42 protein-coding genes and 1 pseudogene (1 of these 43 running past the window's edge) are annotated in these 57,671 nt (G+C 71.7%); 14 read left to right on the forward strand and 29 right to left on the reverse strand.

The genetic code is table 11. The features are described from left to right. Positions 1-213 precede the first annotated feature (213 nt). Positions 214-1,074 carry an alpha/beta fold hydrolase gene (locus ACFYXK_RS31520; RefSeq protein ID WP_389414255.1) on the forward strand — a complete coding sequence of 287 codons (861 nt, stop codon included), beginning with the start codon at positions 214-216 and terminating at the stop codon, positions 1,072-1,074. Positions 1,075-1,087: 13 nt separating this feature from the next. Here the strand turns inward: ACFYXK_RS31520 and ACFYXK_RS31525 are convergent, their stop codons facing one another. The 4 genes from ACFYXK_RS31525 to ACFYXK_RS31540 all read right to left on the reverse strand — a co-directional run bounded on the left by ACFYXK_RS31525 (position 1,088) and on the right by ACFYXK_RS31540 (position 5,241). Further along, positions 1,088-1,864, reverse strand: coding sequence for a hypothetical protein (locus tag ACFYXK_RS31525; protein WP_389414256.1), 777 nt, complete (start codon positions 1,862-1,864; stop codon positions 1,088-1,090). A gap of 100 nt (positions 1,865-1,964) precedes the next feature. Further along, positions 1,965-2,840: a S1 family peptidase gene (locus ACFYXK_RS31530; RefSeq protein WP_389414257.1), complete on the reverse strand. Its 876-nt coding sequence runs from the start codon at positions 2,838-2,840 to the stop codon at positions 1,965-1,967. Positions 2,841-2,988: 148 nt separating this feature from the next. Next, positions 2,989-3,819: a DUF1684 domain-containing protein gene (locus tag ACFYXK_RS31535; protein WP_389414258.1), complete on the reverse strand. Its 831-nt coding sequence runs from the start codon at positions 3,817-3,819 to the stop codon at positions 2,989-2,991. A 78-nt stretch (positions 3,820-3,897) separates the two neighbouring features. Next, positions 3,898-5,241, reverse strand: a complete 1,344-nt coding sequence (locus tag ACFYXK_RS31540; protein ID WP_389414259.1) for a DUF5685 family protein — start codon at positions 5,239-5,241, stop codon at positions 3,898-3,900. Positions 5,242-5,523: 282 nt separating this feature from the next. On the opposite strand from ACFYXK_RS31540, the gene ACFYXK_RS31545 reads away from it, so the two are divergent. After that, positions 5,524-5,973, forward strand: coding sequence for a cell division protein SepF (locus ACFYXK_RS31545; RefSeq protein WP_389414260.1), 450 nt, complete (start codon positions 5,524-5,526; stop codon positions 5,971-5,973). 9 nt (positions 5,974-5,982) lie between these two features. Here ACFYXK_RS31545 and ACFYXK_RS31550 read toward each other — a convergent pair whose 3' ends face one another. Then, positions 5,983-7,152, reverse strand: coding sequence for an acyl-CoA dehydrogenase family protein (locus ACFYXK_RS31550; protein ID WP_383519079.1), 1,170 nt, complete (start codon positions 7,150-7,152; stop codon positions 5,983-5,985). A gap of 106 nt (positions 7,153-7,258) precedes the next feature. Beyond that, on the reverse strand, positions 7,259-8,914 hold the full coding sequence (locus tag ACFYXK_RS31555; RefSeq protein WP_389414261.1) for an MFS transporter: 1,656 nt from the start codon (positions 8,912-8,914) through the stop codon (positions 7,259-7,261). A gap of 317 nt (positions 8,915-9,231) precedes the next feature. Here ACFYXK_RS31555 and ACFYXK_RS31560 point away from each other — a divergent pair, with 317 nt between their 5' ends. Both ACFYXK_RS31560 and ACFYXK_RS31565 read left to right on the forward strand, forming a co-directional pair. Further along, the gene (locus ACFYXK_RS31560; RefSeq protein ID WP_389414262.1) at positions 9,232-10,347 is read left to right on the forward strand and encodes a hypothetical protein; all 1,116 of its coding nucleotides are present in this window, start codon (positions 9,232-9,234) and stop codon (positions 10,345-10,347) included. A gap of 285 nt (positions 10,348-10,632) precedes the next feature. After that, positions 10,633-11,721 carry a phosphatase PAP2 family protein gene (locus ACFYXK_RS31565; RefSeq protein WP_389414263.1) on the forward strand — a complete coding sequence of 363 codons (1,089 nt, stop codon included), beginning with the start codon at positions 10,633-10,635 and terminating at the stop codon, positions 11,719-11,721. Between the two features lie 369 nt (positions 11,722-12,090). On the opposite strand, the gene ACFYXK_RS31570 is transcribed toward ACFYXK_RS31565, so the two are convergent. Together ACFYXK_RS31570 and ACFYXK_RS31575 are read right to left on the reverse strand one after the other, a co-directional pair. After that, the gene (locus tag ACFYXK_RS31570) at positions 12,091-13,056 is read right to left on the reverse strand and encodes a helix-turn-helix transcriptional regulator (RefSeq protein ID WP_389414264.1); all 966 of its coding nucleotides are present in this window, start codon (positions 13,054-13,056) and stop codon (positions 12,091-12,093) included. Between the two features lie 69 nt (positions 13,057-13,125). Beyond that, on the reverse strand, positions 13,126-13,929 hold the full coding sequence (locus tag ACFYXK_RS31575; RefSeq protein ID WP_389414265.1) for a transglycosylase family protein: 804 nt from the start codon (positions 13,927-13,929) through the stop codon (positions 13,126-13,128). Positions 13,930-14,227: 298 nt separating this feature from the next. Here ACFYXK_RS31575 and ACFYXK_RS31580 point away from each other — a divergent pair, with 298 nt between their 5' ends. Then, complete coding sequence (locus tag ACFYXK_RS31580; protein WP_383519096.1) at positions 14,228-15,025, forward strand: hypothetical protein; 798 nt, start codon at positions 14,228-14,230, stop codon at positions 15,023-15,025. Positions 15,026-15,224: 199 nt separating this feature from the next. Continuing rightward, a complete protein-coding gene (locus ACFYXK_RS31585; protein WP_389414266.1) occupies positions 15,225-15,701 on the forward strand; it encodes a hypothetical protein in 477 nt (158 codons plus the stop codon). A gap of 19 nt (positions 15,702-15,720) precedes the next feature. Here ACFYXK_RS31585 and der read toward each other — a convergent pair whose 3' ends face one another. From der to ACFYXK_RS31605, 4 genes are all read right to left on the reverse strand, one after another. After that, complete coding sequence (gene der, locus ACFYXK_RS31590) at positions 15,721-17,181, reverse strand: ribosome biogenesis GTPase Der (protein WP_389414267.1); 1,461 nt, start codon at positions 17,179-17,181, stop codon at positions 15,721-15,723. Positions 17,182-17,256: 75 nt separating this feature from the next. Beyond that, a complete protein-coding gene (locus tag ACFYXK_RS31595) occupies positions 17,257-17,844 on the reverse strand; it encodes a lysophospholipid acyltransferase family protein (RefSeq protein ID WP_389414295.1) in 588 nt (195 codons plus the stop codon). 56 nt (positions 17,845-17,900) lie between these two features. Further along, positions 17,901-18,599, reverse strand: a complete 699-nt coding sequence (cmk, locus tag ACFYXK_RS31600) for a (d)CMP kinase (protein ID WP_389414268.1) — start codon at positions 18,597-18,599, stop codon at positions 17,901-17,903. A 116-nt stretch (positions 18,600-18,715) separates the two neighbouring features. Next, positions 18,716-19,804, reverse strand: a complete 1,089-nt coding sequence (locus tag ACFYXK_RS31605) for a prephenate dehydrogenase (protein WP_389414269.1) — start codon at positions 19,802-19,804, stop codon at positions 18,716-18,718. Between the two features lie 165 nt (positions 19,805-19,969). Here ACFYXK_RS31605 and ACFYXK_RS31610 point away from each other — a divergent pair, with 165 nt between their 5' ends. The 3 genes from ACFYXK_RS31610 (at position 19,970) to ACFYXK_RS31620 (ending at position 21,608) form a co-directional block, all read left to right on the forward strand. Then, positions 19,970-20,311 (forward strand): DUF952 domain-containing protein, encoded by a 342-nt coding sequence (locus ACFYXK_RS31610; protein WP_389414270.1) that lies wholly within the window; start codon positions 19,970-19,972, stop codon positions 20,309-20,311. 93 nt (positions 20,312-20,404) lie between these two features. Then, complete coding sequence (locus ACFYXK_RS31615) at positions 20,405-20,869, forward strand: Rieske (2Fe-2S) protein (RefSeq protein WP_389414271.1); 465 nt, start codon at positions 20,405-20,407, stop codon at positions 20,867-20,869. Between the two features lie 28 nt (positions 20,870-20,897). Beyond that, the gene (locus ACFYXK_RS31620; RefSeq protein ID WP_389414272.1) at positions 20,898-21,608 is read left to right on the forward strand and encodes a DNA polymerase beta superfamily protein; all 711 of its coding nucleotides are present in this window, start codon (positions 20,898-20,900) and stop codon (positions 21,606-21,608) included. An 82-nt stretch (positions 21,609-21,690) separates the two neighbouring features. Here ACFYXK_RS31620 and ACFYXK_RS31625 read toward each other — a convergent pair whose 3' ends face one another. Continuing rightward, the gene (locus tag ACFYXK_RS31625) at positions 21,691-26,103 is read right to left on the reverse strand and encodes an FG-GAP-like repeat-containing protein (protein ID WP_389414273.1); all 4,413 of its coding nucleotides are present in this window, start codon (positions 26,101-26,103) and stop codon (positions 21,691-21,693) included. A gap of 553 nt (positions 26,104-26,656) precedes the next feature. Between ACFYXK_RS31625 and ACFYXK_RS31630 the strand changes: the two genes are divergently transcribed. Continuing rightward, a complete protein-coding gene (locus ACFYXK_RS31630; RefSeq protein ID WP_389414296.1) occupies positions 26,657-33,382 on the forward strand; it encodes a polymorphic toxin-type HINT domain-containing protein in 6,726 nt (2,241 codons plus the stop codon). Between the two features lies 1 nt (position 33,383). After that, positions 33,384-33,779, forward strand: coding sequence for a hypothetical protein (locus ACFYXK_RS31635; protein ID WP_389414274.1), 396 nt, complete (start codon positions 33,384-33,386; stop codon positions 33,777-33,779). A 97-nt stretch (positions 33,780-33,876) separates the two neighbouring features. On the opposite strand, the pseudogene ACFYXK_RS31640 reads toward ACFYXK_RS31635, so the two are convergent. The 14 genes and pseudogenes from ACFYXK_RS31640 to ACFYXK_RS31705 form a co-directional block, all read right to left on the reverse strand. After that, positions 33,877-34,733: pseudogene (locus ACFYXK_RS31640) on the reverse strand (tyrosine-type recombinase/integrase); the annotation flags it as partial. Between the two features lie 179 nt (positions 34,734-34,912). Continuing rightward, a complete protein-coding gene (locus ACFYXK_RS31645; RefSeq protein WP_389414275.1) occupies positions 34,913-35,935 on the reverse strand; it encodes an ADP-ribosylglycohydrolase family protein in 1,023 nt (340 codons plus the stop codon). Beyond that, the gene (locus ACFYXK_RS31650; protein WP_389414276.1) at positions 35,932-36,675 is read right to left on the reverse strand and encodes an NUDIX domain-containing protein; all 744 of its coding nucleotides are present in this window, start codon (positions 36,673-36,675) and stop codon (positions 35,932-35,934) included. Before ACFYXK_RS31650 ends, ACFYXK_RS31645 begins: the two co-directional genes overlap by 4 nt. Continuing rightward, complete coding sequence (locus ACFYXK_RS31655) at positions 36,675-37,772, reverse strand: AAA family ATPase (RefSeq protein ID WP_389414277.1); 1,098 nt, start codon at positions 37,770-37,772, stop codon at positions 36,675-36,677. Before ACFYXK_RS31655 ends, ACFYXK_RS31650 begins: the two co-directional genes overlap by 1 nt. Then, positions 37,769-38,365 carry a nicotinamide riboside transporter PnuC gene (pnuC, locus tag ACFYXK_RS31660; protein WP_389414278.1) on the reverse strand — a complete coding sequence of 199 codons (597 nt, stop codon included), beginning with the start codon at positions 38,363-38,365 and terminating at the stop codon, positions 37,769-37,771. The genes ACFYXK_RS31655 and pnuC overlap by 4 nt, the downstream gene beginning before the upstream one ends. Positions 38,366-38,489: 124 nt before the next feature. After that, the gene (locus ACFYXK_RS31665; RefSeq protein ID WP_389414279.1) at positions 38,490-39,890 is read right to left on the reverse strand and encodes a pseudouridine synthase; all 1,401 of its coding nucleotides are present in this window, start codon (positions 39,888-39,890) and stop codon (positions 38,490-38,492) included. Further along, positions 39,890-40,543 (reverse strand): SMC-Scp complex subunit ScpB, encoded by a 654-nt coding sequence (gene scpB, locus ACFYXK_RS31670; protein ID WP_389414280.1) that lies wholly within the window; start codon positions 40,541-40,543, stop codon positions 39,890-39,892. The genes ACFYXK_RS31665 and scpB overlap by 1 nt, the downstream gene beginning before the upstream one ends. Continuing rightward, positions 40,540-41,556 carry a segregation and condensation protein A gene (locus ACFYXK_RS31675; protein WP_389414297.1) on the reverse strand — a complete coding sequence of 339 codons (1,017 nt, stop codon included), beginning with the start codon at positions 41,554-41,556 and terminating at the stop codon, positions 40,540-40,542. Before ACFYXK_RS31675 ends, scpB begins: the two co-directional genes overlap by 4 nt. Positions 41,557-42,387: 831 nt before the next feature. Beyond that, the gene (locus ACFYXK_RS31680; protein WP_389414281.1) at positions 42,388-42,879 is read right to left on the reverse strand and encodes a hypothetical protein; all 492 of its coding nucleotides are present in this window, start codon (positions 42,877-42,879) and stop codon (positions 42,388-42,390) included. After that, positions 42,864-43,901, reverse strand: a complete 1,038-nt coding sequence (locus ACFYXK_RS31685; protein WP_229340921.1) for a ParA family protein — start codon at positions 43,899-43,901, stop codon at positions 42,864-42,866. The genes ACFYXK_RS31680 and ACFYXK_RS31685 overlap by 16 nt, the downstream gene beginning before the upstream one ends. 492 nt (positions 43,902-44,393) lie before the next feature. Further along, positions 44,394-45,509 (reverse strand): alanine dehydrogenase, encoded by a 1,116-nt coding sequence (gene ald / locus ACFYXK_RS31690; RefSeq protein ID WP_389414282.1) that lies wholly within the window; start codon positions 45,507-45,509, stop codon positions 44,394-44,396. A 152-nt stretch (positions 45,510-45,661) separates the two neighbouring features. Further along, a complete protein-coding gene (locus ACFYXK_RS31695) occupies positions 45,662-47,716 on the reverse strand; it encodes a tetratricopeptide repeat protein (protein ID WP_389414283.1) in 2,055 nt (684 codons plus the stop codon). A 114-nt stretch (positions 47,717-47,830) separates the two neighbouring features. Continuing rightward, a complete protein-coding gene (locus ACFYXK_RS31700; protein WP_389414284.1) occupies positions 47,831-48,460 on the reverse strand; it encodes an NUDIX domain-containing protein in 630 nt (209 codons plus the stop codon). A 100-nt stretch (positions 48,461-48,560) separates the two neighbouring features. Beyond that, complete coding sequence (locus ACFYXK_RS31705; RefSeq protein WP_389414285.1) at positions 48,561-50,204, reverse strand: CTP synthase; 1,644 nt, start codon at positions 50,202-50,204, stop codon at positions 48,561-48,563. A 490-nt stretch (positions 50,205-50,694) separates the two neighbouring features. Between ACFYXK_RS31705 and ACFYXK_RS31710 the strand changes: the two genes are divergently transcribed. From ACFYXK_RS31710 to ACFYXK_RS31720, 3 genes are all read left to right on the forward strand, one after another. Continuing rightward, positions 50,695-52,548, forward strand: a complete 1,854-nt coding sequence (locus ACFYXK_RS31710) for a glycoside hydrolase family 15 protein (protein ID WP_389414286.1) — start codon at positions 50,695-50,697, stop codon at positions 52,546-52,548. 199 nt (positions 52,549-52,747) lie between these two features. Then, positions 52,748-54,127 carry an FAD-binding oxidoreductase gene (locus ACFYXK_RS31715; protein ID WP_389414287.1) on the forward strand — a complete coding sequence of 460 codons (1,380 nt, stop codon included), beginning with the start codon at positions 52,748-52,750 and terminating at the stop codon, positions 54,125-54,127. A gap of 22 nt (positions 54,128-54,149) precedes the next feature. Then, a complete protein-coding gene (locus tag ACFYXK_RS31720) occupies positions 54,150-55,775 on the forward strand; it encodes a PucR family transcriptional regulator (protein ID WP_389414288.1) in 1,626 nt (541 codons plus the stop codon). 47 nt (positions 55,776-55,822) lie between these two features. Here ACFYXK_RS31720 and ACFYXK_RS31725 read toward each other — a convergent pair whose 3' ends face one another. Then, a complete protein-coding gene (locus ACFYXK_RS31725; protein WP_389414289.1) occupies positions 55,823-56,944 on the reverse strand; it encodes a glycosyltransferase family 4 protein in 1,122 nt (373 codons plus the stop codon). 383 nt (positions 56,945-57,327) lie between these two features. Further along, positions 57,328-57,671, reverse strand: the 3' portion of a protein-coding gene (recN, locus tag ACFYXK_RS31730; protein ID WP_389414298.1) for a DNA repair protein RecN. The gene runs 1,375 nt beyond the window's last position; 344 of the gene's 1,719 nt are visible here — the last part of the coding sequence; the start codon falls outside the window, past its right edge; it ends in the stop codon at positions 57,328-57,330.

The following is a 57,671-nucleotide window of genomic DNA, read 5'->3' on the forward strand; positions in this document are numbered from 1 at the left end:
CCGTGCGTGGTGTGGAGCCTAGACACCTCCACCACACCGGAGGTCTTCGCCATGATCAAGACCCAGCACCGTTAACAACGCTCGTGGTCAATACATCTAGGGCGCGGTCTTTGCGGCCCTTTCGCCCGCCCCGCATTCCCCGTTTCCCGCTCCCGTGCCATCGGGCCGTGCTTCCATCGCACGAGCGGGGTGTCGGAGCGGGAGGGGGCCGGGATGCGCATCGAGGTGAGCCGGGGCGACGGGCGGAAGCTGATCGCGCAGGAGTGGGGGGCTCCCGACGGCTCGCCGGTCCTGCTCCACCACGGCATGCCGGGCAGCCGCCTCGGCGTCGCGCTCGACGACGCCGCCGAGCGCCATCCGCACGTCCGCTTCCTCGCCTACGACCGGCCCGGCTACGGGGAGTCCGACCGGGCGCCGGGGCGGCGCGTGGCCGATGCGGCCGCCGACTCCGCAGCCGTCGCGGACGCCCTGGGCATCGACCGCTTCGCGGTCGTCGGCCGCTCCGGGGGCGGTCCGCACGCACTCGCCTGCGCCGCCCTGCTCCCCGACCGGGTGACGGCGGCGGCCTGCCTGGTCGGTCTCGCGCCCCGCGACGGCACCGGACTCGACTGGTACGCCGGCATGACCCCGTACAACGTGGAGCACTACACCCTCGCGGACCGCGACCCGGCGGCTCTGGAGCTGCGCCTCACCCCCCGGGCGGAGGTGATCCGCCGCGATCCCGGCCGGCTGATCGAGGACCTTCGCGCGGACCTCCCCGACGTCGACCTCGCGGTCCTGGCCGACGACCGGGTTCGCCGCTCCGTCCTGGACAACTTCCGCGAGGCGCTGCGGACTTCCGCGTACGGCTGGCTGGACGACTCCCTCGCGTTCTGCCGGCCCTGGGGGTTCGAGCCGGGCGGGATCACCGGCCGGGTGATGCTGTGGCACGGCGCCGAGGACGTGTTCTCACCGGTGGGCCATTTCCACTGGCTGGCTCGGCACATCCGGCACAGCACGGCGGTGCTCGCGCCCGGAGCCGGCCATCTCGCGGCCCAGTACGCCCTCTCGGAGGCGCTGGACTGGCTGCGCTGAGGTCACGCCGGGGTCATTCGGCGGGCGTCCCCGTCCGGGGTACGGGCACGGGCGGAGTCACCCGGGACCGCTCCACGGGCGCCGCCACCGCCTCCCGGGCTCCCTTGAGGCAGTCGATGATCCGCTCGTGCGTGTCCCCGACGCTGTCCACGACCTGGATGCGCAGGTGGAACGCCCGCACCTCGTCGATGAACCGCTTCGAGAACACCCCCACCCGTATCGTCTCGTACGTACCGGTGGCCACCAGCGGGAATCCGGCCCCCAACGCGATGAGGCGGAAGTCCGCCGCGGGTCGCAGCCCCACCGCGCCGAGCCGTTCGCCGACCTCGCCCGCGCTCATCCAGGCCTCCTCGGGAACCGGCCCCTCGTGCGGATCGCCGTCCATCACCGGGAAGTAGTCGGCGCGGTGCAGCCCCGCGTTGTGCTGGCCGCCGTTGAGGATGCCCGTGACCCAGGCCTTCGACTCGCCCGGCAGCTCCCCCGCCACGTACTCGGAGCGCCACCCCAGCACCGGCCGGACCGTACGGGCGTACTGGGCGCGGGCGAGCACGGCGCCGGCCGCCACGGCCAGCAGGCTGGCCAGGGGTTCCTCGGGCATCAGCCGGAGCCGCCAGGGCCAGTGGGCGCGGGTCGCCTCGGACAGGTTGCCGCAGATGACCTCCCAGGCGAGGACGGCGACGAGCAGGCACAGCAGCACCAGGGGCGCGGTGAACAGCCAGGGGTTGCGCCGGATGCGCCGCTGCGCATCGGAAACGGGGCCGCCGCCCCGGCCGGATGGTGCACTGCTCATGAGCGCCGCCTCACTCCCTCGGACACGGGCCCCCGCCCGGGAGTTCGGGCGGGGGCTCATGATTGTGCCCGGTCCGGGCGGGCGGCACCCGCCCGCTCCGTCAGTAGACGCTCACGCCATAGGCGTTGAGGGCCTCGACGACGGGCTGGAAGAAGGTGGTTCCGCCCGAGGAGCAGTCTCCGCTGCCGCCCGAGGTGAGGCCGATCGCGCGGGTGCCGGAGTAGAGCGGGCCGCCGCTGTCGCCGGGCTCGGCGCAGACGTTGGTGCGGATCATGCCGTAGACGATGTCGCCGCCGCCGTAGTTGACGGTGGCGTTGAGGCCGGTCACCGAGCCGCTGTGGGTGCCGGTGGTGGAGCCGCGCCGGGTCACGGACATCCCGACGGTGGCGTTGGCGGCGCTGGTGATGTCCTGGCTGCCGACGGTGCCCGAGTGGGCCAGGGCGGTGTTGTCGTAGCGGACGAGGCCGTAGTCGTTGTTCGGGAAGCTCGAGCCCACGGTCGCGCCGATCGTGGTGGTGTGCGAGGAGTTGGTCCACCAGGTGCCGGCGCCGTCGGTGCAGTGCCCGGCGGTCAGCACGTAGTACGTGTTCCCGCTGCGCACGTTGAAGCCGAGCGAGCAGCGCCAGCCGGAGGTGTAGATGGCGTCGCCGCCGGAGGTCAGCTTGCGCAGCTTGCCGGGGGTGCGCTCGATGCGCAGGGCTGCGGCGTCGGCTCCGGCCTCGGTACGGATCCTGGCGAGGTCCGCGGCGGTGACGGTGGAGTCGGCGGTGACCACGAGGGTCCCGCTGGCGGGGTCGGTGTACCAGGCGGTGCCGGCGACGTCGGCACGCTGGACGGAGGCGCCGGCCGCAGCGAGCCGCGCTGCGCTGAAGCCGCTGTCCGCGCTCGCCGCGGTGGGGGCGGCCAGCCCGGCGACGGCTGCCAGGCCTGCGGCCACGGCGAGCAGCCGGGTACGGGTGATGCTTTTGATCCTCACTTCTCGTCCTCCCGGGAGGGATCGGGGGCCCGGCGGACAGTGGGGGGCGCCGGAGCCCGTGAGGCGCAGCCGGGGGTACGGCGGGCGCACAGGATTTCGTCGTGCCCCTGACAAGCCCCCGGAAGGCGCTGTCGGGAGTGTCTCGGCGTCAGATTCGGGCGGCAAGGGCATCTTTCAGCCTCCGCTCGCCCGCCGCGACCTCGAAGGGCAGGGTGTTCCCGGATGGCGGGAACGGGCAGATGAAATGGTCCGCGAAGGCGCAGGGCGGCAGCACGGTCCGGTTGAAGTCGACGGTGATCGAGCCGTCCGCCGGGTCCGGAACTCCCGGCCTGAGGAAGCGGAAGCGGTAGCTGCCGCTCCCCCCGGTGGCATCGCCGATCACGGCCCAGAGGCTGCCGTCGTCCTCGTCGACGGCGACCTGGAGGGTGTGTGCGGCGCCCCGGTACGCGAAGCTCAGCTCGCCGCCGAGGCCGAACCCGCGCGTCCGCCCGTCGGCGTTCGCCACCTGGACGATCCGGTCCTCGCCGTACGGCCGGAAGCGCCCCGGCAGCACGAAGTCCGGGTCGTACGCGGTGGCCTCGATGCCGGCGAAGGCCCGGCGCGCCGCGGAGGCGGGGTCGAAGACCCGTACCGCCCACTCCCCCTCGCGCCGGATCACCGTGATCCGGACGTCCCCGGCAGCGGCGATCCGGGACTGCGCGGGCGGGGCCTGGTCGGCGGCCAGAACGGCGACGCCGGTGAAGGGCTCGCCGTCGAGGGCGAGACCGTCCTCGGCGCAGGCGCTCAGCGCCACCCCGCCCTCGGTGGCGCGCCAGCGCCCCGGAACGGCCGGAATTCGACCTTCCGGGTGGTCGGAGAGCCAGTGGGTGCCGATGAGGGACAGGGGGCCGTAGGGGGCGGACACGGAAGCCACCCGATGCTCGTGCCATTTCCGCCAGGCTGTCTTCGGATCGTCTGCGTCATCTGCGTCATCGCTCATGCCGCTCAACCCTTCCACGCGGGCCCGGACGGGAATCTCCCTGTACGCCGTCCGGCCCCGTGCGAGTCTGACGGGAGCTCAGCAGTCGCAGCCGCAGCCGTCGCAGCAGCACCCGTCGCAGTTGCAGCAGTCACAGCATCCGCTGCAGTCGGGGCAGCCGTCGCAGCCGTCGCAGGCGTCGCACCACGCGTCCCGCTTCTTGCGGGACCACGGGCCCTCGTGGTCGGTGCAGCACAGCTGGCAGGTGCAGAACAGCCCGAGGGCCACCGCGCAGCCGGCGAGCAGCCCGCGGCGCGGCTTCTGCGGAGGCAGGCCGCCGCCGGGTCCCATGGGCGGTCCGGGCATCCAGGGCCCGCCGGGGCCGCCCGCGCCGCCGCCGTACGGATTCCCCCCGTACGGATTCCCGCCCTGGCCGCCTTGGCCGCCCTGGCCGCCGTACGGGGCGCCGGCGTACGGACCGCTGCCGTACGGGGCGCCCTGGTCCGGGCCGTAGCCCTGCGGCGGCGCCCCGTACCCGCCCTGCCCCGCGGCGTTCATGGCCGCGTGTCCGCCCGTGTGCGCGCAGCCCGTGACCCCGAAGGCCCGGTCCACCGAGGTCTTCAGCTCGTGCACGAGCAGCCGGTGGGCCAGCCCGGCGTCCGCGAACTCGACCTCGCGCAGCGCCAGCCTGATGCCGTGCAGGGCGTCGTCGGCCAGCCGCCGGGCCTCGGTGAGCGGGGTCCCGGTGGCCGTCAGCGGGTTCCAGGCGCCCGCCGCGGCGTCCGCGGCCTGGTCCTCGACGGCGTCCAGCAGGTGCGCGAGGCGCCCGAAGTAGCGGCCGGCCTCGGCGAGCGCGGGCGCGTTGCCTGGCCGTCCGGCCAGCTGCGCGGTATGGGCGAACGCGGCGGCCGTCGCGGTCTCCGTGGGCTCGGTCACCACGAGCACCGGCGTGCCGGGGCCGGCCAGCGTCTCGATGCCCGCCTGCCGGTCCACGGCGTCGACGAGGACCGCCGTGTCGAAGCCGAGCGAGGCCCCGGTGCGGGCGCCGGCCCGGTCCCAGCCGCGGGCCACCCGGCGCGCGGCGGCGGCGATGGGCGCGCGGGCCAACAGGCCGTCCCGGTCCGCCACGTGGTCCCGTACCTTCGCCGAGGCGAGCACGAGCGAAACGGCGGCCGCGAGCCGCGCACCTTCGCCCTTGGCCACCGCGGCGGTGCGCATCCCGCGCAGCGGGCAGGGGCCGGCGGTGCGCCGCGAGCCGGGCGCCGGTCCCGACTGAGCCTCCGTCAGAACGGAGACGAGCAGCCCGTCGTAGTTGGTCACGATGCGGGCGAACTGCCCGTGGTCCCCGCGAAGTGCCAGGCACAGTCCGCAGAGATGGGCCATCCACTCCGTCTTGAACCGCTCCCCCAGCCGGTGCGTGCAGGGTCTGACGATGCCGAACAAACCGGTCCCCCGTGTGTCATACGCGTGCGTGATGCGCATCGTATCGAGCCGGATCGTTCACTCGTACGTCCCTGTCGGTCACCCACACGGAGGCAGCAGTCGTATTTTCACTCAGACAGCAGCGGTAGCCATCAGGATCCTTGACGGTGCAACGGATGTTCTGCACCAGTACCGTCACGAAACCCCTGCGCGGCGGCTATCCACTTGGCGCGTTGTCAGCATCATGGACGACCATAGGGGCAGCGGAGAGAAGACAACCGACTGCGGTGAAAGGAGGCGTCCATGGGTTCGGTACGCAAGGCGAGTGCCTGGTTGGGTCTCGTGGAGGACAGCGACGACGAGCGTTACTACGACGACGACTACGCGGAGGCCGCGCAGGGTTCCGTCTCGGGCCCCGGCGACCAGTGGGTCACCGACCCCCGGGTCAGGGTAGCGTCGGAGTCGGCCGTCGATCAGGGCCGGCGCATCGCGACGGTCACCCCGGACGGCTTCCGTGACGCGCGCGGCATCGGCGAACTGTTCCGCGAGGGCGTCCCGGTGATCGTGAACCTGTCGTCCATGGACCCGGCCGACGCCAAGCGCGTGGTCGACTTCGCGGCCGGCCTGACCTTCGGCCTGCGCGGTTCGATCGAGCGGGTGGCGACCAGGGTCTTCCTGCTGACCCCGGCCGACACCCAGATCGTGAGCGGCGAGCCCGCCGGCCGCTCGCGCGACTTCTTCAACCAGAGCTGAGCAGGGCCCTCACCGGAAGGCGTCGAGCCCGGTGAGCGCCTTGCCCAGCACCAACTGGTGCATCTCGACGGTGCCCTCGTAGGTGAGCACCGACTCGAGGTTCGTGGCGTGCCGCATGACGGGGTATTCGAGCGAGATCCCGTTGGCGCCGAGGATGGTCCGCGCGGTGCGGCAGATCTCGATGGCCTCGCGGACGTTGTTGAGCTTTCCGAAACTGATCTGCTCCGGCCGCAGGGTGCCCGCGTCCATCCGCCGCCCCAGGTGGTGGGCGAGCAGGATGCCCTTGTGGAGTTCCAGCGCCATGTCGGCGAGCTTCGCCTGGGTCAGCTGGAAACCGCCGATGGGCTTGCCGAACTGCTCCCGCGTCCGCGCGTAGTCGAGCGCGGCCTCGAAGCTGGCGCGCGCCGCTCCCATGGCCCCCCAGACGATCCCGTACCGCGCGTGGCTGAGGCAGCCCAGCGGCCCCTTGAGCCCGGTGACCCCCGGAAGCACCGCGTCGGCGGGCAGCCGCACGTCGTCCATCACGAGCTCACTCGTCACGGACGCCCGGAGCGACCACTTGTGCTTGATCTCGGGCGCGGAGAACCCGGCCGAGTCGGTGGGAACGGCGAACCCGCGGATCCCCTCGTCGGTCTGCGCCCACACGACGGCCACCGCCGCGACGCTGCCGTTGGTGATCCACATCTTGCGCCCGTTGAGCACCCAGTCCGTGCCGTCGCGCTTGGCGTACGTGCGCATCGCGGCCGGGTCGGAGCCGACGTCGGGCTCGGTCAGCCCGAAGCAGCCGATCAGCTCGCCGGCGGCCATGCCGGGGAGCCAGCGCTGCTTCTGCTCCTCGGAGCCGTACTTCCAGATCGCGTACATGGCGAGCGACCCCTGCACGGAGACGAGGGACCGGATCCCGGAGTCGGCGGCCTCCAGCTCGAGGCAGGCGAGCCCGTACTGCACGGCGGAGGCCCCGGCGCAGCCGTACCCCTCGAGCGACATCCCGAGCGCCCCGAGCGCCCCGAGCTCTTTCGCCAGCTCCCGGATCCCGGGCAGCTCGCCGCTCTCGTACCAGCCGGCGATGTGCGGCAGCACGCGGTCGGCGGCCCAGCCGCGGACGGTGTCGCGGATGGCGAGGTCCTCGGGCGCGAGGAGCTCGTCGAGCCCGAGCGGATCGGTGGGTACGAAGGGCACGGCGCCTCCTGGTGCGGACCTGCGGTTCGAAACCTAGCGGTGCAAGTTTGTCCGTGCGGCCGCCCGCGGTCCACCCCCACCCGGCCCCCGCACCGCGCGGGCTCCGTCAGGCGGGGCGTACGGCCGGGTCCCGGTCCGTCGCCGGGGCCGGGACGCGCGGGGCTTCGGGGCCCGCCTGGGCGGGGAGCCGTACGGGCTCGGCGTCGCACTCGGCGGAGTCGGCGCACTCCATGGCCCGCGGCAGCTTCAGCGCCATCACGGCACCGGCCAGCAGCAGCCCCGCACTGACGACGAGCGTGACGTGCAACCCGTGCACGAACGAGTGCCGCGCCGCCGCGAACAGCGACTCACCCGCAGCGCCCCCGAGGGACCCCGCGATCTGGTACGCCTCGCCCAGGGAATTCGCCGCCCCCGCCGCGTCCGAGGCCGACACCCCCGGCACGTGCAGCAACCCCGGCGCGTAGGCCGCGTTCATGACACTGCCGAGCAGCGCGATGCCCATCCCCGCGCCCAGCTGGTACGAGGTCTCGCCTATGGAGGCCGCCCCGCCGGCCGTGGCCGCGGGCGCCTCGCTCAGCATCGACTCGTAGGCCGCGAACAGCGTGGTCTGCAGCCCGAAGCCGAGCAGGACGAACCCGACCGTGAGGAGCACGGGCCGGTCGTGCTGCCCCATGAACGTCAGCAGCAGCACGGCGAACGCCGTCAGCACGAACCCGAGCGACACCATCAGGCGCGGCCCGATCCGGGCCAGCGTGTACGACCCGGTGGCGCCGGCGGCCATCGCGGCGAAGGTGAGCGGCAGCAGCCGCAGCCCCGTCTCCAGCGGGCTGAGGTGCAGCACCAGCTGGAGGTACTGGACCGCGATCAGCTCCAGCCCGACCAGCGCCAGCATGGCGAGCACGATGCACCCGACGGACGTCGAGAAGGCGGCGCGCGAGAACATCCGCATGTCGATGAGCGGGTGGGTACGCCGCTTCTGCCGCCGTACGAACAGGATCAGCAGCACCGCACCCAGCAGCAGCGGCACCAGCGCCTCGGCGTCGAGGAGCCGGCGCTCCGCGCCGATCCGCTTGACCCCGAGGACCACGCCGAGCACACCGCCGGCGGCCGTCAGCGCGCCGAGCACGTCCCAGGGCCCGTCGCAGGACCCCTTGGACTCGGGCAGCAGCCAGCGGCCGAGCGGCAGGATCAGGGCCATCAGCGGGATGTTGATCAGGAAGACCGAGCCCCACCAGAAGTGCTGGACCAGGAAGCCGCCGAGCACCGGCCCGCTGGCCGCGCCGATGGCGGCGACGGCGGTCCAGATGCCGATGGCGAGGGCCCGCTCGCGCCGGTCGGGGAAGACCTGCCGCAGGATCGACAGGGTGGCGGGCATGATCATCGCGCCGCCGACGCCGAGCAGGGCGCGGGCGGCGATCAGGACCTGGGCGTTGTCGGCGAGGGCCGCGAGGGCGGAGGCCGCGCCGAAGAGCCCGTAGCCGATCAGGAGTATCCGGCGGCGGCCGACCCGGTCGCCGAGGGTGCCGAAGAGGATCAGCAGGGCGGCGCAGACCAGCGGGTAGGCGTCGACGATCCACAGGAGCTCGACCGCGCCGGGGCGCAGGTCCTCGGTGACGGAAGGGACGGCGACGTGCAGGATCGTCGCGTCGAGCGCGACGAGGACCAGGCTGACGCAGAGGACCGCGAGGACGAGCCAGCGGTTGGTCCCGCCGGAGGCGGCGTGCAGCCGCAGCCGGAAGGCGGCAGCGTTCGTCCCCGACATGCATGTACCTCCAGATGATCGCTCGCACTCGGCGGACCAGCGTTTTGCGGAGCCACGGTGGTGGTGGGCACTGTGCGGCGTCCTACGGGGTCCGGCATCGACACGCGAGTGAAGGGTCAGCGTACGCGAGTTCGCCTGTCCGACACGTGGTCAAGCTCTCATAGCGGAGGAGCCCGCGGTGTGGTGTGCGCCACTCGCATCACCCCCTCCTCCCCCTCCTCCCCCGATCCACCGCCGGGAGGTGTCCCCACCGCGTACACGCGCGGTCACGACCTGTGGTTCTGCGCCGACGGCATGCACCGGCGCCACCGATAATCATGCCCGTGGAAGATCTTGGATTTCGCCGGGCCGCGCCCGCCCTGGCCGTCTTCGCGGCGGTCCGGCTCCTCGGGCTGGCCGTGCTCGCGGCCTGGGGCGCGGCCGTCGGCAGCAGTCCGCACACGCTGCTGTCGGCGCGCTGGGACTCGCTCTGGTACGCCCGTATCGCCGCCGGGGGATACGGGTACGAGGTGGTGCTCCCGAACGGGGACGTGCACTCGAACCTGGCCTTCTTCCCGCTGCTGCCCTGGCTGGAGCGGCTGGTCGCGGCGCCGACCGGGCTGTCGTACGGCTCCGCGGGCCTGGTGGTCTCGGTGGTGGCCGGGCTCGCGGCGGCCTGGGGGATCTTCGCGGTCGCGGACCTGCTCCACGGCCGCCGGGCCGGGGTGTTCGCCGCCGGGGTCTGGGCCGCGCTGCCCGTCGGGATCGTGCAGTCGATGGCGTACAGCGAGTCGCTGTTCACGGCGCTGGCCGCCTGGGCGCTGTACGGGGCCCTGCGCGGCCGGTGGCTGACCGCCGGCCTGCTCGCGGCCGGCGCGGGGCTGACCCGCCCGGTCGGCGCCGCGGTGGTGGCGGCGGTGTGGGTGGCGGCCGTACTGGCCCATCGGCGCGGGGAGCGGTCCTGGCGGATGGCGGCCGGGATGCTGCTGGCCCCGCTCGGCGCGGCCGCGTACGTGCTGTGGGTCGGGGCGCGCACCGGCGGCGGGCTGCTCGGCTACCTGGACGTGCAGGGCGGCTGGGGCAACGGCTTCGACGGCGGCTGGGCCTTCGCCCGGTTCATCGGGGCGAAGCTGGCCTCGTCCGCGTTCCCGGCCGGGGTCGGGCTGATCGCGGGCGTCCTGCTGGTGCTGTGGCTGTACGCCCTGTGCGTGCGCGAGCGCCAGCCGGCCCCGCTGCTCGTCTACTGCGGGATCGTCGTCGCGCTGGCGCTGTGCGCGTCGGGGTACTTCGGATCCAAGCCGCGGCTGCTGCTGCCCGCGTTCCCGCTGCTGCTGCCGGCGGCGGTGGCACTGGCCCGCCTGCGGACCGGGCGGGCGGCCGCGGTGCTCGGCGCGGCGGCGCTGGCCTCGGCGGTCTACGGGGCCTTCTGGCTGAACGGCTCGGGCCCCCCGTAGGGGCCGGGCCGTTCGGGACCCGTAGCGGCCCGCGCGGTGCTCACGGAGGGCCCGCATCACGGAATGGATCATTCCGATCCATCTTTGAGCAAAGTAATTGAGCGGCAGTGATAAACCCCGGGGAAGTGTGCGAAACAATGGCCAGGGCAATGGATCGACGCGGCTCCAACTAATGCCTAAATCCGAGGAATTAAGCCGCGCGTGAGACCAACTCCACATCACATGGTCATCACAAAGCCCGTGATTCGACCGGGCCGCCCATCGGCGCGCGGTAACGTCGATTGAGTGCGTACCGACCAAATCCTGACCCGTCTGGAGCGGGTGTTCGCCCGGCTGGACCGGGAACCAGAGCGACCGGCTCATCTGCAGACACCGCAGATGAGCCGGCACCGCGTCGTGCTCCTCGGATCGACCCTCGCGTTCTACCTCGCGATCGTGGTGGCCGTCCTGACCACGTCCTGGCTCGTCCGCCTGGACTGGCAGGTCATGTTCTTCCGGCCCTACGAGCAGTGGCCGCAGCTGCACGCCTTCCTCGACTACCTCGTGGTCCTGGGCCAGCGCGGACCCACCGCGGTCATGGTCGCCGCATGGCTCGGCTGGCGCTCCTGGCGCCAGCACACCCTCCGCCCGCTGATCACCCTCGGCGTGGCGCTGCTCCTGCTCAACATCACCGTCGGCGCCGTCAAGCTCGGCCTCGGCCGGCTCGGGCCGCACTACGCCACGCAGATCGGCTCCGCCGAGCTCTTCGCCGGCGGCGATATATTTCCTTCGGGCCACACCGCCAATGCCGTCGTGACCTGGGGAATCCTGGCCTATCTGGCCTCGACCACGGTCACCCGGCGGGTGCTGTCCGTGGTGTCCGCGGTCGTCTCGCTGAGCGTCGGCGCCACCACCGTGTACCTCGGCACCCACTGGGTCAGCGACGTGCTGCTCGGCTGGTCCGCAGGTCTGCTGATCATGCTGGCGCTGCCCTGGTTCGAGCCGCTGATCGCCGGGGCCGAGGCCCGCGTCTTCGCACTGCGGGAGCGGCTGCGCCGTCGGCTGGAGACCGGGAGCGTGCCCGTACCGGTCGCCGCCGTGCTCACCCCGATGCTCTCCGCGGGCGGCAAGTGGCAGCTCCGGCTCGCCACCGAGCCCGCCGGCCCCCAGGAGCCCGCCACCGCGGCCGCACCGGCGTCCGCCCCCGCGGCCGTTCCGGCGGCAGCCGGCCAGGCGCACGCCCCCGCGCCCCGGCCCGCCGCGCACGTCTCCGGCCGGCCGCACCTGATCCGGTCCGAGCGGACCCCGGTCACGCCGGCCGGCAGCCGCCGCCCGGCACACACCGAGCGGCCCGCCGCCGGACGCGCCGCGGCCCGTCCGGCCACCGGCGGCTGAGCCACCCCCGTACGGGACTTCGCGGGACGGTACGCACCACCTCACCCCGCACCACCGAGGCGGGCCGGGTCATCACCCGGCCCGCCTCGGCCGTTTCGGCGGTCCGCGCCGTGCGTACGACCGGAACGTCAGCTCCGCGCCCGGACGTTCGTCCGTACCGGGTCACGCTTGTGTCACGGAATGTCGACAGTTCTTTGACGGGGCCGGCTTCGTCCGGGAAGCCGTGGAAGTGAGTGCCGGCCATTCTTTTTCCGGCGCGCGAGATGCCCTCCGCACGTCCTGTTTCGCATTCCGCCCGAGAGCTCCGGAATTTCCCCGGGGATTGCCGTGGCCCACCCTGCCCGGCCACCCGAACACCCCTCGGTTTCCTTACATCTTCTCCACGGCTCGCCCGAGAAGGTCCCGGGCCGCTCTGATGCGGTCGGTCAGCTCCGGCGGCTCGAGCACCTCGAACTCACAGCCGAGCAGCATCACGTGAATGACGAGTACATCGAGGTTCACGGCCCCGGTGCGCAGCAGGCAGCTCTCGGCGTCGACCGGCTCGAGGACCCCGTCGCTCGGCCCCACGATCCCGGCCGCAGCCTCCGCCGGCATCTTCAGCCGCAGCACCGCCCTGGCCGCGTACGCCGCCTGCGAAACGCCGTGCGACACGTACGCGGCGAGGTCGTCGGCGGGCGCGGGACGCGGGGTGAAACGCGGTCCGTGCGGCGGTCTGGGCTCGATCCGGTCGGCGCGGAAGGTCCGCCAGTCCTCCCGGTCCACGTCCCAGGCGACCAGGTACCAGCGCCGCTCGGTGCACACCAGCCGGTGCGGCTCCACCACGCGGCGGCTGACGTCGCCCTCGTGGTCGCGGTACCCGAAGCGCAGCCGCTCGCTGTCCCGGCACGCGGCGGCGAGCTCGGTCAGCACGGAGGGGTCGACGGTGGCCCGGCCCGGCCCGCGCAGCATCGGCACGGTGAACTCGTTGAGGGCCGACACCCGGCGCCGCAGCCTCCCCGGCAGCACCTGCTCGAGCTTGGCGAGCGCCCGTACGGAGGCCTCCCCGATCCCCTCGACGCCGTTCCCCGCGGCCGTCCGCAGGCCCACCGCGACGGCCACGGCCTCGTCGTCGTCGAGCAGCAGCGGCGGCAGCTCGGCCCCGGCGCCCAGCTGGTAGCCGCCGCCGGTGCCGGGGCTGGCGTTCACCGGGTAGCCGAGCTCCCGGAGCCGGTCCACATCGCGCCGCACCGTCCTCGGGGTCACGCCGAGGCGCTCCGCGAGATCGGCGCCGGTCCATTCGCGGTGGGCCTGCAACAGGGACAGCAGGCGCAACAGTCGTGCGGAGGTCTCCAGCATGCCGAGCAGTCTGCCGGTAGCCCGGCCGCCTGCCGAATCGCCCCCGCGGGCCGCCGGGCCGAAACCCCGTCAGGGACGGGGTACGGCCGCCGGGGCCGGCGTACGCGTCGGGCCGGGGGCCGGTGCCGGCGTGGGGGCGGCGGGTCCGGCCGGTGCAGCGGCCGGTGGCTTCGCAGCCGCCGACGGCTTCGGGGCCGGGACCGGCGCGGGGGCCGGGGCCGCCGGGGCCGCCGGAGCCGTCGGAGCCGTCGGGACCGGCTTCGGGACCGGGACCGCCGGGGGCGAAGGCGGCAGCGCCAGCAGCATGCCGACCACCAGCGCCCGCGGCTCCGGCCCGATCACCGCCCGGTTCGCCTCGTACAGCGCCTTCCACCCGCCCTTCACCCGGTACCGCCGGGCGATCCCGTCCAGCGTGTCCCCGGCCCGCACCGCGTGCATCCGCCCCGCCAGCCCGTACCGCTTCGAGCACACCGGCCACGCGTCCCACCCCTGGGCGCCCACCACGTCCTCCGCCACCCGGATCTGCTGCTCCCGGCTCGCCAGATCGGCCCGCGCCGCGAACACCAGCCCCCCGTACTCCTCCCACGTCGGCTGCCAGAACTGCAGGCCCCCGTAGAAGCCGTTGCCGGTGTTGACCGCCCAGCGCCCGCTGCTCTCGCAGTCGGCCACGCAGTCCCAGGGCCATTGCCCGCCCGGCCCGCAGTCCCCCGGCCCGTTCCCGATGATCCCGGGCGAGCCGGGGTGGGCCGCCCCCGCGGGCCCGGGCGCGGGGGGCGGAGGGGCCGCGCCGGCCCTCGACGGGAGTACGAGGACGAGAGCCAGCGCGGCGGCAGCAGCGGCCGATACGGCCCGCCGGATCCGGAGGTCGGGCATCGCGTCACGCTACGCAGCGCCGCGCCTCCCGCCCGGGCCCGCCACGCGGCCCGTCCCGCACCCCACCCGGTCGGCCGATCCGCCACCCCTCGCGAAACGGCCAGGACCGGCCACCAACTGCGCGCACCCGGACAACAGTTGGCAGGAAAACAAAGCCCCGGTCCGACCGTTCACCCCTCCGGGGGCCAGGTTCGATTCCGTTCCCTCCAACGGCGTGACCCCGGCAGCCGCTCGGCCGTTGAGCCCGGCGAGCCGGGAACCGCCCGGCCCCCGCTCGCCTAGTCCGAGGAGCCAGCCCGTGCCCCGCATGCTCGACGTCAGTGATGAGGTACGTGCCGAGATCGGTGACGAAGAAGCCGAGAGGCTGCTCACCGGCGACGACGCACCGCGCAGCTACGACTGCACTTCCTGCCGCACTCCCGGGGACCCCGAGACCGACCGCACCAGCACGGTGCTGTTCGTCGGCGAGGAGACGGCCGTCCTCGCGTTCGCCCACGCCGGCTGCATCCCCTCGCAGGTGGTCACCGTCTCCGAGGAGCAGCTGCAGGGCGCGGTCCGCAGCATCACGGGCGACAGCTCCGCCGGCGGCGGGGCCCCGCAGAACGTGCCCGGCGGCCAGGCCGTCCTCGGCATCACCAGCGGCCTGGTGCTGATCGGCGGCGACCTGCACCCCGCCCTCGTGGTCGAGCCGACCGCGCCGATCGCCCGCCCCGGCACCACCGGCCCCGGTGACGACTTCCTGCCGCTCCTCATCGAGCAGGGGTTCATCCCGGTCACCGACACCGCCGAGCTGCCCTCCCCGCTCGCCGGCTGGTCGGTGCTGCTCGCCGCGGGCCTGCTGCACGCCGTGCTCCAGCCCGGCAGCGAGGGCGGCGGCCAGGTCGCCTGGTGGCAGGCGCACCAGCCGCTGTCGGTCACCGACGGCTGGCGGGCCGCCGTCAACAAGACCCAGCGCGTCCTGATCTACGCCGCCCCCGTCGGCTCCATCGGCCAGCAGCCCCGTGAGGACCTGCTCCGCGACGCGCTGGACAAGGCCGCCGCCGGCGGCAAGCTCGTGGCGGCCTCGATGCCGCTGGCAGGCACCCCCGGCGCCTGACGCCGTCGCGGATCCCGGAACGGCTGCGCCGCCCCTCCCACCAGGGGCGGCGCAGCCGTGTGCCGGTGGGGAGACCCCCACCGGCCATCTGCGTTTTCTGCCCCCTGGCCCGCATCCGCAGGGCCCCGGGTTCGTTGGCTGATACGTGCATTCATACGACCCCTCCCGCGCCCCTGCCCACGCGAGCACCGTCTCCCCGATGCGCCACGCAAGGGACCGGGACAACGCTCCGGCCGCCCTCTCGCACACCCCGATCTACGACACGCTGTACACGGAGTACCTGCGTGCCTTCCGGGCCCTGCCGGGCGATCGCACGGGCGAGGAGGACCTCGGGTTCACGGCGTTCTCGTACGGCGGCTGGTACGCGGGCACCGGCGGCTCGGCGTACGGCGCCGGCAGCGCGTACGGCAGCGGCGGCGGGGGCGGTGGCGGCGCGTACGGGGGCGGCTCGTACGGAAGCGGCTGGAATGGTTCCGCATGGCAGACGGACCCGTGGCCGGCCGCGTACGCCCCGGCGCCGCAGCCCTCGTACGCGTACGCCGGGTCCTCCGCGGCCGGCAGCGATCACGGCGGCTCCTCCGCCGCCGGCTCCGCATACGCCGGCGGGCGGCAGCACCAGCCCGGGATGCAGCACATCCCGGCGGCCCTGCCGCCCGCTCCGCGCCGGGGCTACTGACCCCGGACCACCGCCGCTGCTACTTCTTCTTGTACTGCGCGCCGCGCTTCTCGCGCACCCGCACGGAGATGTGGATCGGCGTCCCCTCGAAGCCGAACTCCTCGCGCAGGCGGCGCTCGATGAAGCGCCGGTAGCCGTGCTCCAGGAAGCCGGAGGCGAAGAGGACGAACCGCGGCGGCTTGCTCCCCGCCTGGGTGCCGAACAGGATGCGGGGCTGCTTGCCGCCGCGGATCGGGTGCGGGTGGGCCGCGACGACCTCGCCGAGGAAGGCGTTCAGCCGGCCGGTCGGGATGCGCGTCTCCCAGCCCGCGAGGGCCGTCTCGATCGCGGGGACCAGCTTCTCCATGTGACGGCCGGTGAGCGCCGAGACGTTGACGCGGGGCGCCCAGGCGACCTGCTGCATCTCGGTCTCGATCTCGCGCTCGAGGTAGTAGCGGCGCTCCTCGTCGAGCTCGTCCCACTTGTTGTACGCGATCACGATCGCGCGACCGGCGTCGACGGCCATGGTGATGATGCGCTGGTCCTGGACGCTGATCGTCTCGGTGGTGTCGATCAGGATGACCGCGACCTCCGCCTTCTCGACGGCGGCGGCCGTGCGCAGCGAGGCGTAGTAGTCGGCGCCCTGCTGGAGGTGCACCTTCTTGCGGATGCCCGCGGTGTCCACGAACTTCCAGGTGACGCCGCCGAGCTCGATCAGCTCGTCGACCGGGTCGCGGGTGGTGCCGGCCAGCTCGTTGACGACGACCCGCTCCTCCTTCGCGACCTTGTTGAGCAGCGAGGACTTGCCGACGTTCGGGCGCCCGATGAGCGCGATGCGCCGGGGCCCGCCCACCGGCGCGCCGCCGAAGGTCTGCTCGGGCGCTTCGGGCAGCGCCTCGAGGACGGCGTCGAGCATGTCGCCCGTACCGCGGCCGTGCAGCGAGGAGACCGGGTGCGGCTGGCCGAGGCCCAGGGACCACAGGGAGGCCGCGTCGGACTCGCCGCTCTGGCCGTCGACCTTGTTCGCGCACAGGACGACGGGCTTGCCGGCCCGGCGCAGCAGCTTGACGACGGCCTCGTCGGTGTCGGTGGCGCCGACCTTGGCGTCGACGACGAAGACGACCGCGTCGGCGGTGTCGATGGCGTACTCGGCCTGGGCGGCGACGGAGGCGTCGATGCCGAGGACGTCCTGCTCCCAGCCGCCGGTGTCGACGACCTTGAACCGGCGGCCGGCCCACTCGGCCTCGTACGTGACGCGGTCGCGGGTGACGCCGGGCTTGTCCTCGACGACCGCCTCGCGGCGGCCGATGATGCGGTTCACCAGGGTCGACTTGCCGACATTGGGACGGCCGACGACGGCGAGCACGGGCAGCGGCCCGTGGCCGGCCTCCGCGATCGCGCCCTCGACGTCCTCTACGTCGAAGCCTTCCTCCGCGGCGAGCTCCATGAACTCCGCGTACTCGGCATCGCCGAGCGCTCCGTGGTCGTGCTGGTCGTTCATGAAGTCCGTTCCTCGTCGTTCGTGGTGGTCGGTGGTGCCCGCGCAGCGCGGTTCCACTACTAGGTCAAGTCTCGCTCAGCGCCCGGTGAGGCGCTTGGCGTCGGCCAGATGGGCGGTCAGCCTGCTCTGGATGCGTACGGTGGCCTCGTCCAGGGCCGTACGGGTGCGGCGGCCGGTGCCGTCGCCCGCGTCGAAGGCGGAGCCGAAGACGACGTCGACCCGGCTCTTGAACGGCGGCAGTCCGCGGACCAGCCGCCCTTGGCGTTCGGTGCTCCCCAGCACGGCCACGGGCACGACGGGCGCGCCGCTGCGGACCGCGAAGTACGCGAGCCCGGCGCGCAGCGAGGCGAAGTCGCCCTCGCCGCGGGTGCCCTCGGGGAAGATCCCCAGGGCGCCGCCGTTCTCGAGCACCGCCAGCGCCTTGGTGATCGCGCCCCGGTCCGTGCCCGCACGGTCGACCTTGACCTGGCCGATGCCGTCCAGGAACGGGCCGAGCGGGCCGATGTACGCCTCCTTCTTGATGAGGAAGTGCAGCGGCCGCGGGGCGGTGCCCATGACCATGGGCCCGTCGATGTTGTGCGCGTGATTCACGGCAAGGATGACGGGGCCCGAGGCGGGCACGCGCCAGGCGCCCAGTACGCGCGGCTTCCACAGCCCGTACATGAGGCCGATGCCGATCCGCCGACCGAGCGCCGCACCCTTGAGGGAGGGCGTTCCGCTCACTTGCGCCCCGCCCGCTTCTCCTCCACGAGCGTCACGACGCACTCGATCACCTGGTCGAGCGTGAGCTCGGTGGTGTCGACCTCGACGGCGTCGCCCGCCTTGGCCAGCGGGGAGGTCTTGCGGCCCGAGTCGGCGGCGTCGCGCTTGATCAGGGCTTCCTTGGTGGCCGCGAGGTCCGTGGCCTCCTTGCCGCGCAGCTCACCGCTGCGGCGCGCGGCGCGGGCCTCGGGGGACGCGGTCAGGAAGATCTTGAGGTCGGCGTCGGGCAGGACGGTGGTGCCGATGTCCCGCCCCTCGACGACGATCCCGCCCTCCGCCGAGGCGGCGATGCTGCGCTGGAGCTCGGTGATCAGGGTGCGCACCTCGGGGACGGCGCTGACGGCGCTGACCTTGGAGGTGACCTCCTGCGTGCGGATCGGGCCGGAGGCGTCCAGGCCGTCGACCGTGATGGTCGGCGCGGCCGGGTCCGTACCGGAGACGATGCCGGGCTTGCCGGCGGCCACGGCGATGGCGTGCGGGTCGTCGGTGTCGATCCCGTTGCTGATCATCCACCAGGTGATGGCCCGGTACTGGGCACCGGTGTCCAGGTAGCGCAGCCCGAGCTTGGCGGCCACGGCCTTGGAGGTGCTGGACTTGCCCGTGCCGGAGGGACCGTCGATGGCGACGATCACGGCGGACGGAGCTGCGGTTTCCACGGTGCGGGCACCTTCCTGGTTGCGCGTACGTGTCCGGGCGCGCCAAAGCGCCCCTCACCAAGGTTACCGGCCCCCGGCACCGGCGCCGCCCAGTACCGGGGAGGCGGTCCGCGGGACTACTGCTGGCGCAGGGCCCAGCCCCGTTCGCGCAGCTCCGCGGTGAGGGCGGCGGCCGCCCTCGGGTCGACCATCAGCTGCACGAGACCGGCCTGCTGGCCCGTGGCGTGCTCGATGCGCACGTCCTCGATGTTGACCCCGGCCCGCCCGGCGTCGGCGAAGATCCGCGCGAGCTCGCCCGGCTGGTCGCTGATCAGGACCGCGACCGTCTCGTACGCGACGGGCGCCGCTCCGTGCTTGCCCGGTACCCGCACGCGGCCCGCGTTGCCCCGCTTCAGCACGTCCTCGATGCCGGCCGCGCCGCCGCGCCGCTTCTCGACGTCCGCCGACTGGAGGGCGCGCAGCGCGTCGACCGTCGTCTCCAGGTCGGAGGCGATCCCGGCGAGGACGTCGGCCACCGGGCCCGGGTTCGCCGAGAGGATCTCCACCCACATCCGCGGATCGGAGGCGGCGATCCGCGTCACGTCGCGGATCCCCTGCCCGCACAGCCGCACCGCCGTCTCGTCGGCCTCCTCGAGGCGCGCCGCGACCATGCTGGACACCAGCTGCGGGGTGTGCGAGACCAGCGCCACCGCCCGGTCGTGCGCGTCGGCGTCCATGACCACCGGTACGGCCTTGCACAGGGCCACCAGCTCGAGCGCCAGGTTGAGCACCTCGTGTTCGGTGTCGCGGGTCGGGGTCAGCACCCAGGGCCGGCCCTCGAAGAGGTCGGCCGTCGCGGCCAGCGGCCCCGACTGCTCCTTGCCGGCCATGGGGTGGGTCCCGATGTACGCGGTGACGTCCACGCCGAGGGCCGCCAGCTCCCGGCGCGGCCCGCCCTTGACGCTGGCCACGTCCACGTACGCGCGGGCCACGCCGCGGCCGATCGCGTCGGCCAGGGTCGCGGCCACGTGGGCCGGCGGTACGGCGACGATCGCGAGGTCGACCTGGCCTTCGGGGGCCTCGTCGGTGCCGGCGCCGAGCGCGGCGGCCGTACGGGCCTGGGCGGGATCGTGGTCGGCGAGGTGGACGGTGATGCCGCGGGCGGCCAGGGCGAGCGCCGCGGAGGTGCCGATCAGTCCGGTTCCGATGACGACGGCGGTTCTCACGGGGCGCTCCAGGGATGCGGGTACGGGTGCGTGACGGGTGACGGGTAACGGCACGTCAGGGCCAGCGTAGCCAGCGCAGACGGCAGGGGGGCCCGGCAGCCCGTCATGTGGGACGGCGGCCGGGCCGTACGGGAAGTCGGCGGCGGCTGCGGTAGAACCGTCGGCATGATCTTCCACATCGTTCCGCTCGCCGACTGGACCGCCGCGCCCGAGCTTCCGTACGCCCCCTCCTCCCTCGACTCGGAGGGCTTCGTGCACTGCTCGGCTGACCGCCCGACGGTGCTCGAGATCGCGGATGCGCACTACCGCGACGTACCGGGTCCGCTGCTGGCCGTCGAGCTCGACGAGCGGGCCCTGACCTCGGAGGTCCGCCGCGAGGGTGAATCCGGCGGCCGTTACCCGCACGTCCACGGCCCGCTGGACCGGGCGGCCGTGGTCCGCGTCTGGGAGGTCGTCCGCGCGCCGGGCGGTCCGGCGGAACTGGCCCCGTGGGGGCAGGGCTCCTGAGCCGGGCGGCGCGGGGGCTTCTCCTGCGGCCCGGGACACGCCAGGATGCTGCTCGCCATCCCCCCATCCCGGACCGGATCGAGGAGCAACCCCATGAGCGACCCCACGCCGACAGCCCGCCGCACGGTACTGGTGGCAGGTGCCGCCGCCGCGCTGGCCGGCGGCACGCTCACCGCGTGCGGCGGCGAGGAGAAGAACCCGAAGAGCGAGCCGGGCAGCGCCTCCACCGCGCAGGCGGCGCAGTCCCCCTCGTCCGGGACGGGTGCGGGCAAGGCCCTGCTGAAGTCCTCTGCCGTACCGGTGGGCGGCGGCACGATCCTCAAGGAGGAGAAGCTGGTCGTCACCCAGCCCACGGCCGGGTCCTTCCGCTGCTTCACGGCGGTGTGCACGCACCAGGGCTGCCTCGTGAACAAGGTCGAGGCCGGCACCATCGACTGCCCCTGCCACGGCAGCAAGTTCCAGATCGCGGACGGCGCCGTGGCGCACGGCCCGGCCACCCGCCCCCTGGCGGAGAAGCAGATCACGGTGGCCCCGGACGGCAATATCTCGCTCGCGTAGAGCGGCCGCGCCCGCCTACGCTCCCCGGATGAACGAGCCGACGACGCCCGCGGAAGCCCTGGACCTCACCCTCGTACGCGACCACACGGTCTACGCGTGCGTCATGGGCTCCCGGGCGTTCGGCCTGGCGACGGAGGCGAGCGACACCGACCGGCGCGGGGTCTACCTGGCCCCGACCCCTCTCTTCTGGCGCTTCGAGAAGCCGCCGACGCACGTGGAGGGCCCGCGGGAGGAGGAGTTCTCCTGGGAGCTGGAACGCTTCTGCGAACTCGCCCTGCGCGCCAACCCGAACATCCTGGAGTGCCTGCACTCCCCGCTGGTGGAACGGCTGACCCCGGTGGGCGAGGAACTCCTCTCCCTCCGGGAGGCCTTCCTCTCCCGCCGGGCCCACACCACCTTCACCCGGTACGCGGCCTCCCAGCACGCCAAACTCGTCGCGGACGTCCGCGTCCACGGCGCCCCGCGCTGGAAGCACGCCATGCACCTGCTGCGCCTGCTCCTGTCCTGCCGCGACCTCCTGCGCACGGGCCGGCTGACGATCGACGCCACCGAGCACCGTGACCGCCTCCTGTCGGTCAAACGCGGCGAACTCACCTGGCCGGAGGTCGACACCTGGATGACCCGCCTGACGGCGGAATCGGAATCGGCCCTGGCGACCACCCCCCTGCCCCCGGAACCGGACCTGGCCCGAGTAGAGGACTTCCTCCTCCGCACCCGCCGGGCCGGCGCCTCCGCGTAGCCGACCACAACGGCCGACCGGCCCGGACTTCGAGCAGTCCGGGCCGGTCGGGTTTCAGGTGGCCCCCAAGGGGCGCACGGGGTCAGCGATGGCTGACGAGCATGTGCACGTCCCCGTTGGCGGTTCCGGTGATCCCTGCATCGTTCGCAACGAACCCCGGGGCAACCCAGCCCTGCCAGCTGCGGCCGGCATAGCGGGCGTTGTGGTAAGTGATCCCGTCCGGGGCCACGGCCACGAGGTTCGCATCACCGTTGGGCATGCCGGTGATGGCCACGCTGGTGGCGTTGTCCGCTCCGCCGATCGGGCTCCAGCCCTGCCAGGAGCCGTTGACGAAACGGATGTCGTGGTACTGACGCCCGTCGTTGCCGACGGCGACGAGCTGGGCGTCACCGTTGGGCATGCCGGCGATGGCCACTGCCGACGCGGCGAACCCGGTCGCGCCCTGGTACCCGGTGAGTGCGTTCGAGCCCTGCCAGGAGCCGTTGGCGTAGCGGGCGGCGTGGTAGAGCTTGCCGTCGAGTCCGATGATCACGACCTGCAGATCGCCGTTCGGCATCCCCGTCGCGGCAACGGCGCGGGCGCTCCAGGTCGAGACGGGATTCCAGCCCTGCCAGGAACCGTTGCGGTAGCGGGCGTTGTGGTAGATCCGTCCGTCGGATCCGATGGAGATCACCTGCGCGTCGCCGTTGGGCATGCCTGCGATGGCCTCGCCCCTAGAGGCCCACGTCGAGCCGCTGGTCGCCCCGCCGATCGCTCCCCAGCTGCTCCAGTGGCCGTTGGGGTATCGGGCCACGTGGTAGAGCTTCCCGTCCGTGCCTGTACCCAGCACCTGGACCGACCCGTCCGGCGTCGAGGTGATCGCGCTTTCGGATCCCTGGAAGTAGCCGGCATGGCCCACACCTTCGAGCTGGCTGAAGGGTGCCCAGCCGCCGGTCGCCGATTTGATGGAGTGGAAGAAGGCCGAGGACGGCGCGGGGTGGGCGTCGGCTCCCGCCATGACGGTGCCGAGCGCGATCCAGCCGCTGCTGCTGTTGTTGTCTCCACCGTTCCAGGCGTGGACGGTGGCGCTGTCGTTCGGCCCGGCGAGGATGTAGTCGGCCTTGGCGTCGCCGGTGAAGTCCCCGAACTGGACGAGCTGGCGGTTCGTGGTGAAGCCGGTGGTGACCTGGCCGAGCGACTTCCAGCCGCCGGCTCCGTCGCCGCCCTGGTTGAGGTAGGCGTCGACTCCGCCGTTGTCCTTGATGTCGTGGTAGTCGGCCTTGCCGTCACCGTTGGAGTCGGCCCAGCGCACGCGGGTACGGTCCGAGGTCGCGCCTCCCGCCACCCTGCCGAGGGCCTGCCAGCCACCGTTTCCGTCGCCGCCCTTGTTGAGGTGGACGCTCACGTCGCCGCCGTCGCCGTAGACCAGGTAGTCGGACTTGCCGTCGCCGTCGAAGTCGACGAGGCGGACCTTCGTGCGGTCGGTGGTCGCACCGGCGAAGACCTGGCCGATGTCCTTCCAACCGCTGCTGCCCCCGCCCTTGTTGAGATGGACGCTCAACGATCCGTTGGCATTGACCAGCACGTAGTCGGACTTGCCGTCTCCGTCGAAGTCCACGAGGTGCACCTGCGAGCGGTCGGCGGCAGGGCCCTTGAAGACCTGGCCCAGCAGCTTCCAGCCGCCGGCTCCGTCGCCACCGTTGTTGACCCAGACCGAAACGGTCCCGTCATCTGCGATCAGGGTGTAGTCGAGCCTGCCGTCACCGTCGAAGTCCGCCCAGCGGACGCGGTCGTCGGCGTTTCCTACTTCAGTGCCGGCCACCGGTACGTCGCCGAGCTGGGCGGCAATCACCAACTCGGCTCCGAAGGACAGTCCGTTGGCGTCGGGCTCCTTGCCCGGCCACGCCACGACCTTGCCGCCCTTGCGGGCCCACAGGTCGGGGAACGTATCGCTGGTGATGTCACCGACCGAGCCCAGGCTCGGATACGTGGCTTCGTCGAAGCCGGTTCCGATCTTGACACGCGCGGCGGTGCTGCCCCAAGCAGTGGGGTCGAGGTTGCCGTCCGGTCCCTTGCTCCCGTAAGTCCGGAAGAGGTCGCCGGTGACGTTTTCCCGCAGCCAGAGGTCCGGGACCTTGTCGCCGTTGAGGTCACCGGGTGCGATGACGGTGAACCTGTCCCAATCGCCGTTGCCGACGAGCACGGGTTCCGTCTCGTCAAGGGCGCCGAGGCTGCCGTAGTACGCCCAGAGCTGCTTGCCCTGCTTGACCAACAGGTCCTGCGACCCGTCCCCGTCGATGTCTCCGGGAGCGACGACCTGTTCCGCGTTGTACCAGTGGTCGTTCTCCGCCCGGTTCACGTTCAGAACGATTTGGTTGTCCACCGATCCCAGACCGGTGTTCGAATACCTCGAGAGCTGCTTCTTGCCCTCGATCGAAACGTACTGCAGGGAGACGAGGTCGTTGTCGCCGTCATCGTCCCAGTCGCCCTGGTAGGCGATCTGGGCTCCGCCGAACGCCGTCCTGCCGTCTTCCGTCTTCGCCCGGACGAAGGTGCCGTTCCCCTGTCCGGTGTAGGTCAGGAGTTGGTCCTTGGCGTCGAGGGTCCAGATGTCGGGGTTGCCGTCGCCGTTGAGGTCACCCGGACCGTCCAACGCCTGCGAGCGCTTGGCGTAGTACGTGTAGGTGGACGTGTCGGAGCGGTTGCCGGCCTTGTCGACGCTGTAGGCGTAGACGTGGTGCGGGCCGGCACCGGGCGGGGTGATGTCGACGCTGGCGTTGGGTGCCACCGACTTCAGCCGCGGCTGGTCATCGGTGTAGTACCAGATCTCCTTCAGGTCCGTCGCACCATTGGCACCGAAAGTGAAGGAGCCCGGCTTACGAGCCACGCCGGTCGTGGGGGGCCATCCCGCCGACCCGTCGGGGAACTGGGCGGAACTGACCGCGGGCGGACGGCTGGGCCTGTCCCGGTCCACTGCGAACGTGCAGGTGGGAGACCAGGCGGAAGACGCATTGTCCTGGTCCGTGACGCGGACGTTCCAGCTGTAGGACCCGCTCGCCAAGGTCTCGTCAGGGACCGCCCACGTCACCACGCGCCCCCTGAGCGCCGGAAGCGCCTGTGTGGCGACCGGCGTGCTCTGGCCGGCCTTGAAGAGCTGGAACTCGGCCTGCAGGTTGCCGCCGTCCGCGTCTTCGGCCTTCGCGTACAGAGCGATGCGAGTGTTGCCGATCGCTCCGCCATCGGTGCACGACGTTGCGGGCGAGGTACCCAGACCGGACGGAGTTCCGGGCGGGTTGTTGTACTCGGTCTCCAGCATGATGGTCTTCGGGTCGAAGCGCTTCCACTGGTACTGGTCGCTCTCCTCCGGCGCGTAGAGGCCGAGCGTGACGGAGTTCCAGCCGTTGGAGGCCGCCTCCTGTGCGATGGAGGTCGCATCGAACTCCAGATTGCCCGCACCGCATTCGGGACGGCCCTTGGCGGCCTTCACGGTGTCGAGCATGCGGCCCCTTTTGGGCTGGTTGTTCCAGGTCGTCTTCGGTGAGATCGCCTCGGTGCTCCACAGCTCGATCGGGGTCGGCGTACAGGACCAGGCCCACGTCTCCTTGATCCGGAACGTCGACTTGGTGATCCGGGTGCCCTTGAGCTTGGCGGTGTCGAGCTCGAAGAACGAACGCGACAGGCCGTTCGTGTCGCTCTCGTAGCCGACCCGGACGTCTTCCTTGGTGTTCCAGTAGGAGTTGTTCGGCCAGCTGCGGTAGGCCCAGGCCCAGTTGTGGTGCTCGCTCCACGCGACGGAGGGGTCGATGTAGACGGGGTACTTGGTGGCTGCGCCGGTCAGCAGTGCCTGGTCCGGCTTGATCTCCAGCGTTCCGCCCGAGACGGTCGTGGGCATCTGGGCGTCCTTGGCCCCGGACGGCGCCACGAACACGTCCGACGGCGCCGGCGGGGTGCCTTCCGCGGCCACCAGCGCACGGGACGCGGCGGTCTTGGCCGTGGGAGCCGGGCCCGCGGTGGTCGTGGAGTCCCACATCATCGGCGTGGACGCGGTGAACACGTCCTGTCCGGCCGGGTTGACCGCCTTGATCAGCCCGGTCGTTCCGTCCGTGGAGACGTTGAGGCCCACCACGTCCAGCTTGAACTTCAGCGTCGCAAGGTCAGGGTGCTTGGCAGCAGCGGCCGTCTTCACGATCAGCAGCTGCGAGAAGCCCTCGACCTCGGCCTTCAGCTGCAGGTCCACATCGGGCAGCACGTTCGCGTACGTCGCCACGTTCCCGGACAGCGTCGGCTTCGGCAATGCCTTCGGCCACGTCAGCGAGAACGTCCGGCCGTCCTTCACGCCTGACAGGAACGGCCCGGTGCCGCCGCCGGAGAACGTCACCGAACCGGCGACCGCCTTCGAGGCGACGGTCCCGTTCGCCGTGAACTGCAGCGTCGGGTCGGTCGCCACCCAGGCACCGCCGCGCCGCACGCGCACGGGAGTTCCGTACCGCTTCACGGACCACTTGCCCGTCGGCATGGCCCATGTGTCCGAAGACTGTGTCCGCGCCTTGACCAGTTCGTAAGGCTGCCCGGTCTCCTTCGCTTTCTTCAGAGCGAAGTCCTCTGCACTCATCGAACCGTCGGCAACAGGATCGGCCGACGCTGCGACAGCTGCCGTCGGAGCCAGAACGAACAATCCCGTCGCAGTCATTCCCCCCACAAGAGCAAGAGAGATACCGGCCGAAATAGGGCCCATTTTTCGCCGACCCCAAAGGGGTCTCCCCTCCACCACGCAAACTCCCCACCATTTGATACTGGGTTGATAACGGGCGCGACTCTACCGCCACACCACCCACGCCAGGCATCCCCACCTGCGGCTTCACCGCACCGGCACAGGTGTGTCCGTTTTTTCACAACAACGTCGTCTTTGCATTTATTAGGAGCAAACAACGGCAATTCATGCGATCTGACGGCACGTCCGATTCCCCGAATAAACCCTGTTAGTCTGCGCTCCGATAATTTCAATACAGCAGTTGGGGTGGGGTGTGAGACGATTTCGCACGCGAGGACTTTCTGCAGCATTGACTGCCGTGGTCCTCGCCGGCGTGCTGCCCGGTGCAGCAGTAGCAGCAGAAGTCAAGAACGGCCTGCCGCTGCCGGGGCTCAAGCAGCCCAAGGCGGTCCCGGTGACGAAGGTCGCCGCAGGTGGTACGAAGCGCCCGGACGCGGCGGCCGCCAATTCATCGAAGAAACAGAAACCAAAGGCATCCTGGCCGGCTCCCGGCTCGGCCGAGGTCGCTCTGGCCACGGGTGGGCGCGCCGGCAAGCTGCCGGTCACGGTCTCCCCTGCCGATGCGGGGCTGGCCAAGTCGGCCCTTTCACGGAGCGCTCCGACAGCCGGTGTCACCGACCCCGGCAGGGTCAAGGTCTCGGTGGCCGACAAGGACGCCGCCCGCAAGGCGGGCGTCGACGGCTTATTGCTGTCGGTCGGCCGATCGGACGGCGCGCCGAACTCCGTCCCGGCCAAGGTCGAGGTGGACTACGACTCCTTCCGCGGTGCGTACGGCGGCGACTATGCCGCCCGCCTGCACCTGGTGGAGCTCCCGGCCTGTGCGCTGACCAGTCCCGAGCGCGCGGAGTGCCGTACCCAGAAGCCGCTGAAGACGAAGAACGACACCCGCACTGGCAAGCTCTCGGCGCAGATCAGCGCCCCGGGCACGACGGCACCCGCAGGCAAGTCGGCCGACAAGTCGATGTCCGCGACGGCAGCCGCCACGCCGAGCTCCATGGTCCTTGCGGCCACGGCTGACACGTCCGGCCCGACGGGCGACTACAAGGCGACCTCGCTGCAGTCCTCCGGGTCCTGGAACGCGGGCGGTTCGACCGGCGCGTTCTCCTGGTCGTACAACGTCGACGTGCCGACCGTCCCGGGCGGCCTGGACCCGAAGATCAGCCTGGGCTACAGCTCCCAGTCGGTGGACGGGAAGACCGCCGCGTCGAACACGCAGGCCTCCTGGATCGGTGACGGCTGGTCCTGGGAGCCCGGCTTCATCGAGCGCAAGTACAAGTCCTGCGAGGACGACAAGACCGGTGGGACGAACACCACCAAGGTCGGGGACCTGTGCTGGTTCAACGACAACGCCACGCTGTCGCTGAACGGCAAGTCCACGGAGCTGGTGTACCAGCAGGGGAAGGGCTGGCACCCGGCGTCCGACTCGAACGAGAAGGTGGAAAAGCTCACCGGCGCGTCGAACGGAGACCAGGGCACCGCCGGTGCCGACGGCGTGGGTGAGCACTGGAAGGTCACCACGGCCGACGGCACCCAGTACTTCTTCGGCCTGAACCGGCTTCCGGGCTGGAAGGACTCGACCACACCGACGACGAACTCCACGTGGACCGTCCCGGTGTTCGGCAACCAGGCGGGCGAGCCGTGCTACAACGCCTCGTTCGCGAACGGCTGGTGCCAGCAGGCCTGGCGCTGGCAGCTCGACTACGTGGTCGCTCCCGGCGGTGACGCCATGGCGTACTACTGGAAGACCGAAACGAACAACTACACGCGCAATGTGTCGGCGACGACGGGCAAGGGCACGGTCACGCCGTACGTCCGCGGCGGTTGGCTCGACCACATCGACTACGGCCTGCGCGCCGACTCGGTGTACACCGCCAAGGCGATGGGGCAGGTCACGTTCGGTGTGTCGGAGCGCTGCCTGACCGGCTGCTCCACCTTCGACGAGACGAACGCGCCGAACTGGAAGGACTCCCCGTTCGACCTGTTCTGCAAGGACGGCTCGACCGCGTGCAAGGACCAGAACTCGCCCACCTTCTGGTCGCGCGTACGCCTCACCGGGATCGACACGAAGATCCTGACCGGCGGAGCGTACAAGGACGTCGACTCCTGGACCCTGGAGCAGGACTTCCCGCCGTCCGGTGACGGCCTGTCCACTCCGCTGTGGCTGAAGTCCATCACGCGCACGGGCAAGGCCGGCGACGGCGAGGACGTCCCCCTGAAGCCGGTCACCTTCGCCGGCGAGCAGAAGGCCAACCGCGTCGACGAAACGGGCGACGGCCTTGCAGCGTTCTACCGGCTGCGCATGTACCAGGTGACCACGGAGACCGGGGGCACCATCGGTGTCACCTACTCCAAGCCCGACTGCACGGCCGCCACGCTGCCCAAGCCCGACGAGACGAACACGACGCGCTGCTACCCGGTCAAGTGGGTGTTCGAAGGTGACACGGCCAAGCTGGACTGGTTCAACACCTACGTGGTGACCCAGATCGTCGAGGGCGACAACCTGGCGGACTCACCGGACAAGGTGACCTCGTACGACTACCTGGGCGGAGCCGCCTGGGAGAAGAGCACGGATGAGCTCACCAAGGCCGAGGACCGGGTCCACTCGGTGGCTCGCGGCTACGAGCGGGTCCAGACCCGCACCGGCGCCGCAAGCGACCTCAAGACCCTCTCGGAGACCCGCTACTTCCGCGGCCTCGACGGCAAGGAGGTCAAGGACTCGGCCGGCGTGGCGGTGACCGACCGCCCGGAGTTCGCGGGCAGCCCGCGCGAGACGGCGACGTACAACGGCGACGACACCAGCAAGCTGATCACCGCCACCTCGTACACCCCGTGGCGTTCGGCACCCGGCGCGACCCGCACCCGCCCTGGTCTCCCCGACCTCGTCTCGTACAAGACCGGCACGGAGAAGGAGTCGACGCGCACCACGGTCACCGGCGGTACCCGTACCACCGACAAGACCATGCACGCCGACGACTACGGAATGATCGACTGGGTCTCGTTGAGTGGAGACACGGCCAAGACCGGCGACGAGCAGTGCACCGCCACCAGCTACGCGCGCAACACCACGTCGTGGATCCTGAACAAGGTCAGCCGGGTCGAGACGGTCGCAGCTCCCTGCGGTGCGGCAGTGTCGCGCCCGGCGGATGTCATCAACGACGCCCGTACGTACTTCGACAACGGAGCGCTCGGTACGGTTCCGGGCCCCGGCCTGATGACCAAGATCGAAAAGATCAACGGCACGGGTGACGGCTACGACCCGGTGTCCTCGGTCCCCAGCACCTGCGGTCCCGCCAAGGACCAGCCCTGCTACGACATCTACGGCCGCCAGCTCGCATCGGCCGATGCGTACGGCAAGGTGTCGACGACCGCGTACACCCCGGCCGCCGGCGAGGCGCCGACCGCCATGGTGGTGACCAACCCCATGGGCCACGCCACGTCCTCGTCGGTCGACCCGCTCCGCTCCTTGCCGCGTCAGGTCACCGATGCCAACGGCAAGGTCACGGAGTCGGAGTACGACGCCCTGGGCCGCCTCACCAAGGTGTGGCTGCCGAACCGCCCGGCGGCCACGTACCCCGCCGGGCCGAGCCGCGTCTTCGAGTACCTCGTCCGCAACGACGGCCCGATCGTCGTGACGTCGAAAACGCTCACCCACGACTCCAAGTACTCCGTCACCTACTCCATCCAGGACGGTCTGCTGCGCGAGCGGCAGACCCAGACGCAGTCGCCCGACCTTGCCGGCCGTCTGATCTCCGAGGTGTTCTACGACACCCGTGGCCTGGCCTGGCGAAATTCCGGGACCTACTACGCCGAGGGGGCACCCGAAGCCGTACTGGTCACGGGCCAGCAGACGGCATATCCGGCCTCCGTGGACACCGAGTACGACGGGGCGGGCCGCGTCACCGCGGTCATCGCCAAGAAGTTCGGCACGGCGACCAAGCGAACCGACACCAGCTACACGGGCGACACGACCACGGTCGTCCCGCCGCAGGGCGGGACGGCAAGCACCACCGTCATCGATGCGCTGGGCCGCACGGTGGAGCTCAGGCAGTACACGGACGCGGCCCGGACCACGTCCCAGGCCACCTCGTACACCTACAACAAGCTCGGGCAGCTGGCCCAGGTCACCGACCCGGGCGACGCGAAGTGGACGTACACCTACGACGTCCGCGGCCTGCAGACGGAGTCGAGCGACCCCGACAAGGGCACCACCAGGACCGCCTACGACGTCGGCGGCCGGGTCACCGATGTGACCGACGCCCGTAACGTCACCCTGCACACCGACTACGACGTGCTCGGCCGGGCGGTTGCGACCAACCAGGGCGCGACCACCCTGACCTCGACCGTCTACGACACGGTCGCCAAGGGCCAGCCGACGAAGTCGACCCGCTATGTGGACGGCAAGGCCTTCGAGTCGGAGGTGACGGGCTACGACGCCTTCTACCAGCCGCTCACCTCGAAGGTGACCGTCCCGGCCACGTCCGACACGGGTGCCCTGGCCGGCACCTACAACTGGACGAACACCTACAACAACTCCGGTCAGCTCCTGACGTCCAAGCAGCCCGCCATGGGCGACCTGCCCGCCGAGACGGTCAGCAGCACGTACAAGAGCGTCTCCGGCCTGCTCAACAGCATGGCCGCCGGCAACAGCCGACTGGTGTCGGCCATGACGTACGACCACTACGGCCGCAGCACCCGACAGGAAATGGGTGCCCTCGGCCAGCGGCTGTACAGGTCCACGGAGTACGACGAGCACACCGGTGCGATCAGTCGCTCCTACACCGACCGCGACGCCGCACCGCAGCGCATCGAGGACACCAAGTACGGCTACAACCTGGCCGGAGGGATCACCTCGATCGCCACGGCCTACGGTCAGGACACCACTCGCACCACCGACACCCAGTGCGTCAACCTCGACGCCCTGAACCGCATCACCCAGGCCTGGACCAACACCGGCGAAACCTGTGCGGCGTCCCCGTCAGCCCCGGTCATCGGTGGCGAGGACCCGTACTGGACCACGTATACGTACGACGCGGTCGGCAACCGCAAGACCGAGACCAAGCACAAGACGGCCTCGGGCCCGACCGCCGACACCGTCCGCACCTACACTGCTCCGACTGCGGGCAAGCACGACCTGCCCAAGGTCACCCAGACCGGCACCGACCCGCACGACGAGACCTTCACCTACGACGCCTCCGGCAACACCAAGACCCGCAAGAGCGGCACCAACGAGACCCAGTACCTGGACTGGGACGCCGAAGGCCACCTCAAGGCCCTCAACCAGGGCACCTCGAGCGACAACTTCACCTACGACGCCTCCGGCCAGCGCCTGCTCCGGAAGGACTCGACGGGCACCACCCTCTACCTGCCGGGCGGCAATGAACTCCGCCTCGACAAGACCGGTGCGGTCAAGGGCACCCGCTACTACGGCGGTGTGGCGATGCGGGAGAACGGCAAGCTGACGTTCCTGCTGGCCAACTACCAGGGCACGGGCACCACCCAGATCACGGCGGACGCCACCCAGGCCGTCACCCGCCGCAAGACCGGCATCTTCGGCGACGACCGCGGCCCCAAACCCACCGCGTGGGCAGGCGACAAGGGCTTCGTCGGCGGCACCAAGGACACCGACACCGGCCTCACCCACCTCGGAGCCCGCGAATACGACCCGTCCACGGGCCGCTTCATCTCGGTCGACCCGATCATGGACCTGACCAACTCGCAGCAGCTGCACGGGTACGTCTACTCCAGCAACAACCCGGTCTCCCTGAGCGACCCGTCGGGCCTCCAGGAGGCCGACTGCTACCACGGCCACTGCGACGGCCACTACAACCCCCGCGACGACAAGAAGGACGTCGACGACGAGACCCGCAAAAAGGGAATAACGGGGGACTACAACAGCAGCCGCGATGTCAGCTACAGAGGCACGAGAAACGACCACATCTGGCTCACACCGCGAAACACATCGATCCACCTGCCCAAGAAGGTAACGGCAAAGTTCCTCAACATATACAGGAGGCAGCTGGACAACGAGATAAGGTTCCTCATTGACGACGACAGGGAATCCCTGTGGGTTGCGCAAACCGTGGCACTTCTCAACGCATGCCAGGAAACCGACTGCGCCGATTACGCCTACTACACCGAGCAGAACCAACTAGCAAAGCTAAAACATGGAGACATTGCCCCCTTCGAGATCCCTGGAGGGAGCGCAGGCGGCATCAGACTTCGCGACGGAAAGAGGTCCTCTGGGGATTGCAACAAATGCTTCCTCGCAGGTACCAAAGTCTTGATGGCCGACGGTACCACCAAGAATATTGAAACGATCGAAGTCGGCGATGAAGTACTGTCGACCGACCCTCGCTCCGGAGAAACCTCAGATCATCCGGTAACCAGCCTGATCGTCACAGAAGACGACAAGCATTTCAACAAGCTGTCCATCGCGACGCGCGATGGCATCGAACAACTCACCGCCACCCACGAGCACCCGTTCTGGTCGCCGTCCCAGAACGCATGGATGGCAGCTGCAGAGCTGACCCCGGGCATGTCACTGCTCACCAGCTCCGGCGATACGGCCATCATCACAGGCAATGAGCCGTACACCCAGCACGCCAAGACATACAACCTAACTATCGCCGACCTCCACACGTACTATGTGCTGGCAGGCGCCACCCCAGTCCTCGTCCACAACTGTGGTCCCGGCGGCCCGGAGTTTGGCCAGCCATGCATATGCAGTTCTGATCAGAGCTTTGCGAGGCTCGGAACCAGCAAGGAAAGCACCGGGCGACTCTCCACCCAAGCGCAAAAGGCGGAAGAGAACCCGAAGTCATTCGGGCATGGACTGTCGGTGCGAGCGGTCGACGGTCGGTTTGAAGGTGCATCTATAGCAACCAAGGAGCAAATAGAGGCGGCAGGGTTCTCGCTAATCTTCACCCCCACTCGAAATCTCCCTATGCATCACACGCTGATAATTCCGAAACCGGTAGACTCGACGGTTCAAAGAGATTTCAATACCGTGTTTGGGCGGAGGTAAGGTGAGCGAGAGCTCGGTAGAGAAGCTTGACCACCTGCAGGTTCTAGTCATCTTCGATTGGCGCGATGGGCCAATCGAAGGGATCGCGAGGCGCAGGGGTGGAAACTCCTGCTGGTACTTCAAGCTGTTTGCGGAGCGGCTGGAAACTACGACTCTCGACGACCGACTCTTCGCCCTCTGGGTGATTCCGGATCCGGATAGCTCAATCCTGCGCGAAGAGTTCGGGGAGAACGATCAAGGCGGCCATGTTTGGCCGGTATCTGGCGGACTCGGCTCGGCCAAGGCGCGCAGCATCGTCGATGAGCTCCTGTCCTCCAGGCCAGGATCGCCGAATCTGATCATTCGGACTCCGGATTTTGTTGAGGTATTCGGCGTTTGGAATGTGGCGCTGGGCTGAGCAATAGCAGCGAAATATGAGAGGCCCCACCGGGTTTGATTCCGGTGGGGCCTCTTGTGTGTGTTGGGGCGTCTGACGGCAGTAGTTGACGGCAACGTCAGCGGATGGGAGGTGCACGGAGTGGTGGCTCGTCGCGGTCGTCGTGCTGGCTGGTGGTCTCGTTGGAGACCTGGAGAGCGCGGCTGAGGAGGTCGACGGCGTTGCGCTGGAGGCGGAGTCGGACGTGGGCGTACACGGTGGTCGTGACGCCGATGTGGGCGTGGCCGAGAAGCTCTTTGATCACGACGAGTTCGACGCCTTGCTCCAGGAGCAGGGTGGCCCTGGAGTGGCGGAGGTCGTGGAAGCGGATGTGGCGGAGCCCTGCCCGATCGAGGAGAGTGCGGAAGCCGCGATTGAGGTTCGCCGGATCGATCGGCCCTCCTGCCGGCGTGCTGAAGACGAGGCCGTTGCCTTTCCAGCCCTCCACTGTCGCCCCACGCTCTCGCTTCTGTACTTCACGGTGTTCCTTCAACGAGTGGATGCACTCGCCGGGGAGGGCGATGCGGCGTTCGGATGCACGGGTCTTGGTGGGCAGGGCAGTCAGCCCGCCGGTCTGGCTGCGTTGGAGGGTGCGGCGAATGCTGGCAGTGCCCTTATGGAGGTCGAGCTCTTCCCACTGGCGTCCGAGGAGTTCGCCCTTGCGGAGTCCGGTGCGGAGGGCGAGTTCGTACAGCGCGAACAGGCGGTCGTCGCGGACAGCAGCGAGGAACTGGCGGGCTTCATCTGTCGTGAGCGGTTCGAGCCGACGGGGGCGCGGCGTACCCGTGCGGACGTTGCGGGCGACATTGCGCGTGATCTCTTCCTCACGTACGGCGTGCTCTGGGCGGACTTGGGCACGGAGTGGGGGTAGGTGACCGTCGGCGGGGAGAGCAGCTTGCGACAGCACTGGCCGACGGCGGAGCAGCGAGGCTGGGCCTCCACGGCGGACACCCCACGGTCCAGCGCTGGACGCGGGCATGACCAGCACGACGGCTGTGCCGTCTGTATGGTCATTTGCATCGCGCTGGTCCTCGTCGTCGGCTCCTGACCCGACGTACGCGCGAGAGCCCTCGCCGGAATCACACTCCGGCGAGGGCTCTCGTGTCGGGCTCCTGTCACTCGTCCCAGAGGGCGCCGAAGGACAGGAGTTCGTCGCGGTACTCGATGCGGCCCTCCCAGTCGCGGGGCCAGACGTCCGCGCCGAGGTGGGCGCCGGCGAAGGCGCCGGCCAGGCAGGCGATGGAGTCCGAGTCGCCCCGCGTGCAGGCTGCGCGGCGCAGGGCCGTCAGGGGGTCCTCCGGGAAGAGGAGGAAGCACTGGAGGGCCGTGGCCAGGGCCTCTTCCGCGATCCAGCCGTCGCCCGTCGTCAGGCACGGGTCCGTTTCCGGGGACGGGGTCCGCAGGGCGGCCGTCAGGCGGTCCAGGACCGACAGGCAGTCGTCCCAGCCGCGCGCGATGAAGGACTCCGGGGTCGCGTCCGAGGCCGTGCGCATCCAGAGGTCGCCCAGCCAGCGCTCGTGGTAGTGGGTGCGGTGGTGCAGGGCGTACGAGCGGAGTTGGCCGACCAGGCCCGTCACCTCCGTGCCCTGCGCGAGCAGGTACACCGCCCGGGCCGTCAGGTCCGAGGCGGCCAGCGCCGTCGGGTGGCCGTGGGTCAGGGCGGACTGGAGCTGGGCCGCGCCGGCGCGTTCCTCCTGCGTCCAGCCGGGGACCAGGCCCACCGGGGCCACCCGCATGTTCGCCCCGCAGCCCTTCGAGCCGATCTGGCTCGCGTCCCGCCAGTCCCGGGAAGGGTCGTTCAGCAGATTGCACGCCCGCAGGCAGGTGTTGCCGGGCGCCCTGTTGTTCTCCGGGGAGTGGTACCAGTCGACGAACTCCTCCCGGACCGGACGGGCCAGGCGGAGCGGGCCGACCCGGCCGCGGTCGTTCGCCGTCCGTATGCCGCGCGCCAGGGCCAGCGTCATCTGGGTGTCGTCCGTGACGATCGCCGGGCGGGGGAGCGCCATGTCCCGCCACGGGCCCGTCTTCGCCAGGATCGACGGGACGTCGTTGAACTCGGTCGGGAAGCCCAGCGCGTCGCCGAGGGCGAGGCCGAGGAGGGCTCCCGTCGCCGCCCGCTTCTTCGGGGTCGGAGTCATTTCGGGTGTCCTTCCGTGGGGCGCAGCAGCGGGGGGTGGAGGGTGGTCGCCGGGCCCGCCCGGTACAACGCGGCCGGTTTGCCGCGGCCTCCGGTCAGCCGGGCGGCTCCCGGCACGGCCTCGACGAAGCCAGGCGTCGCCAGGACCTTGCGGCGGAAGTTGGGGCGGTCCAGGGCGGTGCCCCAGACGGTCTCGTAGACGGACTGGAGCTCCCCGAGGGTGAATTCGGGCGGACAGAACCCCGTCGCCAGGCAGGTGTACTCGAGCTTCGCGCCGACCCGGGACCGCGCGTCCGCCAGGATCAGCGCGTGGTCGAAGGCCAGGTCCTCCGCAGCCTTCCCGGCCTCGCCCACCGGCACCCAGCGCGCCTGGGCAGCGTCGCCGCCGCCGTCCGCCGCGGGCTCCGGCATGTCCGGGACCAGGGCGGTGAAGGCCACCGAGACGACCCGCATCCGGGGATCGCGGTCCGGTTCGCTGTACGTGCGCAGCTGCTCCAGGTGGAGGGCTGCGACGACCGCCTCCGGCAGGCCGGTCTCCTCGGCCAGTTCCCGGCGGGCCGCCGTCTCCGCGGACTCCCTGGGCAGCAGGAAGCCGCCGGGCAGCGCCCAGGCTCCCGCGTACGGCTCCTGGCCGCGCCGGATCAGCAGGACGTGCAGCGCCCCGCCCCGTACGGTGAACACCGCCAGGTCGACCGTCACCGCGAAGGGTTCGAACGCGTGCGGGTCGTAGGCCGTCGTCATCACCGGTGCTCCGGCAACGGGTCCGCGAAGTGCCAGCCCCCGGCCAGCAGTTCGTCGACGGCTGCGACGGCCGTCGCCAGCCGTGCCCCGCGGTCCCCGCGCATGACCAGGAAACGCCTGCCGGTCCGCTCGAGTTCCTCGCGGAACCGGTCCGTCATCCAGGGTCTCAGCTGCGGTCCGTCGCGCAGGCCGTCGTCCTCGAAGGGCACGTCCGCGTGGTCCGTGAGGAGGTACAGGTCCCGGGGCGTCAGGGCGGCGATCTTCTCGACCTCCTCGCTGCGCCCTCCGATGTACCGCTCGTGCCAGATGCCGGTCGCGAAGGAGTCGGTGTCGCAGATCAGCACCGGCGAGCCCGTCCGGGCCGCCCGCTCCTCCTCCGCGTCCTGCCGCCGCGCGATCACCGGGAACTCGGCGGAGGTGAACGACACGTCCTCCCAGGTCGCCGCCGGGTCCGCGGTACGCGCCGCCGCCAGCTTCTCCTCGCTGTACGTGCGCCCGTACTCCGCGACCCAGCCCGTCCCGGCCCAGACCCCGCCGCGCGCCCGGTAGTGGGCCGCGAGCGCCCGCGACAGGGTCGTCGTGCCGGTCGACTCGGCGCCGAGCACGACGATCCGCCGGGTCAGGGCGGCCCGTACGCCCGGTCCCAGGAACTGCCAGTTCCCGACCGGGTCCGCCCGTACCGCCGTGCCGGAGACGGGGAAGCGGGTGCGCCCCTGGTCCACGCGGACCTCTTCGGCGCCGAACCGCCGGGCGAGTTCCGTCCCGTACTCCTCCGAGGTGAAGACGGCGTCGACCGGCCCGGGGACCGCGCTGCGGAAGACCGCCATGTGCGCCGCCCAGATCTCCGGGTCGTGCAGGTCGACCGGGACGTCGTCGACCGCGCCGAGGACCTGCGCACCCGGGTGCGCCTCGCGCATCCAGGCCACCCGGTCGGCGAGCGGGACCGACTCCACCGAGGCCGCGCACACCAGCACGGTCAGCCGCTCGCACTGCTCCTGGGCGGTGCGCACGAGGTGGTGGTGCCCGGCGTGCGGCGGGTAGAACTTGCCGAGCACCAGGCCGTGCCCGAAGCGCTCGGTCCCGTTCGCGCCGCTCACGCCGCCGCCTCCGCCACCGTACGGGCGCCCTGCGCCGGCAGCGTGCGCCGCCAGCCGAGCAGGCCGACCACGCAGAGCGCGAGGAAGCCGGCGTAGAGGGCCGAGGTCAGGTACAGCCCCTTGTAGGCGTAGAGCGGGATGTACACGAGGTCGGCGGCGATCCACAGCCACCACGACTCGACGAGCTTGCGGCACTGGCCGTACGTGGCCATGAGCGAGAGCCCGGTGGTCAGCGCGTCCCAGAAGGGGACGGTGGAGTCGGTGACCCGGCCCAGCAGGAGCGTCAGCCCGAGCACCCCCACCGCCCCCGCCGCGGCCAGTACGGCCCATTCGGTGCGCGTGGTGCGGCGCACCGGCAGGGCCTCTGCGGATCCTGGTCCACCCCCGTGGGTCCAGGACCACCAGCCGTACGCGGCGAGGGCGATGAAGACGATCTGGAGCCCGGCGTCGGCGTACAGGCCGGACTGGGCGAAGAGCACGATGAAGAAGACGTTGTTGGCGATGCCGATCGGCCAGTTCGCGACGTGCTGCCGGGCGACGAGCCAGACGCACAGGGCTCCGGTGGCGAACCCCAGGATTTCGGTCCAGCTCATGGCCGACCCTCCTCGTTCTTTAATAGTCATGTTGACTATAAACACGAGGGCGGGTCCCTGACAAGCGAAAAGCCCGCAGTGCCACGGGGGCACTGCGGGCTTTCGGGTCTCGGACGCGCAGGGGTTACAGACCGACCTCGCGCATGAGCATGCCGACCTCGGTGTTCGTCAGGCGGCGCAGCCAGCCGGACTTCTGGTCGCCCAGCTCGATCGGGCCGAAGGAGGTCCGGACGAGCTTCTCGACCGGGAAGCCGGCCTCGGCCATCATGCGGCGGACGATGTGCTTGCGGCCCTCGTGGAGGGTCACCTCGACCAGGTAGTTCTTGCCGACCTGGTCGACGACGCGGAAGTGGTCGGCGCGGGCGTACCCGTCCTCCAGCTCGATGCCGTCCTTGAGCCGCTTGCCGATCTCACGCGGCAGCGGGCCGGTGATGGCGGCGACGTACGTCTTCTTCACGCCGTACTTCGGGTGCGTGAGGCGGTGGGCCAGCTCACCGTGATTGGTGAGGAGGATGATGCCCTCGGTCTCGGTGTCGAGCCGGCCGACGTGGAAGAGCCGGGTCTCGCGGTTGGTGACGTAGTCGCCGAGGCACTGGCGGCCGTCCGGGTCCTCCATGGTGGAGACGACGCCGGCGGGCTTGTTCAGCGCGAAGAACAGGTACGACTGGGTGGCGACGGTCAGGCCGTCCACCTTGATCTCGTCCTTCGGCTGGACGCGCTTGCCCTGCTCCAGCACGATCTCGCCGTTGACCTCGACGCGGGCCTGCTCGATGAGCTCCTCGCACGCGCGGCGCGAGCCCATGCCGGCGCGGGCGAGCACCTTCTGCAGGCGCTCGCCTTCCTGCTCGGCGCCCGGGAAGGTCTTCGGGGTCTTGATCACGGGCTTGTCGGCGTACCGGTCGCGCACGCGCTCCTCGATCCGCGCGTCCAGCTCGCGCGGCCGGGACTGGCCGCTGCGGCTGCCGGGGCCGCGGCGCGGGCCGCCGGCCCCGCCGATGCCGGGGGTCTTGGAGGTGCGGGGTCCGCCCTTGGCTCCGCCGCGCGCCGCGTCGCCGCGGGCACCGCCGCCGCGGTTGCCGTCGGCCGCGCCGCGGGCGCCGCCGCCGCCGGCCTTGGCACCGCCGCGGCTGCGCTCGCCCTCGGGGCCGACGTCGTAGCGGCGCTCCTCGGGGCGGGGGTTGCGGATGCGGGGCGCGGGCTCGCGGTCACGGTCGGAGCCGCCGCCCTGGTAGCCACCGCCGGAGCTGCCGCCACGGGAGCCGCCCTGGTAGCCACCGCCGGAGCTGCCGCCACGGGAGCCGCCCTGGTAGCCACCGCCGGAGCTGCCGCCGCGCGAGCCGCCCTGGTAGCCGCCACCGGAGCTGCCGCCACGGGAGCCGCCTCCCGAGCCGCTGCCGCCGGAGCCGCCACCGCGGTAGCCGCCACCGCCGCCGCTGGAGCTGCCGCCGCGGGCGTTACCACGCCCGCCGCCGCCACCGCCGCCGCTGTTCCTGTTGCCACCGTTGCCGTTGCCGCTGCTTCGCATCAAAGTTCCGTCGTCTTGTCGTCTTCATCGGTATCCGGTGCATCCGGATCGAACGACGGAACACCCTCTTGCGTCTCGGCTTCGATCGCGTCCGCCTCGGGGAGGAAGGGCGCGAGCTCCGGGAGCTCGTCCAGGCCTCGCAGGCCCATCCGCTCCAGAAAGTAGTTCGTCGTCCTGTACAGGATCGCACCTGTTTCGGGTTCCGTGCCCGCCTCGGCCACCAGACCGCGCTGGAGCAGGGTCCGCATGACCCCGTCGCAGTTCACTCCGCGGACCGCCGAGACCCGCGAGCGGCTCACCGGCTGGCGGTACGCGACGACCGCCAGGGTCTCCAGTGCGGCCTGGGTCAGCCGGGCCTGCTGGCCGTCCAGTACGAAGCGCTCGACGGCGGCGGCGTACTCCGCCCGGGTGTAGAAGCGCCAGCCGCCGGCGACGAGCCGCAGCTCGAAGCCCCGCCCCTGCACGGTGTACTCGTCGGCCAGCTCGCGCAGGGCGTCCGCGACCTCGCGCGGGGTGCGGTCCAGCACCTTGGCGAGGTGCGCCTCGGTCGCGGGCTCGTCCACGACCATGAGGACGGCCTCCAGGGCCGGCTTCAGCGCGAGAGCCTGCAGCGGCGTCTGCGGCGCCGTCTGCGGCGGAGTGGTTCCGGTCATTCCTTGGCCTCCACGACCTGGTCGAACTCGTCGGTGACGGTCGGCATGCCGTCGCCGTCCCCGCCGCTCCATCGGACGGTGAGCGTCCGCAGGGCCTCTTCCTGGTCGAGGACCACCGCCTTCTCGCGGTAGAGCTCCAGGAGGGCCAGGAAGCGCGCGACGACGGTGAGGGTGTCGTCGGCGTCCTCGGTGAGCTCCTGGAAGGTGGCCTCGCCGCGCGCCTTGAGCAGTGCGACCACCACGGCGGCCTGCTCGCGCACGCTGACGAGCGGTGCGTGGATGTGGTCGACGTACACCTGGGGCTTGGCCCTGGGCTGCATGGCCTTGACCGCGAGCCGGGCGAACCCCTCGGCGCCGATGCTGATGACGACCTCGGGGAGCAGCTCCGCGTGGTGGTCCTCGAGGCCGACCGTACGGGGGTAGCGGCGGCCCTCGGCCTCGGCCCGCTGCTCGAAGATCTCGGCGATCTGCTTGTACGCGCGGTACTGGAGCAGGCGGGCGAAGAGCAGGTCGCGGGCCTCGAGCAGGGCGAGGTCGGCCTCGTCCTCGACCTCGGCGGCGGGCAGCAGGCGGGCGGCCTTCAGGTCGAGCAGGGTGGCGGCGACCACGAGGAACTCGGTGGTCTGGTCGAGGTCCCAGTCGGGGCCCATGGCGCGGATGTGTGCCATGAACTCGTCGGTGACCTTCGAGAGGGCGACCTCGGTGACGTCGAGCTTGTGCCGGGAGATCAGCTGGAGCAGCAGGTCGAAGGGCCCCTCGAAGTTGGCGAGCCGCAGCGTGAACCGCCCGTCGGTCCCGCCGGACGCTCCCGCTCCGCCCTCCACGGGCTCCTGCGGGGCCCCTGCGGGCGCGTCAGCGGCCGCAGGGGGCCGGACGGGGTCCTCGACCGGCCCGGGGGTCACGGGCCCGGCAGGGGGCACGTGAGCGTCTCGCGGCTCGGACGCGGTCTGGGCGCCCGGCCCGCGCCCCAGACTGCGGCGGGCGGGTCGGCCGGGATCGGCGGGAAGGGGCATCACGGTCCAAGGCGGTACGGAGGGGGGCGGCGGCCACCCCCAAGGCTGCCACGCTCCCTCCACCCCGCTCCCCCGGACCCGCCCGGGGACCGGAAGCCGCGGGTGCGGGACGCGCACCGCATCCGGGGACGGGGACGGGGACGGGGCGGCAGCCGGGCGGCCGGGAGCGCGAGATCGGATCGGGAGGCAGCTGGGCGGAAGGGGCGGCAGCTGCGCGGCCGGGGCACAGAATCGGGCGCGAGCACGGGCGGAAGCCACCGGGGCGGGAGCGCGAAATCCCCACCGGGATGCAGTCGAAGCAGGCCCGGCGGCCCGCCCTCCTCGCCTTCCGACCCCTCGTCACGGGCCCTCCGGCCGGCTGGGGCACCGGTCACCACGGGTGAGTGGGCAGTGCGGCCGCCGGAGCGCCGTTGCGTCGACATCAACCACGGTCACGACGGGCCGGAGGAGCGGCCGGCCCGCACCGGAGCCGCATGCCGACGGGGCCGGTGGTCACCGCGGGTGGGAGGAGGGAAGAAGACCGCCGGGCCGACGTCAGCCACGGTCACGACCGACAGACGGCAGCCAGGGGTGGGGATGGTGCGGGTACCTGGGGCGGGACGACGGTGGGGCGTCTTGAGGTGCGGGGAGGACGGGCCGCAGGCCGCAGACGGCCGCAGGCCCGGCGGGCAGGGGCGGCTGCGGGCCTGCTTGCGGGGCCGCGCCCCGTACTCCACCGACACCGCCCCGCCGAAACCACCGCCACACGCCGCCGCCACTCGCCACCGGGCCACAACACCGCCCAGCCGGCCCGCGCTCCGCATGCAGGCCCCGCCGGAGTCGGCCGGACGGTCAGCGGCCGCGGAGTCTGCGGACCAGGATGCTCGCGTCGCCGCGGGACTCCAGGTCCGCCAGGACCACCGCCACCGCCTCGCGGACGATGCGGCCGCGGTCCACGGCCAGGCCGTGCTCCCCGCGCAGCACCAGCCGCGCGTGCTCCAGGTCCATGAGCTCCTCGGCGGAGACGTAGACCGTGATCTTCTCGTCGTGCCGTTCACGCCCGCTGGGCCGGCGGTTCGCCCCGCGGCCCTGGCCCTTGCCCCGCCGGGGTTCCGGACTGACAGAACCTTCCTGCGGGCGCCGGGGTGCAGCCACCACCGGCTCCGTACCGGCCGCCGCCTCCCGGCTGCGACCCTCCCCCGCCGTGCCCTCCGCCGAAGCCGCCGTGTGCTCCCCGGCGGGTGTCTCCTCCGGGCCCCGTCTCGGCGAGGACGACTGCAGCGCCATCCCCCCGGTCGTACGGAACAGTTCGTCGGCTCCGGGCAGACTCACTCGGCGTGACACCGGGCGAGCACCTCCCTGGCCAGCTGGCGATAGGCGGCGGCCCCGACGGAGTTGGAGGCGTACGTGGTGATCGGCTCGCCGGCGACCGTGGTCTCCGGGAAGCGCACCGTCCGGCCGATGACCGTGTGGTAGACGTGGTCGTCGAAGGCCTCGACGACGCGCGCCAGCACCTCGCGGCTGTGCACCGTACGGGAGTCGTACATCGTGGCGAGGATGCCGTCGAGCTCCAGCTCGGGGTTGAGCCGCTCCTGCACCTTCTCGATGGTCTCGGTCAGCAGCGCCACCCCGCGCAGCGCGAAGAACTCGCACTCCAGCGGCACGATGACCTTGTGAGCCGCCGTCAGGGCGTTCACGGTCAGCAGGCCGAGCGAGGGCTGACAGTCGATCACGATGTAGTCGTAGTCGGCCATCAGGGGCTTCAGCGCCCGCTGCAGCGTCGACTCTCTCGCGACCTCGCTGACCAACTGCACCTCTGCAGCGGACAGGTCGATGTTGCTCGGCAGCAGGTCCATGTTGGGGACCGCCGTCTTGAGCAGCACCTCGTCGGCCGACATGCCCCGCTCCATGAGCAGGTTGTAGACCGTCAGGTCGAGTTCCATCGGGTTCACGCCGAGGCCCACGGACAGCGCGCCCTGCGGGTCGAAGTCGACGAGCAGCACGCGGCGCCCGTACTCGGCGAGTGCGGCGCCCAGGTTGATGGTCGACGTGGTCTTGCCCACGCCGCCCTTCTGGTTGCACATCGCGATGATCTTCGCCGGACCGTGGTCGGTCAGCGGACCCGGGATCGGGAAGTACGGCAGCGGCCGTCCGGTCGGGCCGATCCGCTCCCGGCGCTGGCGGGCAGCGTCGGGGGCGAGGGTGGCCGCGTACTCGGGGTCGGGCTCGTACTCCGCGTCCGGGTCGTAGAAGTGCCCCTCGGGCACGTTTTCGTAGTCGGCGAAACCCACGGGCTTTTCGCCGCTCAGGTCGCCGGCCCTGGAGTTCACGTCTAGGCCGTCCATGCTCTTTTGGGGCGTCGTCATGTGCTGGTGGTTTGCGAAGGTGCGGACCGCGACGGAGCCGACCGCTTCGAGTCCGGCGGATCCTTGGCCCCGGTCCGGGGGTTCCTCCGCGCCTGCAGGGCGCTGGGGGCGCGTCCCTGCCCGACCACCTCCGGGAGCAAATGTCGACTCATTCACAAGTCGTCTTACCTCCTCGGACGTGACCAGGACACTTATCGATAGGTCAGCGTGGCACCATGCCGACGGTTGGCGACTCTATGGCGTGTCACCGCTCAGCGGCAACACAATCCGTCGGACCGGCAACGATGTGTCGGCAACCGAACACCACTCTGTCAAGGGCGTCCGGGCTGTCGCTGCGAAGTTTCGCGGGTGTGCGAAAGGGTTAAAGGGTTACGTTCGAGGCGAGTTGAACCGCGCCCGTTCGCCCCTCGCAAACGCGTCCGGCCGGACCTTGCGGGCAAGGTCCGGCCGGATACGTGAGATTGACGTCAGTCGTTGACGGGGTCTGACCGATCAGCCGAGCAGCGTGCTCAGCTCGAGGGTCTCGAGGCCGTGGGCCTCGGCGACCGGGCCGTAAACGACCTGGCCGTCATGGGTGTTGAGGCCCAGCGCGAGCGCGGGGTCACGACGCAGCGCCTCGACCCAGCCGAGGTTCGCGAGCTGCACGATGTAGGGCAGCGTGGCGTTGGTCAGCGCGTAGGTGGAGGTGTTCGGCACCGCGCCCGGCATGTTGGCGACGCAGTAGAAGACCGAGTTGTGGACCTGGAAGGTCGGCTCGGCGTGGGTGGTCGGACGGGAGTCCTCGAAGCAGCCGCCCTGGTCGATCGCAATGTCGACAAGGACACTTCCGGGCTTCATCTTGGCGACGAGCTCGTTGGTGACCAGCTTCGGGGCCTTCGCACCCGGGATCAGCACCGCGCCGATGACCAGGTCGGCCTCGATGACGGCCTTCTCCAGCTCGTAGGCGTTGGAGACGATCGTCTTGATCTTCGTACCGAAGATCTTGTCGGCCTCGCGGAGCTTGTTGATGTCCCTGTCGAGCAGGGTCACGTGGAAGCCCATGCCGATGGCGATCTGCGCGGCGTTCCAGCCGGAGACGCCGCCGCCGATGACCACGCACTCGCCGGCGTGGGTGCCGGGGACACCGCCGGGGAGCACGCCACGGCCGCCGGCCGAGCGCATCAGGTGGTAGGCGCCGACCTGCGGGGCCAGGCGGCCCGCGACCTCGGACATCGGGGCGAGCAGCGGGAGCGCGCGGTTGGCGAGCTCGACCGTCTCGTACGCGATGGCGGTGGTGCCGGACTCCAGGAGGGCGTCCGTGCACTCGCGGGAGGCCGCCAGGTGCAGGTAGGTGAAGAGGGTCTGGTCCTTGCGGAGGCGGTGGTACTCCTCGGCAATGGGCTCCTTGACCTTCAGCAGCAGGTCGGCGGTGGCCCAGACCTCGTCGGCGGTGCCGAGGATCTCTGCGCCGGCGGCGACGTACTCCGCGTCCGTGATCGAGGAGCCGACACCGGCGTTCTGCTCGATGAAGACCTGGTGGCCGTTGCGGACCAGCTCATGCACGCCGGCGGGCGTGATGGCGACCCGGAACTCGTTGTTCTTGACCTCGCGGGGGATGCCGACCTTCATCGTCGATCACGGTCCTTGGCTCAGGGGATTTTTCGGGGCACTTCCATACATACCCGCCCACAAGAACGCGCAACGGGATGCACCACGGGATGTCGTGGTGAAGCCAGTCTAATGAAGGACGACGCGCTGTCTAGCCTTGCAAACCAATAATCTCAGTCGGAACCACTACGGATTTCGCAGGCTGCGGGGTCGTCTCCCAGCAATCTGTCGGCCGCCGAGCGGTGCAGCCTTGCGGCGGCCGGGTCGCCCAGCCGGTCGAGGGTGTCGGCGAGGCGCACCTGGAGCGCGGCCTGAAGCCGCAGGTCTCCGGCCCGGCGCGCGAGCTCCACCGCCTCGCGGCAGGTGTGCAGCGATTCCTCGGGCCGTCCGGCGTACTCCTGGATTCGCGCCATCTCGCTCAACGCCTTTGCCTGGCCCGGCACATCGGCCAGTTTTCGGTACCCCGCGGCGGCGGTCCGCCAGCTGCGCAGCGCGTCCCCGTAGCGGCCCGCGTACGTGTGCACGTTGCCGAGCCGTCCGTACAGCCGGGCCTCGTCCGCCCGCTCCCCGCGCGCGAGGGCCTGGGACAGGGCCCGGCCGAACCAGTCGGCGGCCCGGTGCCAGTCCGTGAGTTCCTGGTAGGCGCCGCCTACGGATTCCATCGCGCGGCCGGTCGCGTACGGGTCGTTCGCCGCCCGTCCCGCGTCCAGCGCGGCCCGGTAGCGCTCCAGCGCCTCGTGGGTGCGGCCCGTCTCGGCGTCCAGGTCGGCCAGGTTCAGCAGGGCCGCGGCCTGTTCCCGGTGCAGGTTGCGGCGCTCGGCCACGTCCAGGACCAGACGGTGCAGCCCGTACAGCTCGGGGGCGGCCGCGGCGGTGCCGCGGTGCTCGGCGAGGGCCCGTACGAGGGCTGCGACCAGGCGGCGGGCCAGGGTGTCCAGCCCGCCGTCGGCCACGGCCAGGGCGGCGGCCGCGGACAGTGCGGGCAGCCGGGTGTCGAGCCAGGTGGCGGCGGCCCGCCGGTCGGGGAACCGCAGGGCGCGCGGCAGCCCGTCCAGCTTCTCCCGTACGTCACCCGCGGTGTCGTCGTCGGGCTCGGCCATGACCCGGCACGAGTGCAGCAGGCGTACGGTGCGCTCCAGCATCCGGGCCCGGGCCAGCTGGACCTCGGCGGCGCGCTCCTTCGTCTCCAGCAGGGCCCGGAGCAGCGGCGCGAGGCAGCCGGGCAGCAGGAAGAGCCCGCCCGCGGCATGGCGGACGAGGCCCAGCCCGGCGAAGTCCTCCAGGGTGGACTGCGCTGCGGCCACGGAGCAGCCGGCGAGGGCGGAGGCGGTGTGCGAGTCGAGGATGCCGGCGGGGGCGAGCGGCAGCAACCGGAGGGTGCGCTGGGCGGGCTGCGGCAGGGACTCGTAGACGAGCCGGAAGCCGCGCCCGAGCGGGCCGCTGGTGCCGGGGGGCATGTCGTGGAGCTGCTTGGCCACGTCGGAGACGGAGGCCTTGGGGTGCGCGGCGAGCCAGCCGCCGACCAGGGCCAGCGCGGCGGGCTGGCCCCCGCACTCCTCGGCGAGGGCCTCGGCGGCGCGGGGGTCGACGGTGATCCGGGTGTCCCCGATGCGCTGGGCGAGCATCTGGACCCCGGAGGGGGTGTCCAGCCCGCCGAGGGTGCAGGGGCGGACATCCGGAATGCCGGTGAGGGGCCCTTCGGCGGTGATGACGACGAGGCACTCGGGGGTGTCCGGCAGCAGGGCATCGACCTGGTACGGGTCGGCGGCGTCGTCGACGAGCAGGATCGTCCGCCGCCCTGCGAGGGCGGTGCGCAGGGCGGAGCTGAGCTCGTCCTCGGCGGCGCCGGGGGGTGTGGCCTCCCCCAGCGCCTCCAGCAGGGTCCGGATCGCCCGCTCGGTGGCGACGGTCTCCCCGCCGGGGGCGGTGAGGCGTACCTTGATGACCCCGTCGGGGTAGTCCTCGGCGACCTCGCGGACGAACGCCTCGGCGAGGGCGGTGCGGCCCGATCCCGGACGGCCGGCGATGAGCAGCACGCGCGCCCTGGGCGACTTGGCCTTGCGGCCCGAGAGGGTGTCGAGCCCGGTCCGTGCGATGTCCTCGCGCAGCTCCTTGAGCTCACGCCGCCGCCCGACGAAATCCGTCACGGATCCGCTCCTCTCCCTGCCTTCGGGTTGCGAGCGTAGTTCACGCAGAGCGACGACCCGTGTGGAGCGCGGCGGACACATCGCCCGATCGGATCAACAGATGGTCACACCACGCCGCCGGAGCCGCGGCCCCGGCTCCGGGGCCGCGCAGAGGCGGGGTCCGGGGCGGGGCCACGGGGCGGCGGGCCGGGAGGGCTAGGCCTCGTACGGGCGGGCCGGCCAGGGGGTCTGGGGCGGGCGGAGGGCGTCGAGGCCGCCCGGGGCGGCCAGCGCGGCGGACAGCGCCAGCGCCCCCGTCACCAGCCCCGGGTTCCCCAGCCGGCCCTCCAGGACCCCGCGGACCAGGTCGGCGAGCGGAACGCGGGCGATCTCCATGTCCGCTTCCTCCTCCGAGACCTCGTACCGCTCTCCCTCCGCCTCCGAGAGCCCGCGGGCCAGGAAGATCCGGATCGCCTCGTCCGACCCGCCGGGGGACGCGAAGAAGTCCGCGAGCACCCGCCAGTCCTCGGCCTTGACGTGGGCCTCCTCGTACAGCTCCCGCTGCGCCGCGTGCAGCGGGTTCTCACCGGGTACGTCGAGCAGCCCGGCCGGGAGCTCCCACAGCTTGTGCCGTACGGGGTGCCGGTACTGGCGCAGGACCAGTACGCCGCCCTCCTCGTCCAGTGCCAGGACGCACACCGATCCCGGATGCACCTGGTAGTCCCGGCGCACCACCGAACCGTCCGGCATGCTCACCTGCTCCGAGCGGACCGCCGTCTTCGCGCCTTCGAACGGGGTCCGCGAGGCGATGACCTCCCACGACTCCCCCGCGTCTGCGATGCCCATGGCCATGATCCGTACCCCGTACCCTTCCGGAAAACGCGACAGCCGGGGCACGTTCCGTGCCCCGGCTGTCTACGTTATGCGGTCGGGCTGCTCAGGGCCGTCACTTGGCCCCGGCGGCCTGCTGGCGCTCCACCGCCGCCTTGACCAGGCCCGCGAACAGCGGGTGCGGCCGCGTCGGGCGCGAGCGCAGCTCCGGGTGGGCCTGGGTGGCCACCAGGTAGGGGTGCACCTCGCGCGGGTACTCGACGTACTCGACGAGCTTGTTGTCCGGGGAGGTGCCGGAGAAGACGATGCCCGCCTTCTTCTCCAGCTCGCCGCGGTACGCGTTGTTGACCTCGTAGCGGTGGCGGTGGCGCTCGTCCACGTACGCCTGGTCGCCGTAGACCTCGCGCACGATCGAACCCTCGGCGAGCTTCGCCGGGTACATGCCCAGGCGCATCGTTCCGCCCAGGTCGCCCGCGCCCTCGACGAAGGCCAGCTGCTCCTCCATCGTGGAGATCACCGGGTGCGGGGTGGAGGCGTCGAACTCGGTGGAGTTCGCGTCCTCGATGCCCGCCAGGTTGCGCGCGGCCTCGATGACCACGCACTGCAGGCCCAGGCACAGGCCGAGCAGCGGGATCTTGTTCTCGCGGGCGTAGGTGATGGCGCCGACCTTGCCGTTGACACCGCGGTCGCCGAAGCCGCCGGGCACGCAGATCGCGTCCACGTCGCCGAGCTGCGCCGCCGCGCCGGCCGGGGTCTTGCAGTCGTCCGAGGTGACCCACTTGATCTGCACGCGGGCCTTGTTGGCGAAGCCGCCGGCGCGCAGCGCCTCGGTCACCGACAGGTACGCGTCGGGCAGGTCGATGTACTTGCCGACGAGCGCGACCTTGACCTCGTGGTCGGGGTTGTGGACGCGGTCGAGGAGGTCCTCCCAGACCGTCCAGTCGACGTCGCGGAACGGCAGGTCGAGCTTGCGCACGACGTACGCGTCGAGGCCCTCGGTGTGCAGCACCTTGGGGATGTCGTAGATCGACTTGGCGTCGATCGCCGCGACGACGGCCGCCTCGTCCACGTCGCACATCAGCGAGATCTTGCGCTTGATGGAGGTGGGGACGTCGCGGTCGGCGCGCAGCACGATCGCGTCGGGCTGGATGCCGATGTTGCGCAGGGCCGCGACCGAGTGCTGGGTCGGCTTGGTCTTCAGCTCGCCGGAGGGGCCGATGTAGGGCAGCAGCGAGATGTGCACGACGAAGACGTTGTCGCGGCCGACCTCGTGGCGGACCTGGCGGACGGTCTCCAGGAAGGGCAGCGACTCGATGTCGCCGACGGTGCCGCCGACTTCGGTGATGACGACGTCGACGTCCTCGGTCGCCATGCGCCGGATGCGGTGCTTGATCTCGTTGGTGATGTGCGGGATGACCTGCACGGTGTCGCCGAGGTACTCGCCGCGCCGCTCCTTGGCGATGACCTGCGAGTAGACCTGGCCGGTGGTGACGTTGGCCGAGCCGTCGAGGTCGACGTCGAGGAAGCGCTCGTAGTGGCCGATGTCCAGGTCCGTCTCGGCACCGTCGTTGGTGACGAACACCTCGCCGTGCTGGAACGGGTTCATCGTGCCCGGGTCGACGTTCAGGTACGGGTCGAGCTTCTGCATCGTGACCCGCAGGCCGCGCGCCTTGAGCAGCGCACCCAGGCTGGAGGCCGTCAGGCCCTTGCCGAGGGACGAAGCGACACCCCCGGTGACGAAGATGTGCTTGGTCGTCATGGCTGTGCTGTTTCGAAAAGCAGCGGGCGGCGTCGCCAAGAGGGGGCTCCCGTGGTCGCGAAGTTGAGGTGCGTCCGGCGCCGGCCACCATCGAACCGGAGGCTCTCAGGGGGCGCCGAAGCTGCGGTTTCGGGGCTCCTGATTCGCACAGGCAGACCACCGGTCCACGGGGTACCAGCCTATCAGCGCCCGGGCCCGTCCGCCTCCGGCCACGCGCCGCTACGGGTGCTCGACCGAGCGCCACCGCCCGGCCCCCGGCCGGTCCTGCGGCCGGTCACGCCGCCGTTCGCGCTGGTCACCCGTCGGGTCACCCATTTGGTCGAGTCACATTGTCCCCCGGCTTCAGGAGATCACTAGGGTGCCGTCATATCCTGCTCGGATATCGCTTCACATCGCCGCCGAGCAGTCCGGCAGACGGCGTAACCCGGCCGCATCCGGAATCATGAGCTCAGTGCGGGGATCCACACCCACGGGACCGCGCAACCGCGCAATGCAAGCGCCCTTCGGGGCGGACGTGGCCGTTCGACTGGAGATCTACGTGTCCGGGCGCATCGAGGATTACGCACTGATCGGGGACATGCAGACCGCCGCGCTGGTCTGCCGGGACGGATCGGTGGACTGGCTGTGTCTGCCACGTTTCGACTCCCATGCCGTTTTCGCGGGCCTTCTCGGCACCGAGGACCACGGCTTCTGGCGGATCGGCCCGGCGTTCCCGGGGGGCGCCGAGGCTCCTGCCGCGACGCGCCGCCGCTACCAGGGCGATTCGCTGATCCTGGAATCGGAGTGGGAGACGCCGCGCGGCACGGTCCGCGTGATCGACTTCATGCCGCCCCGCGAGGACCACGCACCGCAGCTGGTGCGCATCGTGGAGGGCGTCAGCGGGCGCGTCCCGATGCACTCCGCGCTGCGCATGCGGTTCAGCTACGGCCGGGTCGTGCCCTGGGTGCACAAGGTCGACGGGCGCACCGTCGCCGTCGCCGGCCCGGACTCGGTCTGGCTGGACACCGACGCGCAGACGTACGGCAAGGACCTGACGACGTACTCCGACTTCACCGTCGGCCCCGGCGACCGCAAGGCCTTCTGCATCAGCTGGCAGCCCTCCCACAAGGGCGCCCCGGAGACCCCCGACGCGCAGGAGGCGCTGGCGACCACCGCCGCGTTCTGGCGCGAGTGGGTCGACCACTGCACCTACCACGGTCCTTACCGCGAGGCCGTGATCCGCTCCCTGATCACCCTCAAGGCGCTCACGTACGGCCCCACCGGCGGCATCGTCGCCGCGCCCACCACCTCCCTGCCGGAGGAGATCGGCGGCGTCCGCAACTGGGACTACCGCTACACGTGGCTGCGCGACGCCGCCATCACCCTCTCCTCGCTGCTGCGCACCGGCTACCGCGAGGAGGCCCAGGCCTGGCGCGAGTGGCTGCTGCGCGCGGTCGCAGGCGACCCGGAGAACCTGCAGATCATGTACGGGATCGCGGGCGAGCGTGAACTCGGCGAGACCGAGCTGGACTGGCTGCCGGGGTACGAGAACTCCCGCCCGGTCCGGGTCGGCAACGGCGCCGCGCACCAGCTCCAGCTGGACGTGTACGGCGAGGTCACCGAGGCCCTGCACCTGGGCCACATGACGGGCCTGGCGCGCAACGACTACGCCTCGGTCCTCCAGTTGAAGCTGATCCGCTACCTCGAGGCCCACTGGGACCAGCCGGACGAGGGCATCTGGGAGGTGCGCGGCCCGCGCCGCCACTTCGTGCACTCGAAGGTCATGGCCTGGGTGGCCGTGGACCGCACGATCAAGCTGATCGAGAGCGGGGACGCGGACGGCCCGCTGGATCGGTGGCGCGAACTGCGCGACGAGATCCACGAGGACGTGTGCGAGAAGGGCTACGACAAGGAGCGCAACACGTTCACCCAGTCCTACGGGTCGAAGGAGTTGGACGCCTCCCTGCTGCTGATCCCGCAGATGGGCTTCCTGCCGCCGGACGACAAGCGGGTCATCGGCACCATCGAGGCGATCCAGCGCGAACTGTCCACGCCCGACGGGTTCATCCTGCGCTATCCGACGACCGGCGAGGAGGCCGGTGTGGACGGACTCGAGGGCGACGAGGGGGCCTTCCTGGCGTGCTCGTTCTGGATGGCGGACGACCTGGCGATGATCGGCCGCGTCGACGAGGCCCGGCACCTCTTCGAGCGGCTGCTGGCGCTCCGCAACGACCTGGGGCTGCTGGCGGAGGAATGGGACCCGCGCCTCCAGCGCCAGGTGGGCAACTTCCCGCAGGCGTTCAGCCACGTCCCCCTGATCGACACGGCCCTGCGCCTGACGGCGAGCGGGGCGTACGGGGGCTGACGCCGGCACGACCGGCCCCGCCTGCGCCCGAGGCGCCGGGGGGGGCCGGGGGCGCCTCCTGCGGTAGCCGGGGAGGGTCCGGGGCAGTGCCCCCGGCCGACGGCGCCGCACGGCCGCCCCCGGCTCCGCCGCGCCCGGCTGCCGGCTCCCGCCTACGCTGGATAGGTCCTATGCCTCCTGCGGAAGGAGGGCCGCAGCCATGGCTCCCCGTTCAAAGGCCGGCCAGGCCCTGGTCGCACTCCGCGAGGATCTGGCCGGTGAGGTCTTCGCCCCCGACGATCCCGGGTACGACGAGGCCCGGACGGTCTTCAACGCGATGATCGACCGCAGGCCGGCCGTGATCGCCCGCTGCGAGAGCGAGGCGGACGTCGTCACCACCGTCCGTTTCGCCCGCGAGCTGGACCTGCCCGTCGCGGTGCGCGGCGGCGGCCACAGCGTCGCCGGGATGTCCCTCAACGACGGCGGCGTGGTCGTCGACATGCGCCGGATGCAGGAGGTCACCGTCCATCCCGCGGCGAAGGCCGCACGCGTCGGGGGCGGTGCGGTGATGAGCGTGCTGGACCGGGCCTGCCAGCCGTACGGGCTCGCCACCACCGGCGGCCGCGTCTCCACCACCGGAGCCACCGGTTTCGTCCTCGGCGGCGGCTCGGGCTGGCTGGACCGGAAGTTCGGGCTGGCCGTCGACAACCTGCTCGGCGTGGACCTGGTCACCGCCGACGGCAGCACCCTGACGGCGACCGCCGAGGACAACCCCGAGCTGTTCTGGGCGCTGCACAGCGGCGGCGGGAACTTCGGGGTCGCGACCTCGATCACGCTGCGCCTGCACGAGCTGCCGCAGTTCGCGATCTGCATGCTGCTGTACCCGCCGGAGGCCGGGCCCGAGGTGCTGCGCACCTACCGCGACGTCGTCGAGAACGGCCCCGACGAGGCGGGCGGCGGCATGATCTACCTGACCGCCCCGCCGGAACCCTTCGTACCCGAACACCTCGTCGGAACCGTGATGGCGGGCGCGCTGCTCACGTACGCGGGCGGCGAAGAGGCGCTGCGCCGGCTCGCCGGGCCGCTGCTCGCGCTGCCGCACGAGGTGGAGGTGCTCACCGCCCTCCCGTACGCGGACTTCCAGTGCATGCTGGACGACCCGCCGGGCCTGCGGAACTACTGGTCCGCGGAGTACCTGACCGGTCTGCCGGACGAGCTCGTCGGCGTCTTCTGCGCCCTCGGCGACGTGATGCCGTCGGGCGGCACCCAGCACGTGCTGTTCCCGCTGGGCGGGGCCATCGCGGACGGGCCCTCGGAGTTCCCCGTTCCGTACCGGGACGCGCCCTGGGCCGTGCACCCGTTCGGGATCTGGGAGGACCCGGCCGAGGACGACCGCTGCCGGCAGTGGGTGCAGGACGTACGCGGCCACGTGAAGCCGTGGAGCACCGGCGCGGTCTACCTCAACTTCACCGGCGACGAGGGTTCCGAGCGCGTGGCGGCGGGTCTCGGAGCGGAGAATCTGGCCAGGCTGGGCGCGGTGAAGCGGGCGTACGACCCGGACAACGTGTTCCGCTTCAACCACAACATCAAGCCGGCCTGACCCCCTGATAGCGTCCCGCGACATGGACAACCAGGGCGGGATCACCGTTCAGCGGGCACTGGAGCTGCCCGGACTGCGCAGCGGACTGCCGGAGGTGATGGCCTGCGCCGACCGCCTCGGCCGGACCGTGCGCTGGGTGCACGCGGGCGAGGTGCCGAACATCGCGTCCCTGCTCAAGGGCGGGGAGCTGCTGCTGACCACGGGGCTGGGCCTCGGCACCCGGCCCGCCGAACAGCGTGCGTTCGTACGGCGCCTCGCGGACCGGGGGATCGCCGCGCTGGTGGTCGAGCTGGGCCCGCGCTTCACCCGGCTCCCGGCCACGCTGGTCGAGACGGCGCGGACGGCCGGGCTGCCGCTGGTCCAGCTGCACCGCGAGGTGCCGTTCGTGGCGGTGACCGAGGAGATCCACACCGAGATCGTCAACCACCACTACGCCCTGCTCCAACGGGCCGAGGAGGTCCACCGGCGCTGTACGGAGGCCCTGCTCAGCGGCGGCGGCATCCCCCAAGTCCTGCACATCCTGGCCGACTTCACGGGGAACCCGGTGTTCCTGGAGACCCCCGACGGCCAACTCCTGTACGCGGCGGGCCCGGTCGCCGGGGAGGCCGCGGCGGACCCGCTCCAGGTCTGGGAGGGGCTGCGGGGCCAGCGCGAGGCGGGGCCGTCGGCCAACGCGGTGCTCGTCGACGTCCCCGGCGGCGGCCACGGCACGGGCTCGGTCCGCGCCCGGGTGGTGCTGCTCGGCGTCTCGGCGCCGCTGCTGCCCGTCCACCGGATGGCGGCCGAGCGGACGGCGGGCGTACTGGCCGTGGTCCTGATGCAGGCCCGCCAGGAGGAGGAACTGGCGGCGCGCGGCCGCGGCGACTTCCTGACGGACCTGGCGGAGGGCCGCATCTCGGCGGAGGACGCCCCGGCGCAGGCCCGCGTCCTGGGCTTCAAGCCGGGTTCGGGCCCGCTCCTGCCGGTCGTCATGCGCCTGTCCTCGGGCCTGGGCCCCGCGGGCAATTGGGCGGTCCTGGCCAGGGCGGTCCTGGAGGAGCTCTCCTCGGTGGGCGTCCCGGTGCTCCTGGGCGTCCGCCCGGTGGAAGGCCGGGTGCCCCTGCTGGTCTCCCTCCGCTCCGAAGCGGAGCGCACGACGGTGGCGGACCGGGTCGCGGCGGCGCTGCGGGCGGGCGTGGAACGGGCCGGCCTGGACCGCGCGGCGGCCCCGCCGGCGGTGGTCGTGGGCGTGGCGGGCGGCTGGGCGGCGGCCTCCTCGGGTCTGCGGCACGCGGCGGAAACGGCGACGGCGGCCCACGGCCTGCCGTCCCGCCCCTGGTACGACGCCCGCCGCCTGGACATCGACCTGCTCCTGTGGCGACTGCGTGAACACCCCGACCTGGCGGCGTTCGTGGACCGCGCGATCGGCGCGCTGCGCACCCACGACGCGACGTCCCGCCCGCCGCTGCTGCCCACCCTGGAGACGTACCTGGCCCACGCGGGCCGCAAGGCGGAGACGGCCCGCGAGCTCCATCTCAACCGCCAGACGCTGTACAACCGCCTGGCCCGCATCTCGGAGCTCCTGGGCGCCGACCTGGACGACCCGGAGACGGTCCTGTCCCTGAGCCTGGCCCTCCGCGCCCGCCGCCACACGCCCTCTGCTTCCTGACGCCCTCCGCGCACCGCTCGGCCCCGGCGGGGAGCGGCGCGGTGGGGTCAGGGGCGGCGGCGGTCCATCAGTTCGTCGTAGACCGACAGGATCTGGGCCACCGTGTCGTCCTCGGACGGCCAGGTCGCCGCCTGGGCGCGGCCGGCCGCCGCCAGTGCCGCGCGTCGGGGCGGGTCCGACAGGAGGTCCGTCACCGCCGAGGCCAGTGCGGCCGCGTCCCCGTACGGCACCAGCACCCCCGCGTCCCCGACCAGCTCCGGCACGCCGCCGACCGCCGTGGCGACCAGCGGTACGCCCACCCGCAGCGCCTCCTGCGCCAGCAGGGACCGCGCCTCCCACCGGCTCGGCAGCACCGCCACGTCCGCCGACGCCAGCAGCTGGGCCGCGTCCCGGCGCCGCCCCAGCAGCCGTACCGGCAGCCCTTCGGCCTCGATCCGCCGGGCCAGCTCGGCCCGCTGCGGTCCCTCCCCGGCGATCACCACCAGCGGCAGCGGCTCCAGCACCCGCCACGCCCGCGCCGCGTCCAGCAGTACGGAGTACCCCCGGCGCTCCACCAGACTGCCGACCGCGATCAGCAACGGCCGCTCCACCGCGCCCAGTTCCGCCCGCACCTTGCCCGGATCCGCCCCGGCGTCCGGGCCCGCCGCGCCCATCGGCACGGCCACCGGCGCCAGCCGCGCATCGCGCGCGCCCCGCGCCCGGGCCAGGTCCACCTGGTCCGAGGAGGCGCCCAGCACCACCGCCGCCGCCCGCGCCACGTGCCGCTCCAGCACCCGGCCCAGCCGCCCGAAGGTCCCCTCGGCCGCCGGTCCGCCGCCGTGCCAGGTCACCACCAGCGGCACCCGGCGCCCGCGCAGCGCCAGCGCGGCCCGCATCCCGGCCCGTACCCCGTGCGCATGCACCACGTCCGCCCCGGCGCACACGGCCCGCAGCGCACTCACCGCGTCCGGGGTGAACTGCGCCCCGGCGCCGGTGAAGTCGTACTCCCCCTCCGCCTCCACGGGCGCGCACACCGTGACCCCGACCCCGCGCGCGGCGAGCCCGGTCGTGAGCGACCGCACGTGCGCGCTGCTGCCCGCGCCCGCACCGCCGAGTACTTGGACGGTGCGGAGCGGTGGCCGCCCGTACGGCTGCGCGGGGGCCGGGATCGAGACCGGGGAGCTGCTCACGGGCCGAAGCTCCAGGGTGAGGGAGGCAGAGACGTCGCCCAGGATGCCAGTCCGCACGCACGTTCCGGGACCATACGGGTACGGATCCCGCAGGAGATACCGCGACACACCCCCGAGGCTCACCCACACGGCGTAGCGATCGTCACCCCCGGGGCACGTGCTGCGCGGGCCCGGGACGCATCCGTCCCGGGCCCGCAGCGGCAACAGCACCGCCGACCGCTAGGCCGTCTCTTCCGGATCTTGCCTGACCCGCGCCGCCTGGCACCGCACCTCGCCGCGTTGTCGGGGCGCCCGAGTACGTCCAGTACTCGGGCACCCCTCCGCCTTGCGATGCACGGCACCAGACGACGCGGGCCTGACCGGCAAGATCCGAAAGAGACGACCTAGGCGTCCGCGCGCGCCGCCGCCAGCAGTTCCTCGGCGTGCGCCCGCGCGGACACCGAGTCCTCGTGCCCCGCCAGCATGCGCGAGAGCTCGCGGACGCGGTCCTCGCCCTCCAGGACCTTGACCCCGCTCCGCGTCACCGACCCGTCGTTGGTCTTCTCGACCAGCAGCTGCCGGTCCGCGAAGGCCGCGACCTGCGGAAGGTGCGTGACGACCACGACCTGCGCCGACCTGGCCAGCTTCGCGAGGCGCCGCCCGACCTCGACGGCCGCCTTGCCGCCGACGCCCGCGTCGACCTCGTCGAAGAGGTACGTCGGCACCGGGTCGGAGCCCGCGAACACGA

It is taken from the genome of Streptomyces sp. NPDC002209 (assembly GCF_042890265.1).
GTDB lineage: Bacteria > Actinomycetota > Actinomycetes > Streptomycetales > Streptomycetaceae > Streptomyces.

What these genes read in the sequence shown, in the direction of transcription:
- ACFYXK_RS31520 (WP_389414255.1), top strand. Translation starts at nt 214, where the DNA reads ATGCGCATCGAGGTGAGCCGGGGCGACGGGCGGAAGCTGATCGCGCAG.
- ACFYXK_RS31525 (WP_389414256.1), bottom strand. Translation starts at nt 1,864, where the DNA reads ATGAGCAGTGCACCATCCGGCCGGGGCGGCGGCCCCGTTTCCGATGCG.
- ACFYXK_RS31535 (WP_389414258.1), bottom strand. Translation starts at nt 3,819, where the DNA reads ATGAGCGATGACGCAGATGACGCAGACGATCCGAAGACAGCCTGGCGG.
- ACFYXK_RS31545 (WP_389414260.1), top strand. Translation starts at nt 5,524, where the DNA reads ATGGGTTCGGTACGCAAGGCGAGTGCCTGGTTGGGTCTCGTGGAGGAC.
- ACFYXK_RS31555 (WP_389414261.1), bottom strand. Translation starts at nt 8,914, where the DNA reads ATGTCGGGGACGAACGCTGCCGCCTTCCGGCTGCGGCTGCACGCCGCC.
- ACFYXK_RS31560 (WP_389414262.1), top strand. Translation starts at nt 9,232, where the DNA reads ATGCCCGTGGAAGATCTTGGATTTCGCCGGGCCGCGCCCGCCCTGGCC.
- ACFYXK_RS31570 (WP_389414264.1), bottom strand. Translation starts at nt 13,056, where the DNA reads ATGCTGGAGACCTCCGCACGACTGTTGCGCCTGCTGTCCCTGTTGCAG.
- ACFYXK_RS31575 (WP_389414265.1), bottom strand. Translation starts at nt 13,929, where the DNA reads ATGCCCGACCTCCGGATCCGGCGGGCCGTATCGGCCGCTGCTGCCGCC.
- ACFYXK_RS31585 (WP_389414266.1), top strand. Translation starts at nt 15,225, where the DNA reads ATGCGCCACGCAAGGGACCGGGACAACGCTCCGGCCGCCCTCTCGCAC.
- der (WP_389414267.1), bottom strand. Translation starts at nt 17,181, where the DNA reads ATGAACGACCAGCACGACCACGGAGCGCTCGGCGATGCCGAGTACGCG.
- ACFYXK_RS31595 (WP_389414295.1), bottom strand. Translation starts at nt 17,844, where the DNA reads ATGTACGGGCTGTGGAAGCCGCGCGTACTGGGCGCCTGGCGCGTGCCC.
- ACFYXK_RS31610 (WP_389414270.1), top strand. Translation starts at nt 19,970, where the DNA reads ATGATCTTCCACATCGTTCCGCTCGCCGACTGGACCGCCGCGCCCGAG.
- ACFYXK_RS31615 (WP_389414271.1), top strand. Translation starts at nt 20,405, where the DNA reads ATGAGCGACCCCACGCCGACAGCCCGCCGCACGGTACTGGTGGCAGGT.
- ACFYXK_RS31620 (WP_389414272.1), top strand. Translation starts at nt 20,898, where the DNA reads ATGAACGAGCCGACGACGCCCGCGGAAGCCCTGGACCTCACCCTCGTA.
- ACFYXK_RS31625 (WP_389414273.1), bottom strand. Translation starts at nt 26,103, where the DNA reads ATGCCGACGGGCAAGTGGTCCGTGAAGCGGTACGGAACTCCCGTGCGC.
- ACFYXK_RS31645 (WP_389414275.1), bottom strand. Translation starts at nt 35,935, where the DNA reads ATGACTCCGACCCCGAAGAAGCGGGCGGCGACGGGAGCCCTCCTCGGC.
- ACFYXK_RS31650 (WP_389414276.1), bottom strand. Translation starts at nt 36,675, where the DNA reads ATGACGACGGCCTACGACCCGCACGCGTTCGAACCCTTCGCGGTGACG.
- pnuC (WP_389414278.1), bottom strand. Translation starts at nt 38,365, where the DNA reads ATGAGCTGGACCGAAATCCTGGGGTTCGCCACCGGAGCCCTGTGCGTC.
- ACFYXK_RS31665 (WP_389414279.1), bottom strand. Translation starts at nt 39,890, where the DNA reads ATGCGAAGCAGCGGCAACGGCAACGGTGGCAACAGGAACAGCGGCGGC.
- scpB (WP_389414280.1), bottom strand. Translation starts at nt 40,543, where the DNA reads ATGACCGGAACCACTCCGCCGCAGACGGCGCCGCAGACGCCGCTGCAG.
- ACFYXK_RS31675 (WP_389414297.1), bottom strand. Translation starts at nt 41,556, where the DNA reads ATGCCCCTTCCCGCCGATCCCGGCCGACCCGCCCGCCGCAGTCTGGGG.
- ACFYXK_RS31685 (WP_229340921.1), bottom strand. Translation starts at nt 43,901, where the DNA reads ATGACGACGCCCCAAAAGAGCATGGACGGCCTAGACGTGAACTCCAGG.
- ald (WP_389414282.1), bottom strand. Translation starts at nt 45,509, where the DNA reads ATGAAGGTCGGCATCCCCCGCGAGGTCAAGAACAACGAGTTCCGGGTC.
- ACFYXK_RS31695 (WP_389414283.1), bottom strand. Translation starts at nt 47,716, where the DNA reads ATGTGTCCGCCGCGCTCCACACGGGTCGTCGCTCTGCGTGAACTACGC.
- ACFYXK_RS31700 (WP_389414284.1), bottom strand. Translation starts at nt 48,460, where the DNA reads ATGGGCATCGCAGACGCGGGGGAGTCGTGGGAGGTCATCGCCTCGCGG.
- ACFYXK_RS31705 (WP_389414285.1), bottom strand. Translation starts at nt 50,204, where the DNA reads ATGACGACCAAGCACATCTTCGTCACCGGGGGTGTCGCTTCGTCCCTC.
- ACFYXK_RS31710 (WP_389414286.1), top strand. Translation starts at nt 50,695, where the DNA reads ATGCAAGCGCCCTTCGGGGCGGACGTGGCCGTTCGACTGGAGATCTAC.
- ACFYXK_RS31715 (WP_389414287.1), top strand. Translation starts at nt 52,748, where the DNA reads ATGGCTCCCCGTTCAAAGGCCGGCCAGGCCCTGGTCGCACTCCGCGAG.
- ACFYXK_RS31720 (WP_389414288.1), top strand. Translation starts at nt 54,150, where the DNA reads ATGGACAACCAGGGCGGGATCACCGTTCAGCGGGCACTGGAGCTGCCC.